This window comes from Methanocalculus chunghsingensis, assembly GCF_018132105.1.
GTDB classification, from domain to species: Archaea; Halobacteriota; Methanomicrobia; order Methanomicrobiales; family Methanocorpusculaceae; genus Methanocalculus; species Methanocalculus chunghsingensis.
This window is the reverse complement of the sequence record NZ_JWHL01000010.1, coordinates 1-56435: the sequence shown is the minus strand read 5'-3', so window position 1 is coordinate 56435 and position 56435 is coordinate 1. Positions and strand designations below refer to the sequence as shown.

Below are 56435 nucleotides of genomic sequence, written 5' to 3'. Positions count from 1 at the left end.
GAGATCACCCAGCATCTGGAGGGCGGTGACCGCCGCCTCGTCAGCGAGATAGACACTGTTCGCGACGGTCATATCCTGGCGAAAGAGGATTGGAAGACGGAGCCGGCGGTGCATCTCCTGGGGGAGCTTCTCCCCGAGGGCGGCAAGGACCCTGCGGTCGAAGCGATGCTCCTCGCCCCCCTTCGTCGCGGCAGACGGTGCCTCTTCGGTAAGCAGTTCGGCGAGGGTTCTGCGGCTGGTGACGATCCCCTTGTTCATCCTCCCAAACTCAAGGGCCATCCATTTCATCATCACCGACTCATCTGTGATATCCGGCCGGTCACGCATGGCGTACCTACCCTTCAGGAAGCCCTGCTATATTATCCAATCCCCTTCCGCAGGAGCCACCCGGCAGGAGTACATACTCCCCCTCCCCCTCTCATCACCCCTCTCCACCAAACCTTTATCATCACACCCGGAAGAGGGGGGACTGTCGCACCGGGTTGCGGCGGAGGAGATGATGATGGACTTCTTTGGATGGATGGACTCCCGGATGAAGATGCTCGGATGGAAGGATATGGCACTCGTCAAGATCAGCGTCATGGGCTTTACCCTCATGATTGCAAAGCTCTACGCCCCGGTACTCCGGCTCAGGTGGTACTGGTATGCCCTGATCTTCGTTGGAGCGGCGATCCCCCCGATGCTCAAGATCTTCAGGCCACGGTAGATCCGGCAGAATCGGGATGCCGAAGATAGGATTCGTGAATATACAGCGTGGTCTGAAAAACCAATAACTACTAATTTCTACCATATTAGTATTTTACACCCTCATGGTAACCTTCAGGCAAACATACTACTAAATACTAATTACTACTAAATTAGTATTTGAAGAAATAATGAAGAATACCCCTCAAAAACCACCATCAGACAGAATACCATTACACTCTCTGGTTACTGCACCCTCCGGAGATGAGGAGCTCGAAGACGAGGTGCGTGATTATAACCGAAGATACCTCTATTGGGATGAGCTGATATACAGGGTGTCGGATACGAACCGGAGGGAACTCATCTGGCAACTGATGAAAGCTCACCGAAGGCTCCGGTACGAGACGATTCCCTATCCTCCGCTCCGGCTCGTCTACTCCCTCACCCCGGAGATCGCAAAGAACCTGCATACCTATGACCGGTACCTCTCCGGCATCATCAGGATCAACAACCGGGAGATCCGGCTCGAAAAATCCTATATCATCAACTCCATGATGGAAGAGGCGATTGCATCAAGCATCCTCGAAGGAGCAGTAACAACCCGGAAGAAGGCGCAGGAGCTGCTCATCTCCAGAAAAAAGGCAAAGAATACCGATGAGCAGATGGTCATCAACAACTATGAGGTGATGCAGTATATCCGTACAAAGAAGGATGAGCCGATCTCACGGGAGATGATCTCCGACATTCAGAAGATCGTCACCACGCGGACTATCAGTGATGCGGAAGTCGGAACGTTCCGTGACAATAACAAGATCGTCGTTGTCGATGCCGTCACCGGAACAATCCAGCATACACCCCCTGATCATCAGGATATCGAGGAGATGATCGCAGCATTCTGCCGGTTTGCAAATGATGATGAGTACGAATCAGGGAACCCGGCCGCTATCTTCATCCACCCGATCATCAAGGGGATCATCCTCCACTATCTTATCGGGTATATCCACCCCTTCGCAGATGGCAACGGGAGGACCGCCAGGACCATCTTCTACTGGTATGTGCTTTCAAGGGGCTACTGGCTCTTTGAATATATGGCGATCTCACGAGCCATCCAGAGATCGAAGAAGCGTTACTCCCTCGCCTATCTGCATACCCGGTACGATGAGATGGATCTGACCTACTTCATCAACTACAACATCGCATGCATCAATGAAGCCCGTGATGACCTGCTCCGGTATATTGAAGAGAAGCAGTCGGATCAGAAGAAGACGTCAGCCATCATCAGGAAGGTACAGGGGATCAATGAGCGCCAGGCAGATATTCTCCGCACCATGATGGAACAGCCAGAGAGATATTTCACCATCCGTCATGTCATGCAGATGCACGACGTCGTCTACGAGACCGCAAGAACCGATCTCCTCATGCTTGTGGAGAAAGGGTACCTCCGGAAGGAGAAGAGAGGGCGGGCATTCGTCTTCATCTTCGATGAGGAGCATGGCCTGTTGAAATAACTATTGGCATGCAGCATCCACGTCCAGATTATATGTCTGCATGGTTTGGACGACAGAATCTCTGAGTTTGTTCTCTCTCAAGAAGTAATTCGAGCCAGATATTTGTATCCAGAAGATACCTCATTCACTTCGCCAGGATAATGACTGTTCCTGAAGCTCCAGAGCGGTGTATGTATCCCGATATCGACTGAGAGCTCCAGCCCATGAAAGGCGAAGTGGCTTTCCATCTCCTGCTTTCTGTTTTCGAAGGAGAAAAGCGATAAAATCCTTAACCTCTTTTTTATTATCCGGTGAAAGTTCCTGTATCATCTCTTCAATTTCTGTCATACGGTCCTCAAATCCTTTATTTTAACCTGTATGATGTCAAATGCTATCCCTAACAAAGATACATCTAATGTATATATTTATCAATATCTACAAGAATGTTTCTCTTCAGATAGTGTGAATCCGATCATACCTTCTTCAATTACTATAAATTTATATTTTCTACTACATTATTATTTAAACGGCTCCAATCACCTCAGAATCCAGATAAAAGTCATACTACCCGAAAATAATCCTCCTCATCATCCCCTGATAAACGTCCCGTCCCGGTACTCGGCAAATGCCTGCCTCAGTTCCGCATCCGTATTCATCACAATCGGCCCACCCCAGGCTATCGGCTCACGGAGGGGCCTCCCGGAGAAGAAGAGGAACCGAACCCCCGTGTCACCGGCAGCGACATCCACCCTGTCCCCTGCAGCCCCAAAGAGGATCATCCTCCGGTTCCCATGCTCTTCCCCTCTCTCGGGATCGAACCTTCCGGACCCTGCAAAAACATACGCAGCCGCCATATAGCCGGGGGCCACCTGATGGGAAAACGCCGCCCCCGGCTCAAGCGTCACATCAAGGTACTCCGGGTCGGCCATCAGATCCCGGACCGGACCGGTGACCCCGCCGACAGTGCCGCAGATGACCCGGACGGCAGCACCCCCCGGGAGCGTCACCAAGGGTATCTCGCCTGCCTGAATCTCCTGGTATCGTGGCTTCATCATCTTATGGCTCTGTGGAAGATTCACCCAGAGCTGGAAGCCCCCCATCCGGCCATCGACCGGCTTTGGCATCTCCTGGTGAATGATACCGGAGCCGGCGGTCATCCACTGGATCCCTCCGGCAGGGACGATCCCGGCATGGCCCATACTGTCGCCATGCTCGATCCTCCCCTCAAGCATATAGGTCACCGTCTCAATTCCCCGGTGCGGATGCCAGGGAAACCCGGCGAGATAGTCCCTCGGATCATCGCCACGGAAGTCATCGAACATCAGAAACGGGTCAAAACGTGGTAGCTCGGCATGGCCGAAGGCCCGGTGAAGCCGAACGCCCGCCCCCTCCATCGTCTCACGGGCAATAAAAACCTCCTCTATCGATCTCGTCTGAGGCATACGCTCCGATATATGGTACGAAGAAGATAAATCTTCGCAGAAGTGGCCTGAGACTCCGTGAAAAACCGTCTCCTTCAATAATCCTGAGAACAGACAGTTCTTTCAATGGCAGTCAGATCAGCCACGGAGTGCAGGCCATGTTAGGTATCATCGGAGGGACAAGCCTCCTCTTTGCAGACCTTCCCCCGCTGAAGGAGGAGGTCGTCGCAACACCGTACGGAAGAGCGGTCGTCCATAGCGGGGAGATCTGCCTGGTACCACGCCACCAGTACTCCCGGCCACCTCACCGGATCAACCACAAGGCACACCTTGCGGCATTGAAGATGAAGGGCGTCGACCGGATCATCGCCTTCGGATCGGTCGGATCTCTCAGGGTGAAGTACCGCCCCGGCTCCCTCCTCATCCCGCAGGACTTCATCAGCTGGGGGGCGATCCCGACATTCCATGACGGGACGATCACCCATGTCATGCCCGGCCTTGACCATGACCTCATCATCACCCTCGGGAACATCCATGAGGATGCACAGATCGGTGGAACCTATGTCCAGACAACGGGTCCGAGATTTGAGACCGCCGCAGAGGTCCGGGCACTTGCAGAGGTCGCTGATATGGTCGGGATGACGGTGGCAAGCGAGGCGACGCTCGCCATTGAACTCGGCATACGGTTTGCCGCCATCTGCAATGTCGATAACTATGCAAACGGAATCGGTGACGAATCGATCAGTTATGAGACGATTCTTACCGCCGCAAAGGCAGGAAGCAGACGTACAAGCATTATACTTGAGAAAATTGTTGAGGAACTTGCATGACAGACCAGGAGATACCATACAACCAGCGTTCATCGATCCTGATTCGGAACGCCTCTCTAAACGGAAGGAAGACTGACATTCGTATCGAGGACGGGATCATCAGATCCGTCGGTGAAACGAAAGAGAGAGATGCAGAGATCACCATCGATGCAGCAGGCGATATCGTCATGCCCGGCCTCGTCAATACCCACACCCATGCCGCGATGAGCCTGCTCCGGGGGTATGCAGACGACATGGTCCTCTTCGAATGGCTCTCAGAGAAGATCTGGCCGCTTGAAGCCCATCTCACCGGAGACGATGTCTACTGGGGAACCCGGCTCGCCTGCCTGGAGATGATCAGGACAGGGACCATCGCCTTCAATGATATGTACTTCTTCATGGACCGGGCCGCCGATGCGGTGGAGGAGGCCGGGATCCGGGCATGCCTCTCCCACGGCTTCATCGACCTCTTCACCGAGGAGAAGCGGGAAGCCGAGATGAAGGCATCCGTCGCACTCCACAAAAATATCAGGGCACGAAATAACCCGAAACTCTCCTTCGCCCTCGGCCCCCATGCCCTCTACACCGTCTCCCCCGAAGGTCTCCGGTGGTGTGCGGAGTACTCAGTGGAGCATGACTGCGGCATTCACATCCACCTCTCCGAGACCGAACAGGAGGTCAACGACTGTATCGCCACCCATGGTGTCAGGCCGGCCGCCTACCTCGATGCGCATGGCATCCTCACCAGCCGGACCGTCGCCGCCCACTGCTGCTGGCTCGATACCGATGAATGCAGGCTCCTTGGAGAACGGCAGACCGCGGCATCCCACAACCCGGCAAGCAACATGAAACTCGCAGGCGGCCGGGCAATCCCGTACAGTGATCTCAGGAATGCCTCAGCCCCCGTCACCCTCGGAACCGATGGCTGTGCCTCAAACAACAACCTCGACCTCTTCGAGGAGATGAAGATGGCAGCACTCCTCCAGAAGTTCGCCACCCGTGACCCGACCATCCTCCCGGCGGCGGAGTCTCTGGAGATTGGAACAAAAAACGGAGCAGAAGCCCTCAGGACCGGCGGCGGCGTCATCGCCCCCGGATATGCCGCCGACATCATCCTTGTTGACAGAGATACGATCTGCCAGACACCGTTCCATAACGGCTCATCAAACCTCGTCTATTCCTGCAATGGCACTGTAGTTAAAACCGTCATCTGTGATGGCGCCATCCTCATGCATGACCGCCATATTCCTGAAGAGGAAGCGATCCTTGAAAGAGCAGGGAAGGCGGCTTCTGCACTCGTTGCACGAAGAAACGTGGCATAAGTCCACACTTTTTTATAATCACCGAATCAGTCCCTTCGCAATACCAGGTACGCGATGGCAGCAATCCCGATAATGGCGATGAGCAGCGCAAATCCGAACGGCCCGTCCGTATCCTCCTCCTCTGGCAGAGGGATCAGATCTTCACCGGCAACGATGATCTCGCCGGTCATATACGGGTGAGGCGTGGAGAAGTACGCATAGGTCCCTGGCTCGGTGAAAGTGTATTCAAACGAATGGCCCTGAGGAAGGGATCCGGAATCGAAGATACCGTCTTCACTGGTCACTGAATGAACCGCGATATCCATATTCGTCCAGGTGACCGTCGTTCCGGGATCGATGGTAACAGAATCCGGCTCAAAGGTGAAGCGGACGATTCCAACAGACTCGGCATGCACCGGGCTGATGAAGATTCCCAGAAGGAGGAGGAGATATATGAGGGAGATGTAGATTCTCATTATGCTATCAACTCATGCAGATCTATACGGGTGAGAAGAGAGGGATAGATGCATTCTCTTCCTTCCAGGTATCCTCATCTCTCCAATGTCTTCCTATTATATAATTTTTATTATAATTTTTCATAACCTCTGACAATCGTCCGCAACAACTCCTGCGTCTCCCCTGGTGTTTCGCACCTGGCGACCGTCAGGATCTCAACCCTTTCGAGGAGCTGCCGGTAGTACTCCCGCCGGATTTCGGTCTTGTAGTCATTCTTCACCAGAAGATGCGGATTGAAGTACCGGTTCTCTTCAAGGATGGAGAGCGCCTCATCTGTCGTGACTCGCCGGTATGCCCTCTCCCCCTCGATTGTCAGGATCAGGATCCGGCGAAGCGTCGTCAGTGGGAAGATCCTCCCCTTCCCGATGGCGTACCTGAGATCCACTATCGCCCGCCCCTCCTCGTCGAAGTCGGCGCGGGCCATCAGGGGCTCAAACTCGGGCCAGGCCGCGGCAAGATCCGCCCGGATATAGAAGTTCTTCTCTGATGAATAGGCGAGGGCGGCATCAGGAAAGATCCGGAAGAAGAACCAGTCATCTGCGATCACCCGGATCGATGGATCGAGGAGGAAACCATAGGTCTGCGTCGTCTTCCCCGCACCTGACATCCCGATGATCGCAAACCCCTCGCCATTCCGGTCCAGGCAGGCACCATGGCAGGAGGCAATCCCATGGCCATCCTCGAGGATATCGCCGCAGAGGCCGAGGGCTATCGACTTGACCCAGCCATAATAGGTCATATTGAAGAGAAAGACGGTCTTTGAACCGCGATCATATCGGACCGTATTCTCCGGAAACAGGGCGTCATGCAGGACATACAGCCGCCCGTGCGATCGAATGGACTGGGATGCAAAGAAGAAGTTCTCAGCAAAGCGATCCCTGACCGGTCGGGAATCCGTCATCAGCTTGACGCAGCAGCCATAGATCTCGGCACGGACCTCGTAGAGAACCGACTGATTGATCCCACCGAGGAGTTCATCCTTCGTATGTGAATCTATCAGTACACAATCATAGCCCATAGCTGGAGATGGGAGGGAGGAAGTGAAGAACCCTCCCCTCAGGCGGTCTCCACCTTCTCGGCATCCTGAAGGCCGAGCTCCTCAACCGCCATCTGCCGCATCTTGAACTTCTGGATCTTCCCGGAGATGGTCATCGGGAAGCTGTCGACGAACTTGAAGTACTTCGGCACCTTGTAATGAGCGATCTTTCCTTTACAGAACTGACGGATATCCTCCTCGGTGACGGTATTTCCGTTCTCCACCTTCACCCAGGCCATCAGCTCCTCGCCGTATTTGATATCCGGAACTCCGATGATGTAGACATCGGCGATTGAAGGATGATGGTGGAGGAACTCCTCGATCTCACGGGGATAGATATTCTCGCCTCCGCGGATCACCATCTCCTTCAGCCTGCCGACGATCCGGATGTACCCCTCTTCATCCATCACGCCGAGATCACCGGTATGGCTCCACCGGTTTACATCGATCGTCGAATGGGTTGCACTCGGGTTATTGTAGTAACATTTCATCACCATGTACCCGCGTGCACAGATCTCCCCCCGTTCACCACGCGGCACGATCTTCCCGGTCTTTGGATCGATGATCTTCAGCTCGGTATGCGGCATCGCCCGGCCAACGGTCGAGACCCGGCGTTCAAGGGGATCATCCACCGTTGACATTGTGACGCCGGGGGCGAGTTCTGTCTGACCATAGACGATGATGATATCGGACATATGCATCCGGTTATTCACCTCCTTCATCACCTCAATCGGGCAGGGCGATCCGGCCATGATCCCGGTACGAAGGGTATCAAGCTTATAGTAATGGAAGTTTGGAAGCGACAGCTCGGCGATGAACATCGTCGGCACACCATGTACCGCTGTGCACTTCTCATCCTGAATAGTCTGGAGGACCGCCTCAGGGTTGAAGACCGGGGAGGGGATGATCATCGTCGATCCATGCGTCACACAGGCGAGATTGGAGAGGACCATCCCGAAGCAGTGATAGAAGGGGACCGGGATACAGAGACGGTCCTTCTCGGTAAAACGCATACCCTCACCGATGATGTAGCCATTATTGACGATACTGTGATGGGAGAGGACGACCCCTTTTGGATATCCGGTCGTTCCGGAGGTGTACTGAATATTGATGGGATCATCAAACTCAAGGAGGGCCTCACGGTCAGCGAGTTCGCCGGGGGTGATCCCCTCTGCCAGCTCCTGGATCTCATCCCACCGGTACATCCCGTTGTACGGCACATCGCCCATGAAGATGACATTTTTCAGGAACGGGAATTTGTCTGACTTGAGCCTCCCTGCACGGGACTCAAACGCCTCGGGGCAGGCTTCATAGAACATCCCGACATAATCCGACGTCTTAAAGCGCCCTTGGATGATGAGGGTCTGAACCTCCGCCTGCTTCATCGCGTACTCGAACTCATAGGTCCGGTATGCAGGGTTGATATTCACCATGATGGCGCCGATCTTTGCGGTGGCGAACTGGACGATTACCCATTCTGCATAATTGAGTGCCCAGATGGCGACACGGTTGCCGCGCTCCACTCCAAGCGCCATCAGCCCGCGTGCAAAGAGATCCACCTCAGCCAGAAACTCCCGGTAGCTGTACCGGAGCCCCTGGTGCACCGAGACGAGCGCGTCGTTATCCGGGTATTTGGCGGCGATACGATTGAGCATCTCCCCAACGGTCTCGCCTGTAAGGGGGGTCTCTGAGACCCCGCATGTATAGCTGCCTTGCTCCATTCCTTCTATCGTACTGAGTACAGGAGAAAAAAGATATCGTATTTGTAGTTCGGAATCTTTAAATGACGATAAAGTAATAGAGTATAGGACAGGATCGGGGTCGTGGCCTAGTCCGGTATGGCGACGGGCTCCAGCGGTCTTGGCGTATGATGAACAATCGGGTCTGCTGATTTGATAAGATGATGACCCGTTGGAGCGCTGACGCTTATGTCACCGCCCATACGCTTGTCGGAGAGACCCGTCGATCGTGAGTTCAAATCTCACCGACCCCACCTTTTCTTCTGAATGACTACTTCTCATTTATAGATGTACGATCCATACATATGTCCAAGGCAGGAATTTTGTTATGTATTCAATAGGTGAAGCCTTAGTTGGCGATGGGCCGGAACTTGCGCACATCGACCTCCTTGTCGGAGATAAGAACGGGCCTGTCGGTGCCGCATTTGCAAATGCACTCTCGCAGCTCTCGGCAGGACACACCCCACTCCTTGCGGTCATCAGGCCGAACCTCCTGACAAAGCCGGCAACGGTGATCATCCCGAAGGTCACCATGAAGAAGGGTGAGCAGGTGAAGGAGATGTTTGGCCCTGTCCAGGCAGCAGTTGCCAAAGCCGTGGCCGACAGCCTCGAGGAAGGCCTCTTCAACGGGATCAATATCGATGATATCGTCATCATCGCAAGCGTCTATCTTGCTCCCGATGCAGTGGATTACAATAAGATCTACCGGTTCAACTATGGTGCGATGAAACTCTCATTATCCCGCGCATTTGAACAGTTCCCTGATGAGGCGACGATCCTCCATGAGAAGGACCGTGCAGCACACGGTGTCATGGGATTCAAGGTTCACCGCCTCTGGAACCCGCCGTACCTCCAGGTCGCCATGGATCTCGTGGACATGAACCACATGGAACGGGTCTTACGCGAGCTTCCAAAGAACGACCACCTCATCATCGAGGCAGGCACGCCGCTCATCAAGCAGTTCGGCCTCTCCATCATCGGGGAGATCAGAAAGCTCCGGCCTGATGCCTTCATCATCGCCGATCTCAAGACCCTCGACACCGGCAACCTTGAGACGAGGATGTGCGCAAACGCATCCGCAGACGCAGTCGTCATCTCCGGCCTTGCACCGATCTCAACCATTGAGAAGGCTGTCCTTGAGGCTCGGAAGACCGGTATCTATGCCGTCGTTGATATGCTCAATGTCGAGTCGCCGGTTGCACTTGTTGAGGCACTTGCAAAGAAGAATGCACTCCCCCATGTCGTCGAGATGCACCGTGCAATCGATGCGGAAGGAAGCGAGTACTCCTGGGGAGACATCCCGAAGATCAAGGAGGCAGCAGGCGGGAAGATCCTCGTCGCAACCGCCGGTGGCATCCGTGTGAATGTTGCAAAGAAGGCACTTGCAGCAGGTGCGGATATCCTCGTCGTCGGCCGTGCAATCACCGCAAGCAAGAACATCCAGCATGCGGCAGAAGAGTTCCTCGAAGAGATCGACTCCGAAGAGATCGATCAGTTCAGGATCATGACCGACTTCTAAACCCCTTTTTTTTCTCCCTCCCGGAAGACTTCGCGTTCCAGCATGGCACTTTTTGGATGAAAATGTTATCATTTCATATGATAATGATTAACCATGCACCCCTCCGGGACCGATCAGGGGCAGGTCTCCCTCCTCTATGTTGATGACGAACCTTCCCTTCTTGAACTCGGTAAAATCTATCTCGAAAAGACCGGTGATTTCAGCGTAACCACTGCGCTGAGTGGAGAAGACGCACTTCGTATCCTGGCAGATCACCCCTTCGATGTTATCGTCTCCGATTATCAGATGCCCGGGGGAATGGATGGTATCGCCTTCCTCAGACATCTCCGATCAGCAGGGGATGGAACACCCTTCATCATCTTCACCGGAAAGGGGCGGGAGGAGGTCGTGATCGAGGCATTGAACGGAGGGGCCGACTTCTATCTCCAGAAGGGGGGTAACCCCAAGGCCCAGTTTGCCGAGCTCTCCAATAAGATTCTGTACGCTATCTGCCGAAAACGGGCTGAGGAGAGGCTTGCACATTCTCATGATCTGATGCGCTACATCATCGAACATAATAATGCCGCCGTTGCGGTGCATGATAGGGACTTACGCTATATCTTTGTGAGCCAGCGGTACCTGGATACCTATGGGGTGACGGAAGCCAATGTCATCGGCAGACATCATTATGAGGTCTTTCCGGATCTACCCTGGAAATGGCGTGAAATCCATAGAAAGGTACTTGCCGGAGAGGGTGTCTTCAGGGCAGATGAAGATCCATACCCACGGAGCGATGGAGGGACAGACTGGACTCGCTGGGAGTGCCGCCCCTGGTATGAATCTGACGGCTCTATCGGCGGGCTGATTGTCTATACCGAGATTATCACCGAACGCAAGCTTGCGGAGGATGAACTGAGGAGGAAGAATGAGGAACTTGCAGATGAGAAGGCATTGCTGGAAGCGATCTTCTCCAGTGTCCCCGGGATGTTCTACCTCTATGACAGCGAAGGACACCTGATCCGCTGGAATGCACATCACGAGACGATGACGGGGTATTCCCCCGAGGAACTGTCGAAGATGCAGCTCCTCGACTGGTTCTCCGGGGATGCAACAAGCCAGGCTGAAGTATTGGAAGGTGTCAGAAGAATAACGACAGAGGGTTTCGGAGAAGCAGAAGCAGACCTGCAGAAGAAAGATGGCACAACCATACCCATGTACTTCACTGTTTGCCCGCTGACCCTCCATGGCAGACAGTATTTTACCGGAGTGGGGATCGATACCACCAGGCTGAAACGAGCAGAGCAGGAATTTCTTCTGAAGGATGCCGCCATCGAATCATCCAATAACGGCATCGCCATAACAGACCTCGATGGAATCCTCACCTACGTAAACCCCGCATTCCTCTCTCTCTGGGGATATGCCGGTTCTGAAGAGGTGATCGGCCGTCCTGCCACCTCCTTCTGGGTGTCAGAGAAGGCGGCGGAAGATGTCATCGCTATGGAGAAGCGGGATGGTACATGGTCCGGAGAGCTGAAAGGGCTACGCAAGGATGGCTCTCCAATAGACATCCAGCTCTCTGCAAGCCTTGTCCATGATGCCTCCGGTCTTCCCGTCGCCATGATGGGATCCTTCATCGACATCACCGAGCGGAAGCGGGCAGAAACGGCACTCCGGGAGAGTGAGGAGAAGTTCAGGACCTTATTTGAAACGATGGCACCGGGTGTCTTCTACCAGAAGTCTGATGGAACTCCGATTGATATAAATTCGGCAGCATTGAGAATGTTTGGAGTCACCAGGGAACAATTCATGGGCCGGGACTCCTATGATCCCCGCTGGAAGGTTGTCTCAGAGAACGGTGTTCATCTCCCCCCGGAACAGCATCCTTCAATGATCGCCCTCCGATCCGGCATCGCCGTAAGAGATACCGTTCTCGGCGTCTTTAATCCGATGAAGGATGATATGACCTGGATACTCATCAACGCAACCCCCCAGTTCAGGGAGGGTGAGACGACACCATATCAGGTCTTTGTCACCATGTCGGATATCACCGGGGTGAAAGCCGCAGAGAAGGCACTACATTCCGCAAATAGAAAACTTCAGATCCTCTCCCGAGTCACCCGGCATGATATCCAGAACAGGATTATGTCACTCCAGGGGTATCTCGCACTGGCAGAAGACCTGGGTGAGAATCCGGAACAGAGAAAATATCTCGATGAAGTGAAGAGGGCTTCGACTATCATTCAGGATCAGATCGCATTTACCGGCCATTATGAAGATGTTGGTATGGGGAGACCGACATGGATCCCCCTCTCCATGGTGATCGGGACAATTGAAAAAACCCGGATTCCAATCCGGAATCACTGCTCCAATCTCTCAATCTTTGCTGATCCGATGCTGGAGAAGGTCTTTGCAAACCTCCTGGACAACACTGTCCGCTACGCAGATGGTGCAACAGGTATTGATATCCGGTGTGAGGAACGGGATGGGGACCTCCTCATCATCTGGGAGGACGACGGCCCCGGTATTCCGGATGATCAGAAAGAACTCATCTTTGAGAGGGGTTTTGGGAAGAATACCGGATTTGGGCTCTTCCTTGCAGTGGAGATTGTAAGCATCACCGGCATTACCCTGTGTGAAACCGGCATCTATGGCAGAGGTGCGAGATTTGAGATGCAGGTCCCGAAAGGGGGCTGGACGGCGTCTTCTTCTCCATAAGAAAAGCCTACCGTACCCTATAGGCACCTATAGACCTACCGGGAGAACCTGAAAAAAGTGGTTTTCTGAATACTCAGAGAATTTCTACAAGTGTCAGTTCAAAGACGAGTGTCTTGCCTGCAAGAGGATGGTTTGCATCAAGGGTGACGGTCTCATCACCGATTTCGGTGATCGTCACCTCAATGACCTGATCCTCTCCAACCTGCACCTGGAAGCGGTCACCGAGATTCGGGGTGACATCGGGGGGGAACTGGTCTTTTGGCACTGGGAAGATGATCTCATCATTCCTCTCGCCATAGGCACGGTCTGGCGGGATCTCGATCCGCTTCGACTCGCCCGGCTCCATTCCCTCAAGATTCTCATCAAAACCTGGAATGACCTGGCCCGCTCCGATCGTAAACTCAATCGGCTCACGGTCAAGTGAGGAGTCAAAGACTTCGCCGTCTTCAAGTGTTCCGGTGTAGTGGACCCTGACAGAGTCTCCAATTGCTGCTCCTGTCATATCCAATGACGTTTGGGTCGAGGGTATAAGAAAGAATCCCTATTAACAGTATTTGAGAACATTACAATACATTGATCAACTTTAGCATCATTTCTGAATCTATGGAGAAGAATCCTCGCCTCATCCAGCATCTGACCGCAGCAGATTATACTGCCGAACCATTCAGGATGGTGATCCTCCCGCTCGGCTCACTCGAGAGCCATGGCGGCCATCTCCCCTTCGGAACCGATGCCCTCACTGCGGCCGCCCTCGCAGATGCGGTTGCCGCAAAAATCCCCGGTGCCGCCGTACTCCCGGCAGTCCCGTACGGTGTCTCAGAGCATTACCGGGAGTTTCCTTTTACAATATCGCTCAGTTTCGGAACAGAGATCGCGATCATCACAGAGATTCTTGAGTCGCTTCATCGGGAAGGGATCAGGCGGGTATTCATCCTTAATGGCCATGACGGCAACATCGCACCGATCGAGGTGGCGGCACGGACCGTCAAGGTCAGGCACCCGGAGATGCGGATCATCGCACTCGGTGCATGGTGGGAGAGTATCGGTCCCATCCTCCCTGACGGCTTCTTCGAGGTCTGGGGGGGCCTCGGCCATGGTGGTGAGGGTGAGATGTCCATCGGCCTTGCCCTCTTCGAAGAGCTCTGCCAGCCGGAACATGCAGAAGGGAGGGTACCGGATCTTCCGGTGTTTGGGGATCTGAAATGGTGCTTCTCAGAGCTGACCGACTGCGGTGCAACAGGCGACCCCACGAAGGGAAGCAGGGAGAAAGGAATGAAGATGACGGAGGTTCTTGTCGGAGCGATCGTCTCGATGCTCAATGATGCCATGGAGCGGGACTGGAATTACGGATTGAAAGGATGATCAGGGTTTAAAAGGATCTCATCGGAACATCCCTGGAGTGAGACCGCGGCAAGCGCCCCGATCACCCCGCGGCCGCCGATGAGATGGATGCCTGTCTCCTGGGCAAGAGCTTCTGCATCACCGATCGTGACCCGCTCCTGCCGTGCCTGCTCACCAAACGCACGCAGCCCCTCCTGCTCTGCCAGCCCTGTCCTGATAGCGATCCCCCATTCAGGCGATGCTGACTCTCCGGCAACGAATGCAACCGCCTGTTTGATGATCCCGGAGATCGCATCCTCCCCGGCTGCCAGCTCGATGAGGCTGCATGAGTTGCCCGCAGTCTTTTCAGAGATTCCCGGATAGAGCATCGCAACCTTGTGGGAGATCGGCATCACCCCCTCGCACCGTCCGAGTCGCTGGAGAAGGGCATAGGCAAGGGCAAATGTCGCACCATCCTCCCGGGAGTCGGTATCATCGATCCCGATGAGAAGCCGCCGCAGTGCCTTCGTATAGACATCCCCTTCGACAATAGTTCCGTTCCGGTGTGTCTCGACAGAGAGTACCCCTTCAGCTCGTGACATCATCTCGGTGAGGGAGTAGGCCGGTCCGCCGAAGGATCGGATCGTCTGGACGATCTGATCCCCTTCCTGTCGTATTGCAACAACACCGACTGCAGGAAGAGGGGAGATCCCCACCGCTGCGTCAACGGATCCGATACGCCCCATCTCCCGCAGGAGTGTTCCGTCCCGTCTGACATCGGTCAGGACACCCCCGGCACGCCCGTGATGATGTTTACAGAACGCGGCACATCCGCTACTCATGCATTCATGATAGATCTCGACGAGGTCGCCGTCGCAGGTCGAGAAGATCCGTTTACAGATTGTCTGGGGAAGAGCAGTTCGTGCGATATATCGTGTGGCTTCCCTCCCCTTGCCCGGTGAGGAGATGACGATACACTCATCCTCAATGAGCCGGTTTATCCAGTCCTGTGCAGTACTTCGGGGAATATCCATCTGGTGTGCAATATCTGCGATGGTAAAGGAGCCCTCGTCCAGTGTGAGCCGCCGCATCAGTGAGAGGATCTTATTTCTCTTCTCAAGAACGCCCGCCATAATAATCCCTGATTGAGATGAGATCGGCGAGTATTGCACTAGCGGTCGGCTGGGCTCCGGCACCCCGGCCGATGAAGGTCACATGCCCTGCCATATCGGTGCAGACCTGAATTGCGTTGAGTGTTCCGTCTACGACAAGGGGATGGTCGAGAGCAAGGACGCGGGGCGAAACCCGGATGATCTTTCGTTCCGGGATGATCTCACCGATGAGCCGGACCGTCGATCCCTCATCCTCGGCAAGATTGAGGGCCTCCACGGTGACGAGATCGATACCTGAGATATCGACATCCGAGAGGGTGACATTCATTCCAAGAAGGGTATTTGCCAGGATGACCAGTTTGATGGCTGCATCGATCCCTTTGACATCATAGGTCGGATCCGCTTCAGCATACCCGAGATCACGGGCCTCCTGCAGTGCCTGCTGATAGGTGAGCCCCTCATCACGCATCCGGGTCAGGATATAGTTGCAGGTGCCGTTTAAGATCCCATAGAGTGATCTGATGGTGTTTCCGGCAAGACCATGGCGGATCCCGTTGATCACCGGAACCGCTCCGGCGACCGTCGCCTCATACCCGAGGCCGACCTTCTGCTCATCTGCGATCGCTTTCAGCTCATGGTACGCAGAGGCGATCGGACCTTTATTTGAGGTGACGACATGCCTGCCGGATCTGAGGGTCGATCGGATGAGCGATGTTGCGGGCTCTCCGCCATTGGCGTTGGTCGGTGACGCCTCGACAAGGATATCAAATACACCGGATGCAAGAATATCCGCTGCACTCTTCCCTTCAATGCCGCAGAGACCTGTCTCTTTCTTCTTTGCCAGGATCTCTTCGGGATTGAGCCCATCTCCATTCATGATCGCAGATCGTGAGTCCGCGACCCCCGTCAGGGTGAACCCATGAACGGGATCGGCAAGCACCGCAGCAACCCCCTGGCCGACTGCGCCAAATCCGATAATGGCAACCCTCATTCCATACCCTCCAGAGGTTCAAGAACCAGAATCTCTTTTCGTGCGGTGACCTCATGCAGGATCGAGATGGCACGGCGCATATCCTCGGGAGACTCCGCCCGTATGGTGATCTTTGCCGTGGACGGCTCATTGATCGCCGGCATCACCATATGAAGTTCAGAGACCTCTGCATATCCGGTCTGATCGATATGATCGACGGTATCGGTGAGATCGGTATGCATCAGGTGCCCGATCATAATCAGGGATCGCTTCTGGTGAAGTCTCTCTTTTCCAACCCGGACCACACCACACCCGCGCTCCTGTAGTGTGGCAATTAAGGATTCAAGCTTATGTTCCGGAAGCTCGATGGTGATATCAACGATGAGCGTATTCTCAGCCGAGGTTCCATCCCGCTGATGGATGACCGTGATGATATTCCCTCCGATATCTGAGATCGGCTTTAATGCGCCGAGGAGCTGCCCCGGTGTATCCTTCAGCTCAAGTTTCATCGAGACCCGCACGTTATCACACCTATGTGTACGTACTCGCCTGCAGGTCATATAATGATTCGGAGATCGAAAAAAGGATTATTTCTTTGATCCGGGTGCCCCGGTAACAATCGGAAGTGCTGCTGCGATCTCTGGCAGCATCTCGCCGGGAATACCCATCACCATCTCGCCATCTGCGATCCCCGAAAATTTCCTTGAGCCATCGCAGCCAAGTGAGATATTCGGCTCCCCGCTGAGATAGACGGTTGCCGTCGCATCTGAGCAGACCGACTGAATCCCTGACATCTCAGGATGGAACCGACCGCCCATGCGGTACAGGATACTCTGGGCGGTTTTGAGCATCGCCCTGGGTTCGGCGATGATCAGGACGACATGCGGGGAGAAGGGGGTCGATTCAAGCGGGGAGTAGAGTGTCGCCCAGGTCTCACCGGAGGGGAGGTGCGGGATACGGTCGATGGTCCGGCGGCATGCGGCCCAGCTCTCGTACTTGCCAAGCTTGAAGTAAAACTCGCCTGATCTCAGCGATGCAGTCTGTTCACGCAGGCCGAGTGCCCATGCACCGCCCATACACTGATGCTTCTCAGCGGTTGCATAGAAGCATCTCCCTTCCTTCCTGGCCATTGTGACCATCATACAGTGCTTGGTTACATCACCGATCTCTTCGATTCCCGGAGGAATCTGCTCCTTTGATCCGGCGAGTTTGATGGCAACCGGGGATCCCTCCATCCCCAGCTCCCTCTTCAGTACAGCCGCAATCTCAGCATAATTCAGATCCGTTCTCATCTCATCCATAGAACTCACTCAGGATAGAGATTCATCGATACAACGATAAAACTGATCATCAGAGACGTCGGAGCTTCTGGTCAACCTTCTCAAAGAAATTCCGGTCCGAACTGATGAAGAGGGCGGGCTCCTCAGCACTCCGGATGGTGATTGAGGCATAGCGGCCGAGCGAACAGATCTCGACACCGTCGATGACAAGATGTGCAGGCTTGTCACTGTCGAGCCTGATCTCAAAATCCCTCTCTGTTGAGATGAGATGAGGTCGGGATGAGAGCATGTAAGGGGCCAGCGGAACGATCAGGACGCCCTCAATCCAGGGGTCCACAATCGGTCCGCCCGCACTCATTGCATATGCCGTCGAGCCCGTCGGGGTCCCGATGATCATTCCGTCCGCACGAAATGTCTCTGCCACGATGCCATCGATGACGATCGAGAAGCGGAGCATCTTGGCGGGACGGGTGGTGACGATGAGTGCCTCATTCAATGCATCTCCGACCTCTTTGCCGTCAATTATGAGGGAGAGGCGCATCCTCTCCTCCACGGGAAAGTCCGGTTCAAGGGATGTCAGGAAGGCAATTGCATTCTCCGGTTCGAGATCCGCCAGGAAACCGACCTCCCCCCGGTTCACCCCGATGATCGGGATCTGTCTCTTCATCTGTGCAACCGTCCGGAGGACCGTCCCGTCACCGCCAATGGTAACGATCAGGTCTGCGATATCCTTCGCATCGCTGATCGAGACCCCGGCAGATCCGAAGATGGCAGCCGCCCCTTCCTCAAAAAAGACGGTATGGCCTGCCCGAATTAACTCCTCACCCAGGCGTTTTGCATATTCAAGAGCATCATCCTGGTCAATCCGGGGTGCAACAATATAACGCATCATTCACCTCAGGTACTCGATCACTTTCCGGTGGATCACCGCATTCGTTGCAACCAGGCATCTCCCGACCGAGACATCCTCGGGGAAGGTGACCGGAGTTCCATCCAGCCCGGAGACGATCCCTCCCGCCTCACTGCAGATGAGTATCCCGGCGACGGCATCGATATTTCGAAGCGTATTTCTGAGATCGACAAAACCATCGATCCTGCCGCAGGCGACATAACAGAGCTCAAGTGCAGATGCCCCAAGGAGTCTCCATCGCCGTATCTTCTGACCAAGCTGCATTGCGCGTTCAGGATCAAACTTCCTGCCGTACAGGCTCATTGCACTCTCTTCAAGCAGAGAGATCCCCGAGACCATGATCGGCGTCCCATTAGAATAGGCACCCCCTCCCAAAGCGGCATAGAATTCCTCCCCTGACGCGAGATCTTTTACAAACCCTTCAGTGACGACCTCATCCTCTGCATAGGCAAGTGATATTGCATAAAAAGGGATGCCGGCAACGGCATTATACGTGCCATCGATAGGATCGAGATAGATCGTCCCCGCTCCACCTGGAAGGAGGATTCGTCCGGACTCTTCACTGATCACCTCTGCACAGATCCCGGTCTCGCGCAATATGCTGATGACAGATTCTTCGGCGATCTCATCGATCAACTCGGTCGGGGTCAGATCCGCACCCATCCGGATCATCACTCCTCCACGCTCAGTACCGACGATATCATCTATTTCATCGGCTACACTCCTGCCGATTCGCTGGCACGCATGGAGAAAGGGAGTCTCGATCATCCTGCGGTGTGTTTATGTTCTCCTGATTCAATAAATTACTCCTGCGAGTAAGATTGCTATGAAAGAACAGACAGAAGTTGGGAAGCTGAGAGAGGGTCGGTATGTTGTCGTTGATGATGAACCATGCAAAATTCAGAGCATCTCCATCTCAAAGCCTGGAAAACATGGATCTGCAAAGGCACGGCTTGATGTTGTCGGTATCTTTGACGGCATGAAGCGATCAGTCGTATCGCCTGTCTCCCAGAAGATTTATGCACCAATCGTCGAGCGGAAGAGTGCACAGGTGATCACCATTGCAGCCAACACGGTTCAGTTCATGGACATGAAGGAATTTACAAACTTCGAACTGACCCTTGACGATGATCAGCTCTCTCATATCGAACCTGGAAAGGAAGTCCCGTATATCGAGTCTCTTGGCAAGAGAAAGCTTGACATCTGAGTATGCAGCCATTTTCAAACTCTCTTTTTGCTGATGCGGAAGCCTCGTACGATGAGGCAGACTATGTCATCTTTGGTGTCCCCTATGATGGGACGACTTCATTCAAGGCAGGGACACGGGCAGCCCCGAATGCGATCCGTGCGATATCGTACAATTTTGAGCCCTATATGCCAATGTACGATCTCGAGCTGACTGACATTCCGTTTATTGATCTCGGCGATCTCTATCCGGACTGTGATCCGGAAGAGGTCACCGGGCAGGTTGAAGAGACCGTATCGATGATCCTTGGTGACGGGAAATGCCCGGTGATGCTCGGCGGGGAGCACTCCATCACAATTGGTGCAGTCCGCGCGGCGAAGCCGGGATGGTATGTCGTCTGCGATGCCCACCTTGACTTTCAGGATGAGTACCGGGGGTCGCGCTATAATCATGACTGCGTTACCGCCCGTGTTGAAGAGATGGGTCTGCAGGGGATCATCATCATTGGTGGGCGGAGCGGTTCACGCGAGGAGTTCCAGCGTGCACGATCCCATCATCTCTTCACCGCCGATCAGGTACATGAAGAAGGGATCGCATCGATCATCACACGGATCAAGGCCCTCATCGGTGAAGAGAGCCTCTATCTTTCGATCGATGCGGATGCCATCGACTCCTGTCTGACACCAGGCCTTGGAACGCCTGATCCCTTCGGCATGACGCCTCGGGATGTGCGGACCGTCATCAGGGCACTGGCGCCACAGGCGGTCGGATTTGATTATGTCGAGGTCCTCCCCGATGATCAGGGGCAGACGGCTGCTGTTGCAGCACATATGATCCGTGAGTTTATCGGCTGCCGGGCACAATCCCGTGGAATGTGAATAGAAGGTTTTTTCATGATACTTCTCACTAAAACTGAATATCTCAGGTGGGGAGAATTCACGAACAAATCAAGACCTTTTTATCTTTCAATTACCTTGTAAGAGTGGTGTCTTGTGGGCTTACGAGACTGGATTATTCCAAACGACTATATATTTTTTGATATCTTCGAGCAACTCGCAGATACAACAACCGAGGCAGGGCGTCTGCTCGTTGAGCTCGTCAATGACTATAACGGTGTCGAGGCGAAGATAAAAGAGATTAAAAATCTCGAGCACCAGGGGGACGCATTAGCCCACCGTGCCTATGCCGAACTGAACAGGAGCTTCATCACACCGCTTGAACCGGAGGAGATATCCAGACTGACAACCGCGCTTGATGATATTCTCGATTATATTGACGGGACGGCGCGGCTGATGCTCAATTACGGAATCGAAGAGACAGATGAATACATGCAGGAGTTTGCCAAACTGATCTATCTCTCTGCGGCGGAGGTTGCTATCGCTGTCCGGGAGATACGTCGGATACGGGATCCGAAGTTACTTGAACAGAAGTGCATCGAGATCAACCGGCTTGAGAACCTCGCCGATGATGTCCTTGCCCATGCGATCAAAGATCTCTTCTGTGGCACGGATGCCATCCGTATCCTCAAACTCAAGGATATCTATGAGAACCTTGAACTTGCCACTGATAAGTGTGAGGATGCGGCAAATGTTCTTGCAGATATAGCCATCCGTCATTCGTGAGCTGGTATGGAGATTCTTATTATTGTGGGCATTATACTGGCCCTTCTCTTTAATTTCGTCAATGGGCTCAATGATGCCGCAAATTCGATTGCAACGGTGATTGCAACCAAAGTACTCACCCCGCTTCAGGCGGTCGGTCTTGCCGCTTTCTTCAATCTTGTCGGCCCGCTCCTCTTCACAACAGCCATCGCAAAGACGATCGGCAAGGGGATCGTCGATCCGGCGATCCTCACCCCGTTCCTTCTTGTCACCGGACTCGTCGGAGCAGTCTTCTGGGTCTTCTTCTGCTCGCATTTTGGTATTCCTGTATCAAGCAGCCATTCACTTATCGGAGGGGTCATGGGTGCCGGTATCGGTGCGGGCGGCTTCTTTGGAGTGATATGGCCGAGCGGGGAGGTGATCGTCGCCTTCCTCAGATTAGGCTTCATCGGTCTTCTCATCGGGTCAGCCCTTTTTGGATCGTTTGCCTGGTGCCTTGGAGATCGGAAGCTGCTCTACTTCGGGCTCGGTGCCGTCATCGGATTTGCCGTCAGCATACCGGTCGGGATGATGCTTGGTCTCGTCGAGATAAAGGGTATTCTCGCAGTTGTGATATTCATCGTCATCTCACCGACCCTCGGATTCATCGCTGCGTACGGCTTTGCAGCATTGATCATGCGATACCTCAGCCATGCATCCACCCCCCGGAGAATGAACTACATCTTCAGGAAGCTCCAGATCGTCTCTGCTTCATTCCATGCCATCGGCCATGGAAGTAATGATGCCCAGAACGCGATGGGTATCATCACCGCCATCCTTGTGGCAGGAGGGCTTCTCACCGAATTTGAGGTCCCGCTCTGGGTAATCCTCGCATCCTGCGGTGCTATTTCGCTTGGAACACTCCTTGGAGGATGGCGGGTCATCGATAAGCTTGCAAACAGAATAACCAGGATAACTCCGTACCAGGGCTTCTCTGCATCAACCTCCGGTGGTCTCGTCCTTTCGGCGATGACCGCCCTCGGTATCCCTGTCTCCACCACCCATGCGATGAGCGGGGCGATCATGGGTGTCGGGTCGACGCAAGGGTCCGCAGCGGTCCGGTGGGGTGTCGTCCGTGAGATCATCATCGCATGGATCATTACCATCCCGGCGGCGGCAATCGTCTCTTATGTCTTCTTCGCTGTCGCCTCGCAGGTCTTCCCCGGGTAGCGGCAGATATTGGATATCAGACAGGACGGGCAGGCAGGTTTTCTGGCAGAACAGACCTCCCTCCCATGTCTGATAAGGACGTAGGTGATCTCCCCCCAAAGCTCCTGCGGATAAAGTGCCATAAGGTCTCGTTCGATCTTCTCCGGATCAGCAGTCTCTGAAAGACCGATCCGCTGTGAGAGGCGGCGGACATGTGTATCGACAGCGACACCTGCATTGATCCCAAACGCATGGTGAAGGACGATATTGGCGGTCTTGCGTCCGACGCCGGGGAGGGTTATGAGATCGTCCATCCGGTCTGGTACACCACCGTTGTACCGTGCGATGAGTGCCGCAGCAGCTCCGATGATATTCTTCCCTTTTGCATGATAGAAGCCGGTCGGCCTGATGATCTCTTCGAGTTCAGCGGGATCAGCGGCTGCCAGATCCTCTGCAGTCGGGTATCGTTCAAAGAGTGCCGGCGCAATCCGGTTCACGGTCGCATCCGTCGTCTGTGCAGAGAGGATCGTCAGGATGAGGCATTCAAAAGGATTGGTAAATCCGAGAAAATGTGTCTCGGTATGAGGATAAATTGCTACAAGGCGATGAAATATCAGAAGAGCGGTTGTTGTATCCATCTCAAAATGGGGTAGCGCAGATTCGAACTGCGGTCAAAGCGTCCCAAACGCTCTAGGATGGACCAGGCTACCCTACTACCCCGTGACCTAATAAAGTTATAAGTCAGGCTTAAATAAGCTATCGGTTTTACTGCCGCTTAGAGCGGCAGAACCTCTCTGGACTGCCCGGCAACAAGCGTACCATGGAATTCACCGGTCCGGAGCGCAGAGATGATATCCTGAGGTTTCCTTCCATCCATCACGGCAAACGGGATTGCACTCCGTTCAATGATCTTGGCGGCGACGAGATCAACGATCATATTTGATCCGGCGCCCATCCGCTCCTTCATGATGATCCCGATGAGATCAGAGGGGGTGATCAGAGAGAACCGCTTCGCATTGGCGTCCTTCTTCGGATCTGCCGAATAGATCGCATCGACTGCTGTGGCATTGATGAGAAGATCGGCAGCGACCTCCTCTGCAAGAACCGCAGAGACGGCGTCGGTCGTCTGTCCTGGTGTGATCCCGCCCATCACGATGATCCTGCCATGGAGTGCAGCCTCCTTCGCCTCCCTGTATGATGTCGTGACCGTCGGATACGCACTATCGCCGAGAGCGGCGATGAGAAGGAAGGCGTTAATACGGGTCACCATGATACCCAGCTCATCCGATGTCGCCTCATCAAGGCCGATATCCCGGCAGACCGAGATGTAGCGTCGGGCCTCACCGCCCCCTCCACAGACGCAGAAGAGATGATAGTCTTGTGCAAGTTCCTTGAGCGTCGATGCCCATTCTTTGAGCTGATGAGATTCAAGTGAGGGGACAAGAACCGATCCGCCGACCGAGATAACTACCTTCTTCATTATACCGTAATAATTTCATCATGGATCACTTATAATGCCCCGGTATCCGAAAGGAGATGTATGATGAGAGGGGATGACCAGCAAGTTTTGGCGGAGGCACGTTTATGGGATCAGGAGGGTGACGCAGTCAGGTGCCGCCTCTGCCCGCATGGATGCCTGATAAAAGACGATCACCGTGGTATCTGCGGGGTCCGGGAGAACCGGAATGGACGGCTCATACCACTGACATACGGGCGGATAACCTCCGAAGCCCTCGATCCCATCGAGAAGAAACCGCTCTTTCACTTCCTTCCCGGGACGATAACGTACTCCCTCGGAGGGATCGGCTGCAATTTCAGATGCCGCCATTGCCAGAACTGGGAGATATCGCAGGCAACAATCGCCGATCTCCCTCTCCGGAGCCTCTCTCCGGAGGAAGGGGTCCGAAGGGCGATGGGCTCCGGAGCCGCGAGCATCACCTGGACCTATAACGAGCCGACGATCTGGCATGAATACGCCCTCGATATGGGCGTTCTCGCACGAAAGAACGGTCTGAAGACGATTTATGTGACAAACGGATACATCACCGAGGAGGCGCTCAATGAGCTCTCACCCATGCTCTCGGCATTCAGGGTGGATCTCAAGGCATTTAATGACGGGTTCTACCGTTCGGTCTGCGGCGGCCATCTTCAGCCGGTTCTTGATGCCACAGCCCGCGCACATGAGCTCGGAATGCATATTGAGACGGTGACATTGATCATCCCAGGCCAGAACGACGATCCCGGGGAGATCGACTCGATGATCCGATGGGTGATCGAGAACCTCGGGCCGGAGACGCCGATGCACTTCACCCGGTACCATCCGGCGTACAGGATGAGTGATCCTCCGGCAACCCCGGTGCAGCGGCTTGAAGAGATATATCAACGTGCACGAGAGCTTGGATTGGAGTACCCGTACCTCGGCAACATACCTGGATCGACCTATGAAGATACCCGGTGCCCATCCTGCTCCAGTCTCCTGATCCGGAGGAGGGGGTACAGAACGGAGATCACCGGCCTTGAAGGTGATCGGTGTATAAGCTGCAACCGGAAGATACCGATGATACAATCATGATGGATGAACCGACGTTCCTCGTCGACCGGATGCTCGGTCCACTCACCCGGTACCTCCGGTTCCTCGGATATGACAGCGAGAGTGCAGCCCTTCTCCCCGAAGGTGATCCCGGGGAGGACAACCGCCTGCTGAAGAAGGCAGAGGCGGAAGGCCGGCTCCTGCTCACCCGTGATCGTGACCTTGCATCACGGGCAGGCGAGCAGGGGATCTATATTGCGGATATTGACCTCCTCGACCAGATCCGACTCTTGCACGAGAAACGCCTCATCAGCCTCGATGTCCGTCTGATCCGCTGTTCGGTCTGTAACACGCTCCTGCGGGAGGCGGCGGCTGGTGAGATAGAGGGGGCATCCTATGCGCCAAATCCCCCTAATGGATTTACCTTCCTCTGGTGCCCGGCCTGCTGCCGGCTCTACTGGAACGGATCTCATGCAGAAAATATTATCAGGCGGATCAGGGCGCTGGATCAGCGCGGGAGGGCACCCTGATCCCGCCAGTACTCATACTCAGAGGTCCAGAGGTCTTTATTGAAGGAGACGAGCTCGATCATCCTCTCCCTCATCATTCGGTGTTCCTCTTCCTGCTCAGGATACTGCCTCTTCTCGCGGATGGCCCTGACAAGATCAGATCCGAGCTCCTTTGCATCCGGGATCGCCCGCTCCACGGCCATCGGATCTCCAAGAATGTTCACTCCGAGTGAACCTGTCGTCGTTCCGCCAAGCACTCTGATTACGCCGTTTTGGTACTCTGCAACCCCCTCGGCATTGGCTCCACCTGCTGTTGAGATACTACATCCATACCTCCCGGTGAGGCGCTGGGTATGGATTGCATCCGCCAGCCGATCAAAGAAGGTCTTCAACTGGGCTGTCACCGAGTTGATATAGACCGGGGAGGAGAGGATAATCCCGTCTGAGGTGAGGAGATGGTGATAGAGTACCTCAAAGTCGTCATTCTGAAAACAGTGGCCTGCCCGGTAGCAGCTTCCGCAGCCGGTGCAATATCCGATATCAAGATCGCAGATATCAAACGTAATCGTATCTGCCCCCTCTGCCATAGCCCCCTCACAGGCAGCAAGAAGCAGTTTCCTGGTCGAACTCTCCTCCCTCCTCGGGCTTCCGTTGATCGCAAGTATCTCCATAGATGATACTTGTCTCTCTTCCCTTTGAATCTTCTCTATTGTGGGTTTACTTTATTAATTGTTGGAAAGAAATGTACTTCTATACTATGCAGGCGCACCCGTATTTTCATCAGCTCGATGATGGTATCATGATCACAACGCGGGATGGCATGATCACATCGGCAAACCCTGCGCTCCAGAGGCTCATACGGGGGGATCGAGAGGTGACTGGCGATCTCGTCTCATTCTTCTCATCATTTCCTGGCTCATCGACCGGAGATGAAGCGGATCTTCTGGCAGAGATCGCCGGAACGGTTCAGGAGGGGAGATCTCTTTTGAATCGGGAGATCCATCTGCTGCACCCGGATGGTGAGGAGGAATGGGTTGAGCTCTCGATGAAGAGGATGTCAGATGATCACCTGATCTGGATCTTCCGGGGGATCACCCGGTGGAAGCGGGCTGAAGCGGTACTGAGGGAGCGTGAAGAGAAGTACCGGCTCCTTTTTCATGGAGGAAATGATGCAATCGTCGTCTACAGGCTGACCCCGGAAGGTCATCCTGAGGAGTTCATTGAGGCGAATGAGATCGCCTGCAGACGCCTTGGGTATAGCCGTCACGAACTCGGCCGTCTCTCACCGGCTGATATCGTTCCCCCCGAGCGGGTCGGTGAAGTGCTTGGTATTGTGAAACAGTTCCTCATCAGGGATCATCTCAGATTTGAGACTGAGCATGTCAGATCGAATGGTTCACGGTTCCCTGTTGAGATCAATGCCCACCGGATACCACTCGGCGATCAGGTGGCAATTCTCTCCATCTCGCGTGATATCTCAGAGAGGAGGAGGAACGAAGAGATTCAGAAGAAGGCATTTTCTCAGATAGAAGAGAATATCGAGCATTTTGCCATTCTGGGAGATCACATCAGAAATCCGCTCGGGGCGATCATCGGGTATGCAGGATTCTGTGATCCGGTATATCTTGGAAAGATCCATGATCAGGCGGATCTGATCCGGGGATATCTTGACCAGCTTGACCAGGGGTGGATAGAGTCGGAGAAGGTGCGGGAGTTCATCAGGCGCCATTACCGATAGTGGTCTCCCTATCTATTTGGTTGTGTATTATTTTTTACATTAAATATAAATAAACAGCCACCTATGAAGAAGATATAGTTGAGCAGGTGCACCGCCCCTGCTGCAACGAAATCAACTACCCACGACTAAAGTCGTTGGTTTGCCCTTCCATCTCCCTGATCCGGGTTGGATCAGAGCGGAGTGCGATAGGCTGGTTGATAGACAGCCCGTAGATGTGCATGATAACCGTTCTCTCCCCGGAGGAAGTGCCTTGCACACATTAGTATCGACTACTGAATTTATGATTTAAGGGTATTGATCCCACGACTGAAGTCGTGGGCTTTCTGCCTGTTAGATCGTGATCCAAGGGGAATATATGACAAAGATGAAGAATTACCGATGTGTCGAATGCGGATATATTTACTATCCATCCAGGGGTGAACCGAAGAACGGGATCGAGCCTGGAACCGCATTTGAGGATCTCCCTGATGATTATGTCTGCCCTGTCTGTGCCGTGGTCGCAAAAGTGGGCAAAAGCGCCTTCGTTGAGCTGGAATCCGAACTCTATCGTTGCGTCGCCTGCGGATATATTTACGATCCCTATCGGGGTGAGCCGAAGAACGGCATCAAAGCGGGGACAGCATTTGAAGATCTTCCGAAGGAGTATGTCTGCCCGGTCTGCGGTGTCTATGCAAAAATAGGTACTGAGGCCTTTGTTCCCACCATGTGATGGTCGTATCCATCATTTTTTCCACCCAGGGGTCCTTGAAGGGTATGGGATTGACACGATCTCTATACCTAATACACCTGATGATCCACCAGTACTGCATTGATGAAAGATCTGATCATTCGGGGTGCACGTGAACATAACCTGAAGAATATTGATCTCACCCTCCCCCGGGATCGCCTCATCGTCCTCACCGGCGTCTCGGGATCAGGGAAGTCCACGCTTGCGTTTGATACCATCTACGCGGAAGGGCAGCGGCGGTATGTCGAGTCGCTCTCAGCCTATGCCCGCCAGTTCCTCGGTTTGATGAATAAGCCGGATGTCGATGCCATCGAAGGCCTCTCCCCGGCCATATCGATAGAGCAGAAGACGACATCGAAGAATCCACGCAGTACCGTCGGGACGGTCACCGAGATTTACGACTATCTCCGGCTTCTTTATGCCCGGATCGGCGTTCCCTTCTGCCCGGATCACGGTGCCAGGATTGAGTCGCGATCTCCGCAGCAGATAGCCGATGAGATCACAACAGCGTCCGGGATGGTCACCATCCTCGCACCGGTCGTCAGGCAGAAGAAAGGAACATACGGTCAGCTCTTTAAGGATCTCGATGCTGAAGGCTTCTCCCGTATCCGGGTTGATGGCGCCATCCACCGGACCGATGAGGAGATACCGCTCGAACGGTATGTGAAGCATGATATCGAGATCGTCATCGACCGGCTCGACCCGGGTGAGCGTTCCCGCCTTGCTGAGGCATGCGAGGTGGCAGTAAAGCGCTCCGGCGGCCTCGTCATCGTCATCTTTGAGGACGGCCATGAGGAGACCTTCTCATCAGAGCTCGCATGCCCTGTCTGCGGCTTCTCTTTTGAGGAGCTCCAGCCCCGGTTCTTCTCCTTTAACAGCCCGTTTGGCGCCTGCGACGCCTGTAGCGGTCTCGGTGTCCGGATGCGGTTTGATCCCGATCTGATCATCCCTGATCGGACGAAGAGCATCGCTGACGGTGCGGTTGCGCTGTACAGGAACTTCCTTGACGGATACCGGATGCAGTATCTTGCATCGGTTGCCAACCATGGAGGATATGATATCTTCACCCCGATAGAGAACCTGACCGAAAAGCAGTTCCATACCCTGATGTACGGATCCGACAGCGAGATCAAATTCTCGATGAAGATGAAGAAAGGGGATGCGGAGTGGTCGCATAAAGGAGTCTGGGAGGGGCTCATCCCCCAGGCAGAACGGCTGTACCGGGAGACGAAGTCCGAATTCCGGCGTGATGAGCTTGAGAAGTATATGAGGACGACCCCCTGCTCAGCCTGTGACGGAGCACGCCTGAAGAGGGAGGTTCTTGCTGTCAAAATCGGTGATCATTCCATCGCGGATCTCACCGATCTCTCGGTTGCCGATGCCCTTGCCTTCTTTGAAACCCTCACACTGACCCGCCGGGAGGAGGATATCGCACGGCAGGTTGTCAAGGAGATCCGATCCCGCCTCCTCTTCCTCCATCGTGTCGGCCTCGGGTATCTCACTCTCTCACGGAGTGCCGGCAGCCTTTCAGGCGGGGAGGCCCAGAGGATCAGGCTCGCCACACAGATCGGATCAAACCTGATGGGTGTCCTCTATGTCCTGGACGAGCCATCCATCGGTCTCCATCAGCGGGACAATCACCGGCTCATCGAGACCCTGCAGCACCTCCGCGATCTCGGAAACACCCTCATCGTCGTCGAACATGATGAGGATACCATCCGCCAGGCGGATTATGTCGTTGATATGGGGCCGGGGGCAGGGATCCACGGGGGTGAGATCGTTGCAACCGGAACACCCGGGGAGATCGCAGCTGACCCTGAATCGCTCACCGGCCAGTACCTCTCCGGAGCCCTGCATATCCCGGTTCCAAAGGAGAGGAGGAAGCGGGAGGCTTGTATCACCATCACCGGATGCCGTGAACATAATCTGAAGGGCATCGATGTCAGGATCCCGCTTGGCCTCTTCACCGTTGTCACCGGGGTCTCCGGCTCAGGCAAATCGACACTCATCTACGAGACCCTCTATCCTGCCCTGATGAACCTGGTCTATGGGCAACGGCAGACCACCGGAGCCTACACGACCCTCACCGCCGACCGCGATATCGACAAGGTGATCGTCATCGATCAGAGCCCCATCGGGAGGACGCCACGATCAAACCCGGCGACCTATACGAAAGTCTTTGATGAGATCAGGAAGATCTTCGCTGAGACAAAGGAAGCGAAGATGCGAGGGTATGCACCCGGGAGGTTCTCCTTCAACGTCAGGGGAGGCAGGTGCGAGGCATGCCAGGGTGATGGAACCATCAAGATCGAGATGCATTTCCTCCCCGATGTCTTTGTTGAGTGCGAGGAGTGCAAAGGTGCCCGGTACAACCGGGAAACTCTTGAGGTGAGGTATCGTGGGAAGACGATCGCCGATGTCCTTGCAATGAGTGTCGAGGAGGCGCGGGATCTCTTTGAGAACATCCCTTCGATCCGGCAGAAGCTTGAAACTCTCTGCCGGGTGGGACTTGGGTATATCAGGCTCGGCCAGAGTGCGACCACTCTCTCCGGAGGCGAGGCACAGCGGATCAAGATCACCCGCGAACTGGCAAAACGGTCGACCGGCCGGACCCTCTACCTCCTGGATGAGCCGACGACCGGACTTCATTTTCATGATGTCAGGAAACTGATCGCGGTCCTCGATGATCTCGTCGGAAAAGGGAACACCGTCGTCGTCATCGAGCATAACCTTGATGTCATCAAATCTGCGGATTATATCATCGATCTCGGTCCTGAAGGCGGGGATGCAGGTGGTGAGATCATCGCCGAGGGAACACCTGAAGAGATTGTGAATGAACCCGGAAGCCATACAGGCCGGTTCCTCCGGCCACTTCTTGGACAATGATCGACTACTCGCATATCCCGGAGGAGCCCGGATCCTACCTCTTCTCAGATGACGGGGGTTCGGTCATCTACGTTGGCAAGGCGAAGAACCTCAGAAAGAGGGTACAGAGCTACTTCCAGAAACGTGACCTCGATCCCAAGACCGCCGTCCTCGTCGGATCGATCGCCTCGGTCGATTTCATCGCAACCAGGGATGAGACCGAGGCACTCATCCTTGAAAATACCCTCATCAAGCAGCATCAGCCGAAGTACAACATCGATCTGAAGGATGCGAAGAGCTATGCCTTCATCCACCTCTCCGAGGATCGCTTTCCGAGGATTGGTATTGCACGAAAGACCGGGGTGAAAGGGACGTACTTCGGTCCCTTCGTATCCGGCCGGGAACGGGACCATCTTCTTGCTGCGGTCAAAAAGATCTTCGGGCTACGGTCATGCAGGCGTCTCCCAAAGCGTGCCTGTCTCCGGTACCATATCGGGACATGCCCGGCACCATGTATCGGTGCGATCACGGAAGGGGCGTATGCAGAGAGGGTGGCCCAGGCGGTCGAGGTCCTGAAGGGGAGGGTGAAGGGGCTGATTGCCCGGCTTGAGGAGGAGATGAAGGAGCGATCCGATGCCTGCGATTTTGAGGGGGCAATCAGGCTCCGGGAGACGATCACTGCACTCGATCATCTCTCAGGACGCCGTATGATGAGGCCGAAGCGGTCGCATGAAGGGGATCTCATCAATTACCGGGTAAGCGGGGAGGAGGTCTTCCTTCTCCTCTTCCACCAGAGAAATGGAACTCTTGTCGATAAGGAGGAGTTCCGGTTTCCACAATCCCCGGATTTCCTCTCAGAATTCCTCGTTCAGTACTACAGCGACCATGAGGTCCCGGAAGAGGTGATCATCCCGGCTACCGTCGATGGTGCCATCAGCGGTTACCTGGCACGCCTCCGTGGGAAGAGCGTCTCCGTGACTGTTCCGAAGCAGGGGCAGAAACGCGATCTCCTTGAAATCGCTGCAAAGAATGTCGATCTCACCTGGTTTGCCGGAGAGGAGCGGATACATGCCCTCAGAAATGCCTTAAAACTCCCAAAATCTCCCACTATCATCGAGTGCTTCGACATCTCCCATCTTGCAGGGACCGCCACTGTCGGGTCGATGGTGCGGTTTACGAATGGCCGGCCTGATAAGAGGCATTACCGCCGGTACTCAATAAAGACGGTTGTGGGGATTGATGACCCCGCCGCGATCCGGGAGATCGTCTCCAGGCGGTACAGGAGGCTCATCGATGAGGATCGCGATCTTCCCGATCTCATCGTTGTCGATGGGGGGAAGGCACAGCTTGCGGCGGCATATGCGGCACTTCGGAAGCTTGATCTCACCATCCCGATCGCGGCCCTTGCAAAGCGGGAGGAGGAGATCTACCTTCCGAATATCCCCTATCCGATCCCGGTGCCAAGCGATAACCCCGCCTCTCTCCTTCTTCAGGAGATCCGGGATGAGGCACATCGTTTTGCCATCACCTATAACAGGCTGAAGCGAAAGAAGAAGGTGATCCCATGAGGTTTACACTCCAGGCAGACTTCTCCCCACGCGGCTCGCAGCCGGATGCGATCCGTGGACTGACAGAGGGTTTTGGATCCGGCATGACGAAACAGACCCTCCTTGGGGTGACCGGCTCAGGAAAGACCTTCACCATCGCAAATGTGATCAACCGCCTGCAGAAGCCGACCCTCGTCCTGGCCCATAACAAGACGCTCGCTGCCCAGTTATACAACGAGTTCCAGGATTTCTTCCCTGAGAACAGGGTGGAGTACTTCGTCTCATATTATGACTATTATCAGCCGGAGAGCTATCTGCCGCAGAAGGACCAGTATATCGAAAAAGATGCGGATATCAATGCAAAGATCGAGCAGATGCGCCTCTCGGCAACTGCTTCTCTCCTCTCGCGCCCGGATACCATCATCGTCTCATCCGTCTCCTGCATTTATGGCCTTGGGAACCCGGAGCATTTCAGAAACCTCGGCTTTGAACTCCGGTGCGGAGAGCGGATCGCACGGAGCGACCTCATCGGCCGGCTGGTTGAGATCCAGTTTGAACGCAATGACACCGAACTTGCACCCGGGAGATTCCGTGTCCGGGGTGACACCATCGAGATCATTCCGGGATACTACGATGATGTCATCAGGATTGAGCTCTTCGGGGATGAAATCGACCGGATCTCGGAGATTGAGAAGACCGGCGGCCGGCGGCTTAAGACGATGGAGTACTTCCATGTCTATCCTGCCCGTCACTTCGTCATTCCTGAAGAGGAGAAGAAGCGGGCAATCGCATCGATCAGGGCGGAACTTGAGGAGGTTCTCCCGACACTTGGGATGATCGAGGCACACCGGCTACGGCAGCGTACCCTCTTTGATATCGAGATGATCGAGGAGACCGGGAGTTGCAAAGGGATCGAGAACTACTCCCGCCACTTTGACGGACGGAATGCCGGGGAACAGCCGTACTGTCTCCTCGACTACTTCGAAGATGACTTCCTGCTGATCATCGATGAGAGCCACCAGACCCTCCCCCAGGTCCGGGGGATGTATAACGGTGATTATTCCCGAAAGAAGAGCCTCATTGAGTACGGGTTCCGGCTTCCAAGTGCCTTTGATAACCGGCCTCTGAAGTTCCATGAGTTCGAGGCATATATGAAGAAGGTCATCTTCGTCTCGGCGACCCCCGGCGGGTACGAGGAGGAGCATGCCGACCAGGTCGTTGAGCAGATCATCCGACCGACCGGGCTTGTCGATCCGGTTGTGGAGATTCGGCCGATTGAAGGGCAGACACAGGATCTCCTCGCCGAGATCCGGCAGACCATCGATCAGGGCGACCGGTGCCTCGTCACAACCCTCACCAAGCGGCTCGCCGAAGAGCTGACCGACTATTTTGTTGAGCAGGGGATCAAAACCCGGTACCTTCACTCCGAGATCCAGACCCTTGATCGGACCGAGATCATCCGGCAACTCAGGCTCGGGACATTTGATGTCCTTGTGGGAATCAACCTGCTTCGTGAAGGGCTTGATATTCCGGAGGTAGGGTTCGTCGGGATACTGGATGCCGATAAAGAAGGGTTCCTCAGGAATGAAAAGAGCCTTATCCAGACGATCGGGCGTGCAGCACGAAATGTCAACTCACGGGTGATCCTCTATGCCGACCGGATGACCGACTCAATCCGGCGGGCCGTCGCTGAGACCGAGAGGAGACGGAACATTCAGATTGCATTCAATGAAGAGCATGGGATCATCCCCGCGACTATCCGAAAGCCGATACGTGAGAAGGAGGTCGATGTTGATGATCTGGCCCACCTCCCGAAAGCAGAGCTTCCAAACGTCATCATCCAGCTCGAGGCTGAGATGCGTGCCGCCGCCGAATCACTCGATTTTGAGCATGCAATAGAACTTCGGGAAGAGATCCGGCGGGCAAAAGAGATGATGGAGCGGTGAGGGGGAATTGTGCGACCCCGCAATTCGTCCCCTGTTCTCTCTCATGATTAATACCATACCGATAGTCTGTCGATGACGGCTCACTCGCCGGAATAGATCCCTGTCTCTTTCGGTTCATCCCCGGATGGCATGATCAATAATGCGAGGATATAGACGATGATACCCCCTCCGCTGGTGACGAGGGTCCCGATCACCCATCCCAGCCGGACGAGGGATGGATCCCATCCGAAGTACTCTGCTATACCCCCACAGACCCCGCCGAGGAGCTGATCGCTCTTTGATCTGGTTAGCCGTTCCTTCTGACTCATAATAGGTGATTGATAGATGCCACTGGATGAAGTACCTTTCCATACCCGGAAAAGTGGTATAATCTGAGAGGATCAGATCTCAATAATGGATCTGGAGAAGAACCTGGAGCCCCCGGAAGCGATCAGAAGCCTCCGGATGAAGATGCCGGCATCGTATGCCGATATGGAGGCTGATGCAATGAAAACGGTTGAGACGATCCTCACGCCATACCCGAAAGCACGGAGGATCTGGGATCTCCTCACCCGCGATGAGGAGGTCGCCGCCTACTGGAGGATGGCGAACTTTTTCACCGTCCGGCGGCTCGGGATGAATGATCATGGCGAGGTGCATGCAAAGATTGCAACCGCATCGGCACTCACCATCCTCAGCCTCCTCATTGATGCAGGGATCCAGCCCGATGTCGTCGAATCAGGGGCGGGAGATCAGGATGATGCGGCTGTCGTCGTCCTCTCCGCGATGCTTTGCCATGATTTTGGCAATGCGGTTCATCGTGAGGCACACCAGGATATCTCCGTCCCGATAGCGCTCCCGGTTCTCAACCGCCTCCTCCCTGGGATTTATCCGGAGGCTGGCAGGAGAGCGGAGATCCTCTCCTTCATCCTCTCGGCGATCTACACCCATCATGCAGAACCTCCGGCCCTGACAAAAGAGGCGGCGATCGTCTGTATCGGAGACTCTTCGGATATGACGAAGGGGAGGGGAAGGATGGCCTTTGATGCAGGGAGCATCACCATCCATACCGTCTCGGCACTCTCGATAGAGGCCGTCGAGATCCGGCCGGGATGCGAGAGACCTGTTGAGATACGTATCCTGATGTCAAATTCGGCCGGGATCTTCCAGGTACAGGAGGTCCTTGGGAGAAAGGTTGCCATCGGTCCCCTGAAGGAGTATGTTGATGTCATTGCCATCGTCCGTGCGGGTGATGGAGAAGAGCGTATCCTTGACGGTATCACGATGCGGGACGGCAGATGCCTCCCCTTCAAAAAAGAATAAAGTATTCTGAGCCCGAATCACTCGACAACAAGCGTCAGTGAGAAGGTCTCTGCGGGCTCGGCATCCGTCTCCCAGGGTCGGATATACGCCCCTTCGATGGTGAAGGTGCCGGGGATCCCTGCGTTCATCTCCCAGGTCCGGATGCCGGGTGCCCCAATGAGATCCGTCCCGGGGGGGGTGAAGTCATCCCCGGTCAGATTGATCCCATCGGGGATAGCAAGAGTCCACTGATATCCGGTTGTCGGATTCTCAGGGAGATGAAGCCGTATCTCGGCTTCCACAGGTACGGTGTACGTCTCTCCGTCATTTGACTGATCAAATATGACGAGTGTTCCGGGGGTGTGTGGCGTCACTGGTGGCACCACCTCGGACTCTTCGCTGACACAACCGGCAAACAGTGCCAGTGTGGCGAGCAGAAGAATAATGAGTGATCTATTCCAGTTCATACCTGATTTTGAGGCGGGAGATCACGATAAAGGTTCTTTTCCGGTCCAGCATCCCTGATCTCAAATCGGCACCGGGGATCCCCTGCTGCGTAGCATTCGAGCTCGACCGCATCAACCGGTTGCCTGAGCTGAAATGAGAAGAGGGCTGATATAAAGCCCGTTTCAAAGGAGCAGGCGGGTTTTCCGAGGATTGGGAGTTCAACACATTCAAAGCAGTCATAGACGGAGAAGGTGATCGGATCAGGCGCGACTTCATCAATATGGCCGAGATGGTGGCGCTCAAAGAAGGCAGAGAGATTATCAGTAAATGCAGGGAGCGTATCTGCCGCAACTGCAGGATAGACCGCCCTGCCGACCGTCTCTCCGGTCTCTCTGAGGAGTGGATCGATTGAGATGCCTTCAGTAAGGAGAGAGACCCGGAATGTCCGGTAGATCAACCTGTAGAGGGAGAAGGGATCGGCCGCCCCCTCCCGGTATCCTTCCGCATAGGTACCAAGATCATCGGAGATCCGGTCGGCGGGTGAGAGTTCACCGAGATAATGTGATCTCAGAAAGAAGTACTTCTTCCGCTCGTCTTCATCACCAGGGTGGGATCCGATGATCCCCTCATCTGCAAGCGCTGAGAGATGGGCTGAGATCGTCGATTTCGCCCTCCCCGACGAGGCGACGATAGACTCAAAACACACCTCCCCGTCTCTGAGGAGCAGAAGAATATGGCGCCTCACCGGGTTTCCGACGGCACGGACACCATCATCTGTTCCGTATAATGACAGTTCTTTCTTCTCCCCACCTTTCATCTGTTACTCCTGTATCCGTATAATTGGCCGGGTAGTAATAAATAATATTGTTCGGGCATATTAGAACTATCGCCTGTTTTATAATGTTCAAGGATCAAGATCCGGCTATGCCCCTGATATCGATCTACTCTGTTGCCGATGGTAGATACCATGATCGCCCGATCATCGAGAGGAGTGAGCAGGAGTGGAGAGAAATTCTCCCATCCGAGGTATTCTTCGTTGCACGGAGGAAGGGAACGGAGCCGGCCTTCACCGGGAAGTATCATGCCTGTAAGAAACCCGGCGTTTATGTCTGCGCATGCTGCGACACCGACCTCTTCCTCTCGGACGACATGTTCGACTCAGGTACCGGGTGGCCAGGCTTCAACCAGCCGGTCTCTGAGCAGAACATCAGAATAGAAGAAGACAGGAGCCATGGTATGATCAGGGATGAGGTCCTCTGCGCCGTATGTGGCGCACATCTCGGTCATCGTTTCGATGACGGCCCTGCCCCGACAGGTATGCGGTACTGTATGAACTCCGCGGCACTCAGACTGCGATCATAATCTGATAGTTTTATTACCTCGTATCCATTATCAATAAGTGGATACCTCATGTCTGCTGTACCAGAATGTAAGGGATGGAACATTCCAGTCGTTGCAGACTTTTTCTTTTTCTTCTTTAGATAGGGAGACCGCTATAGCCTGGTCTCCCGTGCAGTGATGATGAGGTACCGGAGGTTATCACCATGTTTGGTATTCCTGATCCCTATATCTGGGTGGCATATCTGCTGATTATTGCGCTTGCGGGCGCATGTATACTGTATGGTCTGGTGAACTGGAATCGCGGAGAGGGTGATCTTGGCAGTTGATCCCCTGGTCACAGGACTTGTGGTCGTTGGATACCTGCTGATGATCATCGGCCTTGGGATCTATGGATACCGCAAGACGAAGGTTGCCGAAGATTATATGGTCGCTGGGAGGAACAGCCACCCCCTTGTCATAGCGCTCTCATATGGGGCGACATTCATCTCAACCGCTGCCATCGTCGGGTTCGGCGGTGTCGCAGCCAGCCTTGGGATGGGGCTGATCTGGCTGACCGTTCTGAATATCGGTGTTGGTGTCCTCATCGCCTTCGTCGTCTTCGGAAAGCGGGTTCGGAGGATAGGGAAGAAGCTTGGTGCATTCACCTTCCCTGATCTGATGGGAAAGTGCTACAACTCACCGTTCCTCCAGTATGTCAGCGGGATTATCATCCTCCTTTCGATGCCGATCTATTCTGCCGCAATCCTCATCGGCGGCGCCCGTTTCATTGAAGTGACCCTTGGTATCCAGTATACGACGGCACTCCTTGGATTTGCCATCATCGTCGGATTGTACGTCGTTTTCGGCGGTCTCATTGCCGTCATGTACACTGACGCTGTGCAGGGTGCCATCATGGCGGTCGGGATGGGGCTTCTGCTGGTGCTGACCTATATCAAACTTGGTGGGGTGACGGTGGCGCATACCGCACTCACCGGGATGTCAGATCTCGTCCCGGCGGCCCTTACCGCACAGGGACATATGGGATGGACGGCGATGCCTGCATTCGGATCACCGATCTGGCTGACACTTGTGACGACGATGGTCCTTGGTGTCGGTATCGGTGTCCTTGCACAGCCACAGCTCATCGTCCGGTTCATGACGGCACGTGATGACCGGTCGATGAACCGGGCAACCCTCATCGGGGGGCCGTTCATCCTCCTGATGACCGGCGTCGCCTTCACCGTCGGTGCCCTGACGAACGTCTACTTCTATCAGAATAGCGGGGAGATTGCCCTCACCGCAGCAGGGGGGAACATCGACTCCATCATCCCGCTCTACATCACCAGCGCGATGCCGGATCTCTTCGTCATCATCTTTATGCTCACTCTCCTCTCGGCGGCGATGTCGACGCTCAGTTCCCTCTTCCATACGATGGGAACGGCGCTCGCCTGCGATGTCTGGGGCCGCGGCCGGGCATGTGCCCTCTCCCTCAGGGCAAATAAGCGAGGCATCCTGATCATGATGATCATCTCCATCATCGTCGCCCTCCTCCTTCCAGGGAGCATCATCGCAAGGGCGACCGTCATCTTCATGGGGCTCTGCGCCTCTGCGTTTCTGCCGGCGTTTATCAACGGCATCAGCTCAAAATCCCCCTGTCTTATTGGAGCAAAGGCATCCATGCTCGTTGGGGCAATCATCTGGGCAATCTGGACAGCATTTGTTCATGCAGCAGAATCAGGTGCGATCGGTCTCTCACAGCTGATCTTCGGTGCCCCGTCGGTTCTTGGTCAGCCATACAGTGCGATCAACCCGCTCGTCGTCGCACTTCCGATATCACTCATTGTGATGGTCGCCTTTCAGATCCGGCATAACCGGAATCTGAAGATAGAATAATTTTTTACCTGTGGTATGGCTCGCCCCGGATGATCCGGAATGCCCGGTAAATCTGTTCAAGAAGAAGAAGACGGGCAAGAGTATGGGGAAACGTCATCTCTGACAGGGAGAGGAGAAGATCAGATCGCTTCTTCACCTCGTCAGAGAGGCCATCCGGCCCTCCGATAAGAAAGACGAGATCCCCGGTACCCGCAATCTCTCTCTCCCTGACCAGATCGGCAAATGCCTCGCTCGGCATCTCTTTTCCCGCAGGATCGAGGGCGATGAGGAGTGCCGGATCCTTCGATGCTGCAAGGAGGGTGGCACCCTCACGCTCCATTGCACGCCGCTTCTCCCCCTCTGAGGAGTACTTCTCTTCCGGAAATTCTGTTATGCTGAGCCGGGTATAGGGGCGAAGCCGGGAGTGGAGATCCCTGATCCCTTCCTTCATCCAGGAGTCCTTCACCTTCCCGATGGCGATAATACGGATATGCATGCTCAGAGATCCGGATCACGATTCAGTGCTTCGGAGAGGCAGCGGAGCGCCTCCTGTCGCTCTCCGATACTATCGAAAATACGGGACTTCCGGTACCAGGCGAGTGCGTGTTCAGGATTCTCCTCAAGGATATGCTCAAAGCATCCCATCGCCTGCTCCTTCTTGCCAACATAATCGAGGATGACACCCTTACTGTACCATGCATTCAGATCGTCCACAGAGAGATCGATTGCCCTGTCAAAGGACTTCAGGGCATCATTGTATCGCGCGAGAGTGACAAGGAGCTCACCACGGGCACTCCAGAGCGGTCCGTTCTTTGCATCGATAGAGAGGGCCTTCTCATAGTATTCAAGTGCCTCCTCATATCTGCCGAGCCGCTCAGCGAGATTCCCACGCCTGACGATTGAGGCAGGATCGTTCGGATGTGCCTCGATGATCTCATCAAACTGCCGGACCGCCTCACGGTATTGTCCCATATGGGTGAGGAGTGAGCCGATCGCATACAACGTCGCCTCTGCATCAGACTCCTCCTTCCGGAGCCGGGTATAGACCTCAACCGCCTCGTGGTACCTGCCAGCGGCATCGAGTGCCGAGGCATAGCCGCGTGCAAGAACGTGATCATCCTTTCTCATATGCACTGCTCTGGAGAAGGCATCAATCGCCTCCTCGTACCGTCCCATTCTGAGGAGGAGGGTCGCCGAAAACTTCAGGTATTCGATATCTTCGGGGTCTTCCTCAAGGAGGGTCTCAATACGGGTGAGTGCCTGTTCATCCTCCCCGAGGAGGGCAAGGGTCCTTGCCTGGGCAAAGCCGGCACCCGGTACGCCAGAAGCTTTCCGGTACCCCTTCTCAGCCATCTTCAGATCCCCGATCGTTTCTGCAAGCCTTCCGAGTTCAAACCATGCACTCACATCCTCCTCCTCCCGTTCAAGGTAAAGCGAGAGAGAGGAGGTTGCTTCCTTTCTCTTTCCAGCCAACGCCAGTGCTTCTGCCCGTTTCTGATAGACCCGTGGGGTGATATCTCCAATTGAGAGCGCGCGGTCATATGCCTTTATCGCCTGTGTATACTCTCCATCAGAGGTGAGGGCATCTCCCATTGCAGAGAAGATCCCGGCATTGTCCGGATGTCTCTCCCCTGCATGTTCGAGATGCCGCAATATCTCTGCAGAATACCCTGCCTTGATGAATGAATCTGCAGCTTCAAGGACAAGTACCGGATCATCGGGCTCATGAGTGAGGGCTTCCCGGTATGCATTCGCTGCCTTGTCATACTCCCCGAGCATTGCAGAGAGCCTCCCGAGCCGCCAGTGCATTATTGTAATATCAGGATACTGGGCGATGATCGTTTCACAAATGTCGGCGGCATCTTCGATTCGGCCAAGACGTTCAAGGATACGTTCCATCTCGATCAGAAGACCCGCACTCTCCGCGCCCTGGTTCATCGCCTCCTGAATCGCATTTCCTGCAAGCTCCTCCCTTCCAAGGTGTTCAAAGACGGATGCACGGGCGACCCACCCCCCGATATCCTCCGGATGATCATCAGAGTACCGGTTGAGGATCTCATCTGCCCTGGCATATGCACCAGTTGAGGCAAGGAGGCTCCCGAGCCGGAAGAGGGCATCAGGGAGGCGATCAGCGACCTTCTGGTAATTGGAGATGGCATCATCATACCTGCCGAGGTGCTCTGCAGCGAGCCCTGCATAATAGAGTGGCATCGGATCATCACCATTACCCTCCTTCTCGAGGAGTGCCAGCGCCTCGTCATACCTGCCAGAGCGGAGATGTGCTTCGCCGGCGAGGATGGATGCCCCCTCAGCCATCTCAAATGACTCTGCCGCTTCTGTATAGTGGCCGGTCTGCATCAGGAGTGTTCCTGCTTCGATGGAGAGATGGCGAAGTGATGGATTGATTGATAGAGCCTGGGAGAGATCCGAGAGTGCCTCTTCATATCGTCCGAGTCTGCGGAACACAGCTGCCCGCCCGATAAGGGCTGAAATATTCTTCGGAGTATGGGAGAGCGCCTGAGTGAATGTGGATGCTGCCTCCTCGCAGGATCCATGTATTGAGAGGAGTTCGGCATGGATGAGGGAAAGATCGCCCTGATCACCTGACAGCCTTCTCAGATCCGCTATCGATCTCTCTGCATAGCTTAATTCGCCAATATTCAGGGATAATGCAGATTGGAGGAGGAGTGCAAGCCCGTTCTCCGGCTCCTCTTCCAGAACCGCTCTGATTTCAGAGAGTGCCTCATGCATCTGGCCGAGATTGTTCAGGGCACGTGCAGAGATGAGACGGATATACGAGTGTTTTCTCAGGTTCTCCGGGAGGGTCTGGATGCGTGAGAGAGCTGCCTCTGCCTCGCCGGTGAGAAGCTGCAGTTCAGCTGAGAGGCTTGCGGCATACCAGTCGTCTGGGGCAAGCTCACATACCCTGATCAGGTCATTAAGTGCCGGAAGGAGGAGACCCTGTCGCAGGTTGGCCTCTGCACGGTTGCGGAGTGCATTGACATCCTCTGGTTCACCGGAAAGAATATCCCCGAACTGAATGGCTGCTTCCGGGTATTTTCCGCTCTTGAGAAGAATCTCTGCTTTGAGCCGGCGGGCATTCCCATCATCTCCATGTTCTCTTCTGTATGTCGCGAGATGTGCCATCGCAGCGGAGTGATGACCAAGTGCCGCTTCTGCCTCGGCAGATATGAAGAGCAATGCCGGGCTCTTCTTCTCTTCCTGGGGGAGCCGGCTGATCATCTTCACCGCTTCCTCATATCGCCCAAGACCGGCGAGAGCCCGGGCCTGAAGGCCGATGACGACGACATTTTTTGAATCGATCTCAATGGCTTCAGGAAGATCTGATGGTGTTGTATCATATGATCGTCCAAAAAGGCTCATATCTCCGTCGCTAGCAACCCAGGCAACTTTGCTTGATCCCTCAGGACGTTGCATTCTTTGGAAGCTGTCAAGGGCCTCCTTATACCGCCCAAGATTCATCATAGCAAGGCCGCGCCTGTACCATGCGTTTGTATTGGTGGAATCATATTTCAGAATATGATCGAAACATTCTGCGGCGCGTTTCATCCTTCCAATCCGTTCAGAGGTGATAGCGAGGAGATACCAGGCCGGGACTGATTCGGGGTGTTTTGCGACGATCTTCTCAAATCCGGAAGACGCATCCTCGTACTTTCCTGCCATGAAGAGACAGTGGGCACGAGCAGTCCCTGCTGCGGAATCATCGGTGACGCCGCGCATCACCTCTCCATAGGATGCAGCGGCGGCCGGATAATCACCATATGCTTCTTCGATCCGTGCCCGTGCATACCATGTTCCGGGATCGTCTGGTTCAATCTCAAGAGCGATCCGGTATGCAGCAAGAGCCGCTGCCAGATCTCCTGCTCCCTCAAGTGCACGCCCTTTCAGAGCCTGCATTCTGGCAGGCATATATCCTGCCGCAAGTGCCTGGGTTATCGCCACAATCGCCTCTGTGTGGGAACCGAGCCGCATCAGGAGGGAGACACGCCATGCTATTGTGGTGCCATCATCCGGATGAGATGCGACAACCTGATGGAGCGTCTTCTCAGCCTCTTCATATCGGCCCAGGATCTCCAGCCATTCGGCTTTTCTGATGAGAATATCGCGTCTGGATGCGTCTGATGGAGGGAGTGCATCAAGGCTTGCAACCGCGTCTGCGAATCTTCCAAGATGAGCCTGTAACCCTGCCTCCGCAACCCTGATCGCCGGATCGTTGGGTGATATCATTCTGGCTTTTCCGAAGGCCTCGAGTGCTGCACTGTACTGTCCGAGGATCCGTTCTGCTGAACCGAGGAGGTACCAGGCATTCCCATTCTTTGGCTCAATATCAACTGCACGACGGCATTGTTTTACTGCGTCCTCAACATGCCCTTTCTCCAGATGTACCTCTGCTTTCTGGATGAAGGGTGCGGCACTATCACTTTTTCCACGAAGACTTCCAAATAGATCCATTGTATCCCATCACTCCAGAAAAGGTTGCTCTTGAAGAAGAAGGCTGTTGTGATCAGAGGGAGTCCGGATTTGGCGCTGTTATCGTGTCATCCTCTCATTAAAAAGGGAGTTTCCGGTGGATGGTCTCCCCTCATCCGATCTGTTGACGAAGCTCAATGACGACCCCGTAAACATAGGGTAATTCTGAATTGAAGATGTTTGGGCTTGATCCCATCTCCGGAACCTGTTCTCTGTGGGTGATGATATTGTCCGGGTAGATGTGGATCGATCGGGTTTTGTATGGAATACCTGATGCCCGAACCTCATCTGCGGAGCCGGGTGAGAATCCGGCTGGAGCCCTGTCGATATTATAGGTGAAGAAGGTGAGCATCATCGGGTATCCGGCGGATGGAAGGGTCCCGGGTGCCTGGCGGGCATCCATTTCAAGCTGAAGCATGAGGGCGGGTTCGGTATCCAGCGGCGCAGCATCCAATTTTACAATTACACTGGATAGTTCAGGAGGCAGGATAATAACCGGGGATTCCGGGGGTGCAGGTTCCGGGGTTGGGGTGGGGGTCGGAATCGGGGCAGGCTCCGGTACATCGGGCGTAGTGGTGCATCCGCTGATGCAGACTATCAGCAGGCAGAGGCTGAGGAGAAAGGGAAGAGTGGTCTTCATGAAGCTTTATATTCACAATATTTAATATAAATATTCGGGTATGCAGGAAGAACAGTATTTATAGCATCTTCCTCCATTACAATTGATCATATGACGGATGAGGGTTATCAGACAGCAACAGTTCAGGGAAAGGAGATCCCCTATGATCCCGAGACACTCCGGAGGATCAGGGATCACCCCTGTTTCTCAGAGAAAGCCTGCCATAAATCCGGAAGAGCCCATCTCGCAGTCGCTCCCAAGTGCAATATTCAGTGCAATTACTGTGTCCGGGACTTTGACTGTGTCAATGAATCCCGTCCCGGGGTCGCAAGTGAGGTGCTGAGCCCGGAGCAGGGGCTTGCCCGGGTTCGTGAGATACTGGATAAGTTTCCGTATGTCAAGGTGATTGGGATCGCAGGGCCTGGTGAGCCGCTTGCCAATCCGGAGACACTCGAGACGATGCGGCTCATCCATGAGAACCATCCTCATCTGATCCTCTGCATCAGTACAAACGGACTTCTCCTGCCGGATGTCATCGATGAGCTGATCAGGTATGATGCCTACAACCTGACGGTGACCCTGAATGCGGTGGATCCCGAGATTGGGGCACAGATCTACTCGCATGTCACTTATAAAGGAAAGAAGTATGTGGGTGTTGAAGGTGCGAAACTCCTCCTTGAGCAGCAGTTGAAGGGGATCCAGATGGCGGTTGAGCGAAAGATGATCGTGAAGATCAATACTGTGTATATCCCCGGCATTAATGACGAGCATATTCCGGAGATTGCAAAGGTTGTCGGGGCAATGGGTGTCTTCAACTTCAATATCATCCCGCTCATCCCGCAGTACAAATTTGCCGATATCACTCCTCCGACGCCTGCCATGAAACGGGCGATGCATGACCGGTGCGCACCCTATGTCAAACAGATGAAACACTGCCAGCGGTGCAGGGCAGATGCTGTCGGAAAGCTCGGGCAGGATGTTCAGTCTTCCCTCTCCAGCCCATGTGCCGGAGAGAAGGAGGAATGAGTTTCATCTCATTGTGAGAGTGAACGGGATCAATGAGTAAGATAGTACTTGTTGACGAGGAGACCGGGGATCGGATTCGCCATCCTCTCCGGAGCCTGAGAGAAGCGGACATCCAGCGGGAATGGTATGAGAGAATGACCGGAAGACGTTTTCGGGTGATGAAGGTCTTTATCGAGCCGGACGGTCAGGAAGAGCTCGTCTAAGAAGAGATGGTGGTTCTTCCCGCCTCTATCCCGTCAGGTAATCTGATTGATGGAGGTGATGAAGAGGATGGCACGACCATCTTCCGATCAGATCGGTTATCATCGATGATCCCCTTATGAATCACTTTCTTTCAGGAGATCATATCGATGAGATTCCGGTCTCGGTAGATACTCCGGAATCATCACATCCGTCTCTGATCGGATTCTCCGGGATATCGTGGATCCGCTTTTCCTGGCAGTGCTCGTAATGATACCTATTCTCTTTTTGTCTTATCGTGGGATCATTTCAGGGGGTTTACGCTGTTTCTTACCTGGCTCCTCACGGTCCATTTTGCTTCCAATGCTTCTCTCATCCGAGGCCGGCTCTTTCTTCTGGTTACTGGTTGCCAGGCGGGAGATGAGAAGATCATAACTCTCTTTCGGATCTTTCTTCAGGGTGTCGAGAACCCCTTTCGTCCGCCGGGAAATCCTGATGGTCGTCGTAGTGTTCATACTGTTATGTATATAATATAATACATATATATTATTTTTTATATGACTTTATTAATTTCAGGATTGAGAGCTGGGTGGTGACTGAACACTTTGCTTTGTTGATCTGCCAATCCTTTTCTGGATGAACGACATATAGTATTTAGCGCGAGAGTAGCCAAGCCCGGCCAACGGCGTCGGACTTAAGATCCGATCCCGCAGGGGTCCGCCGGTTCGAATCCGGCCTCTCGCATTTCGTCAGATGGTATTCTGCTGTTCCAGAGCCTCTTTTTTCCATAGTATGAGAAAGATTGTCCGATGCGCTTCTGTTCTGAAACCATGGAGAGCTATCTGCTGAAAAAAAGAATGAAGGCAGGGGGAAAATCCGGTTTCGAAAAGCGAGATATCAGGGTGTCTGACCATATGGGCGGGATATGTATGCTGGTGTTTGAATGGATTTACACCATATCAATGGCCTGCCATCCTCCCTTCGGCACCGTGATACAGAATCGGGCTCCTTCTCCGTACACCCCTGTCTCGGCTATGGTGATGCCTGTGATTGAGAGGATCTCACGTGTGAGGAAGAGTCCAAAACCGGTGCGTCTTCCAACACCCCGTTCAAAGATGCGCTCCTTCTGTTCGTCCGGAACACCCGGGCCATCATCCTGCCAGAGAATATAGAGGTTCCCATCACGCTCCATGCAATGAATTTCAACATGGGTTGCGCCTTCGCCGTGCCAGATGGTATTTTCCAGAAGGTTTGCAAAGACCTTCTCAAGCATCGGATCGGCGAGAATCTGGTACCGGCAGGCGTCATGCTGTATTGGGATTCTCCCATCATCGATTGATTTGATTATTCTGCTGATCGAGAGCCATGCCGGCCTCTTTACCCCCAATTCCTCATACAAACGGGTAAATTCGATCTGCTGCTGTATGGCGTTTGATGCCTTCTCAACCTCTCCAAGATATCTGGTTTGTTCCGGGCTGGTTATATCTGCCCGGGCGAGATCGAGATATGCCTGGAGTATCATTATATGATTGAGGATATCGTGCCGGGTGATGCTCGAGAGGATCTGCAGTTTTTTATTTGCATTGTTGAGGGCCTCGGTTGCGAGTTTCTGTTCAGTAATCTCTGACATGGTGACAAAGACCTGAAACGGTCGTCCATCTCCATTTCTAAACTGGGGGGTTGCATCCACGCTCATCCATGTTATATCCTGAACATGTGGATTATAGACCCCGACAATTATATTTTTCACCGGCTTTCCGGTTGCAATTGGGATCATCGAAGGGAACTTGTGGGGAGGGAGAGTTTCGCCATTCTCTGATATGATCTTCCAGCGAGGATCCATGGCCTTTCTCCCCATGAACTGGCTACGGGTCAGTCCAAACATCTTCAGTGCTGCCGGGTTTACATCTACCAGCGTGCCATCAGAACGCTGATAGAAGACTCCGGTCGTCATTGTTTCAAAGAGTGTACGGAACTTCTTCTCGCTCTTTTTCAGCTCGTCCTCAGCCCGCTTCCGCTTTGTAATATCAATTGCAGTAAATGTCACTCCGGCTGATCTGTTGTCAGGATCAAGATAGGTTGAACTGAGGTATATATCCCGGATCTCTCCATCTTTTCGTAGCCACCGGGTCTCAACCGATCCAAAGCCCTTTCTATCTATCTGAGCATATTTCGTCTGATGAACCTGTTCGTACTCTTCATGCGATGAATAGAGGTAGCGTGAATCCTTTCCAATCATCTCCTCCCGTGCATAGCCGGTCATCCTGCAGAGATAGTCATTCGCTTTGAGAATGACACGATCCTGAACAAGGCCGATTCCGATCGGCGCGACACGAAAGATACTTGAGAGTGACCCTTCGCTCTCCCTGAGCGCCACTTCTGCCCTGACTCTATCGTTTATATCACTAATCACGATCCTGCAGACCGGTTCGCCAAGCTCATCAACTGCTGAGGCGGCCTGCAGATGCACCCAGAGTATGGTTCCGTCCTCGCGTACCATCCGCAGATCACATCCATTCGGCTGGGTGGTTTCGAAGAACTGGTGACGGTACTGATGGTAAACGTCCTGATCTTCCTCAAGAATGAACCGGGAGAGTGGCTGGTTGAAGAGGGCCTCCTGTTTCAATCCAAGCATGGTGGCTGCAGTGACATTCGCCTCCTGAATCTGTCCTTTTTGGGTGACGGTAATATAGCCCACCGGTGCCATGTCGTAGAGTTCGAAGTAGCGCGTTCTTGAGACCTCCAGCTCTTCCTGTATCCGACGGAGAACTTCGTTCTGCATCTCAAGTTCGATCTGCTGCACCAGGAGTTCATGGAGTGTCCACCGCGTTTCAGCAGGTGTCAGCAGGGTCTTCTTCTCCTGCAGGGTTTCTTCCTTTTCAACTGCTATCTTTTCAGCCCTGCGTCGTAAATCCCGGGACGTATCTGGGCTATTCTCTTCATGTGTCATAGCGATCTTCTCTCCTTATTGCAGGGTATGGTACGAGAAGCCTGACAGGCATGCTGCCGGCAGATGGCATACTTGTGAGAGTCATGGCAGAGAGATGCCTGTTACACCTCGCTGTGATCGTATCCCGGCCTTGTGCAGGAGAGCTCAGGATTGCAATCCTCGGAAATTGATTACTTGACATACCATGTTCTTTCTTGAGAGTAACATGGAGGTTCTTCCATCTCCTCATTTTTATTCCTTTTTGTTTATTTTTATCCGTGCCTCCGCACGGTCTCAAAAAACCAGACAGACTGGTGATGCCATCAAATACCAGAATACTGTCTTCGTGTGATCTTTTCCTATTTTTTTGAGAATTATTTCCAGATGAAAAAAGTATGATGCGCCCCCCGGATCCTTTCCGGAAACTGTCCATCCAATCATTGGATATCGATGATCTCGTCACACGTATTGAATTTTCACTGATGAAGGGTTGTTGAGATATCGATGCAGACGGGCTCGGTATCGAGTTAGAGGGGTGAGTTTGATCGATCACGGAGGCACGCATACTGATTCATTAACATAATAGCTAATAAATATTATGATTTAAATTTTAATAATTGGAGAAAAATAGATCTGATGCAGATAGGGTTCACCGTGAGGAATTGTGGTTGATTCTTAACTCGAAATCACCAGTATGCAGCCTTCTCGCTGCATTCTTCTGAATCTGCTTGTATATCTACTTGAAGTATCTCAAGAAACTCCTTGAGGAATGCATGCCTCTGTACGGCAATCTTCCGTGCAGCCTCAGTGTGCATTCGATCCTTCAGCTTCAGCAACTTCTCATTGATATGATGCACCGCATCGGAGATTCCCCCTCTCTCCTCTCCTGCCTGCATAAAAGTCCTGGCAATCCCGACAGCACCCATCGCATCCAGCTTATCGGCATCAGAGAGGACTTTTGCCTCCAGCGTCTCAGGGGTCACATCCGATGATCGGTACCTGTGTGCTCGGATGGCATGGAGAATACCGGGAATGTACACATCCGGGTAATGTATCGATCGGAGGTAGGCTTCAGCCAGCTCTGCACCCTTCTCTTCATGAGGAATCCCGGTTTTATCCTCAATCGGCCGGGCGATATCGTGAAAGAGAGCTGCGGGTATAAGTATCTGCATTTCCGCGCCCTCCTCGGTGCCAAGAATGACACAGAGCTTTGTGACCCGGAGTGTATGATCGAATCCATGAGCCCCTGAGTCGGCAAACGCTCCCCTGATGTATTCCTGCATCGCCATCAGTCTGCTATCCATCCGGAGTATCTGGGATCTTACAGATGAAAACGGTGCCTTATCAGCTCTCTCTTTCACCCTCGGCTATCTCTTCGATACTCCGTCCGGTGAGTGCAGAATCTGGGGCTGTATCAACCAGCTCCTTGGATCGATCCGCATACTGATCATCCATCTTGATAACAAGCCAGCGGGCAGTATCACCCGCGCCTGTCCGGATGAAGGCCCAGCCACCTTTCATCTTCGTTCCATCAAAACGGACCTCTGCCTTCCCCTCAGCGAGAGAGGTCTCCATATCCGCACCGTCTTTTTCTGCCCTGATATTCTCATACCACCCGGTATCCCAGACCATGACGACCCCGGCGCCATACTCCCCTTCCGGGATCACTCCTTCAAAACCGGCATACTCGAGGGAGTGATCCTCGGTCGGCATCGCAAGGCGCTTCGTCTTTGGATTGACAGAAGGCCCTTTGGGGAATGCCCAGGATTTGAGGAGACCGCCGACCTCGAGGCGGAGATCATAGTGGAGTCTCGTTGCATCGTGATTCTGAATGACAAATCGTGGTCTCTCGCTCATACTCCTCATCTCATCAGAATGGTAGTTTTCTGGTTCCATTTATGGATGGAGAGAGATGTTTTATGAAATGATGTATATCTGTTCAACGGACAACCAACGCCGATACCGGTGCATGCTCCAGGACAAACGAGCTGACACTTCCAAGGAGGAGGCGGGATATGCTGCCATGGCCACGGGATCCGATTACGATAAGATCAACACCCATCTCCTCAGCAATCCCGACGATCTCATGTCGCGGATCCCCCCTCCGGATATGCAGGCGGATCTCTACTCCACGACTATCCATCACATCCCTCAGCAGCTTTTCGATGAATTCTTTCTCACGCTCATCAATGATGCGGCCCAGTCCCGGCTCAGGATCGAGCCCGCCTGTTGCCGCATGCGGGGGGATGGCATCCGGAATACGGATCGTTTCATCAGGCGCATGAACAAAGACTGCATGATATTCAGTATCTACAGGAAACCAGTCAATTGTTCGCATCATCGCACGCTTCGATCCATTGGAGCCATCAACAGCCATCAGAATTTTCTTTGTCATTGCACTCACCCTCCCTTTCTGACGATCCAATAAAAAGGTATTCTTCCGATAGTGGAATCACATGAGATCCGAATCTAATAATACAATAAAAAATATAAATTTCATTATAAATTATTGTATGTAGGGGATACAATTATGTGGGTTCCCGCTCACTGCCACTCTGTATGGAGATTCCGGATACTTTTTCCAATACGACAATCCCTCTTGTTGAGATTACATTTGATACGATACTCCTCGCGGTCATTATTGCTGTTCTGGGTTTTTTCGTCGTAAAAATTCTCGGTTTGATATTCAGGCGTTCACTCTCCAGAACGTCGTGTCTTCCTGAACTTGTCGTGGAATTTCTCGCCAGTTTTCTCTCTGTTTTGTTGTATGTACTTCTTCTCCTTCTCATCCTTGCAATACTCGGCGCTGATGTCTCTTCTATGGTGCTTGGACTCTCTGCGGTAATAGGCCTCATCCTCGGCTTTGGTCTCCAGAGCACCATCTCAAACCTTGCTGCCGGTGTTTGGATTGCTGCACTCCGCCCTATTGATAAAAATGAGTTTGTGGAGGTCAATGGTATCTCCGGAACCGTTGTATCTGTCGGTATCATGGCAACTGAGTTGTTAAAACCCGATAACACCTTTGTGACCATCCCAAACTCTCTCGTCTGGGGAAGTCCGGTTATCAATTCCACCCGAATGGAGACACGCCGTGTCGATGTCACGGTCGGAGTTGCATATGGGAGTGACCTCGATCGTGCTATCAGGGTCGCCACCAGTCTGATGGAGGGCCATGATCTGGTGCTCCCGACGCCGGCTCCATCGGTGGTCGTTACCGAGCTGGCAGATTCATCCATCAATCTCTCGATGCGGGCATGGACGAAAACACCGGATTTGTGGGGAGTAAAATTTGATCTGACAAAAAAGATCGTCACAGCGTTCAGGGAAGCTGATATCGAGATCCCCTTCCCCCAGATGGATATCCATCTGGATTCTCCACAATAACATTTTCTCCACTGAATGAATTGGAATTGAGCTTCTCTGATGACAGCCGGAGATGGTGGTTCCATAGACCACAGCATTCATTACCTTCCCTCTCCATCCTTTCGCCATGAATGGTGACCAGGAGATTATCTGCGCAGCTCTTGAGAAAGCGCTTGAACTTGGTGTGGATGTTGCCGGTGCTGTCCCTGCAGCGAGGCTCATCAACTGTCCATCCGCAATCGCCGACGGCCACCAGGGATCTGACCGGGACCGGGGCACATACATCATCCTTGGGCTCTTCCATGATCCCGCAGATCCGGATCTCGACCTCTGGGAAGAAGGGAGAGGGACGCCGGGAGATCGTATCCTCGGGGAGATTGGCAGATCTCTTTGCAGGTGGCTCGCGGAGACCTCCGGAAGAGAGGCATACACCATCCCGTATCGGCTTGAGGATGGCGGCATCTATCTCAAGGATGCGGCCTGTATGGCGGGCATTGGTATCATCGGGGCGAATAATCTCGTTCTGGTTCCTGGCTTTGGTCCGAGAATCCGGTTTCGGGCGGTATGGGTGGATCTGAAAACCCATGATCCGAATCTGCCGCCTCTGGTCCTTCCCTGTGCAGACTGTGGAAAGCTCTGTCATCATGCCTGCCCGATGCATTCCTTCTCCAGCGGCAGGTACAGCCGGAGCAGATGCATGGAGCGGATGAATAAGGATAAAGAGAGGGGGAGTGGACAGGCCGATCACTGCCGCGCCTGTGAGCTTGCCTGTCCTGCCTGGAAAGGGCTCTGATCAGGGTGGTTGCCAGGAACTTACTTCTCCTCTTCCTTCAGCTCCCTGAGCCGTGCCCTGATTTCGGACTAAATCAATGCATGGATATTTTGATCTTTTTTTATGTTACTCCTTCGTTTTCGATCACTTTGATCGCACTTGCTTTGATCGATGCAACCACATCCATGCCCGGTGAAAAATCCAGTTGTTCTGCTGAGAGTGTGGTGACGAGTGCAAGGATAGGAAAACCTGCATCCATATGCACCTGCGTAAGGGGGCCTCCAAGGGGAACAACAGCAGTTATTGTGGCAATGAAACGATTTTGTGCCGAACTTATGAAACCATTATGAAGCTCTACCGTCACATCGATCGCACGGAAAGCAATTTCAACCGGATCGCCGGGAGATGCATCAGAAACGGCAGTGATACTCTTCCCTCCAAGATTAATTGTTGTGAGTCCAGATGAACGTGCGATGATAACTCCTGGAATGACATTATCCATGCCGATAAACCGTGCAACTACTGTACTCCCAGGATTCTGAAAGACAGATTCAACCGGACCTTCCTGAACGCATATTCCGTCGATGATCACCGCACATCGGTTTGCCATACGCATGATCTCCTCTCGTGAATGAGTCACCTGCACAATCGTGAGATTCTTTTTCCGATGGATTCGAAGAAGATCCATAATGATCTGTTCGCGTGTTATCGGGTCAAGTGCTGCAAATGGCTCATCAAGGAGAAGAATTTCCGGATCAGAGGCCAATGCTCTGGCAATGGCAACCCTTTGCTGTTCCCCTCCGCTCAAAGTGCCGGGATACCGTTTTTTTAGGTGTACTATGCCAAATTGTTCAAGCAGTCGGCTGACACGCCTATGAATCTCTTCTTTTGAACATTTTTGCATTCTGAGGCCAAAACCGATATTCTTCTCGACACTCATGTGTGGAAAGAGCGAGTAGTCCTGATATACTAACGCAATCCGACGCTTTTCAGGAGGGAGAGCAGCTACATTCCGATCATCGATTGTAATCATTCCTGAATCTGGTAGATGGAGCCCTGCAATCGCCTCAAGAATTACAGTTTTTCCGGCACCTGACGGGCCGATGATGAAGTAGTAATCACCTCTATTGATCCTGATTGAAACATCCTGAAGATAAAAATCTCCAAGCCTGAGGGAGAGCTTATCAAACTCGATCATCATACCTCCCTATAAATCGTGACAGATAACGAAGAATAAGAAAAACGGTAAAACATGACAGGATCAGGATGAAAGCAATACTACTACTCTCTTTAAGGCCTCCTGTGGAAAAGCGATAATAGAGCAGTGTTGAGATGACCATCGGATAATAAGCAATCATTATGATTGCAGCAAATTCTCCAATAGCTCTTCCCCAGGAAAAAATAGCTCCATTATAGATATGACGTGCAGAAAGGGGCAGAGTTACATGCAGAAATGCTGAAAACCTTGTTGCTCCGAGAGTTCGTGCCACATTTTCAAGGTGAAGCGGCACCTTCTCAAATCCTTCCCGAGCTGAATTGATAAAATACGGGGATGATACAAAGAGCATAGCAACAACAATTCCCGGATAGGCATCTTCGAATGAGAAACCGATATTGTAGAGAGGACCCCCTACCAATCCCCGTTTCATGAAGAGGATATACACGAGGATCCCAGCAACAGTATGGGGGAGCATCAGAGGAATATCAACAATAGTCTCGACAAATTTTTTTCCCATAAATTCTGCTCGTGCAAGTACATAGGCCAACGGAATGCCAAAGATCATAAGAATAATTATCGCATTTGCACCGGCTCCCATTGTGAGGATGATCGAGTCGATCACTTTGGAATCGGATGCGACCTGCAGAAGATGTGGGATATCAGAAAGCTCCTGAATTGTCATATTCAGGAGGGGCAAAATCGTAATACCAAGGATAAGGCCCCCAAGGAGTGAAAAAAAGAGAAGGCAGCGGTCACGAAGAAATGAACATTGAGCCATAGCAGATCGAAAAAAGAAGGAATTCAGGAGGTGGCTGTGAGGCCCTTCAGTTCTGCCGGTATGTTGCCATATCCGCCTGCCGGAACAATCGGAGGCTGGCCCTGACCATCCATAACCGCATTTCCGGTTGAGTCGATTAACATCTCGATAAATGCAAGACCTGCTGCAGGATTCTCTGAATTATCCGGAACAGTTGCACCATAGACGATTGGCTTACCAGTCATCATACCTCCTTCCGTATCAATAATAACAGTAGCATAGGTAGATTCGAACTCAATGGATGAGAGGTCAATTGCTTCTGGAAGTTCGATGAATTTCAGGTTGTGTTGAACAGCAACAGACCGATATTCCCATGCATAATCAAGGCCACCGCTCTGAAGCATCTGGACAAGCTCGACAGATTTAGGGCGTATTTGTAGTTTTCCCTTCGGTTCGGGTGACGTTGCATGGATTGTAGAGACTTCATCGCTGACTGAAACAGTAATCGCAGAATTTGCTACAACGAGCCGTTCAAAGATGGTATCATCACCATAATGTGTTTCAGCGAGTTTCATGGTCATCAGGGATCTATATCCACAGGGATCGAGGTTGGGATCGGAGAATGCCCATGCCACATCGGATTTCTCAAGTATTGTATACCAGTTGTCGGCATTTACCTCATCAGCATATAAGCTCTCATCAGTGTAGCAGAGTACCATACGGTTCTTTGCAAAGGTGACATACCAATCTGCATAATCCGGCATCATCAGGCTCGGAATAAGCGTATAATCTGCTGATGCGAGTACATCCGCACTTTTATCGAGGTCTGTAATCTCTTTAACCATCTTGGTTGATCCACCTGGAACCAGCCGAACATCAGTACCTGGATAGGCAGCTTCAAAAGCAGCCTCAAGCTCCTCGAAGGGCACTGTGAGGCTTCCAGCATGAAATACGGTAACAACACCGGAAATTGCAGGAGTGTTTTCTATCGGTGCAGGTTCATCCTGACCCATGCACCCACAGAAAAATACTGCGGCTATTACAAGCGCCAGAGCGAAGAGAACATTCTTCATCTGTTTCATATCGAAAACTATGTTGGGGATATAAATTAAATATGTCTATTTGATGGTGATGTAAATATGATTAAATTAACTATATAGAAATAAATCAGTATTGATTGCCTTATTTGGAATACACAATCTGAAGATGGTGACTGTTTGATACGATTGAGACCTCTAATAGTGTTTTTTGATTGATTTGCAGAAGACTTTCCATACCCTCCAAATCGGGTCATCTCCAAATCGATCCATCTGATCATTGTCCGTATCCATACCGTTAGTGTGAGTGAGATCATCGTTTAGGCAACCATTCACTGATGGCCTCCCACCACAGGCTCATAAATGAATCTGATGGGGAAGGCCTTTAACTCCACAGGCGAGAAGTCCCCTTGCGCAAGCTGGGGGATGAGAGCCGTCTACGAGCTCCCGCAACCTTTATGGTTCATCACACCTGATAGCAACTATG

At 53.3% G+C, this 56435-nt stretch carries 57 protein-coding genes and 3 tRNA genes (1 of these 60 running past the window's edge); 28 read left to right on the top strand and 32 right to left on the bottom strand.

All coding sequences use genetic code 11. The features are described 5' to 3' along the window. A protein-coding gene (locus RJ53_RS07250; RefSeq protein ID WP_211530961.1) for a DUF61 family protein crosses the window boundary here: on the bottom strand, positions 1 to 327 show its 5' portion. 105 nt of this gene lie to the left of the window's left edge; the window shows 327 of its 432 coding nt (coding positions 1-327); it begins with the start codon at positions 325 to 327; its stop codon lies off the left edge, out of view. Between RJ53_RS07250 and RJ53_RS07245 the strand changes: the two genes are divergently transcribed. Next, entirely contained in the window at positions 326 to 706 is a 381-nt protein-coding gene (locus RJ53_RS07245; protein WP_211530960.1) for a hypothetical protein, read from the top strand. The genes RJ53_RS07250 and RJ53_RS07245 overlap by 2 nt on opposite strands. Before the next feature lie 169 nt (positions 707 to 875). After that, positions 876 to 2192: a Fic family protein gene (locus RJ53_RS07240; protein ID WP_211530959.1), complete on the top strand. Its 1317-nt coding sequence runs from the start codon at positions 876 to 878 to the stop codon at positions 2190 to 2192. 120 nt (positions 2193 to 2312) lie between these two features. Here RJ53_RS07240 and RJ53_RS07235 read toward each other — a convergent pair whose 3' ends face one another. Next, the gene (locus tag RJ53_RS07235) at positions 2313 to 2519 is read right to left on the bottom strand and encodes a DUF2281 domain-containing protein (RefSeq protein ID WP_211530958.1); all 207 of its coding nucleotides are present in this window, start codon (positions 2517 to 2519) and stop codon (positions 2313 to 2315) included. 239 nt (positions 2520 to 2758) lie between these two features. Then, positions 2759 to 3613 (bottom strand): pirin family protein, encoded by an 855-nt coding sequence (locus tag RJ53_RS07230; RefSeq protein WP_211530957.1) that lies wholly within the window; start codon positions 3611 to 3613, stop codon positions 2759 to 2761. 137 nt (positions 3614 to 3750) lie between these two features. On the opposite strand from RJ53_RS07230, the gene RJ53_RS07225 reads away from it, so the two are divergent. Further along, positions 3751 to 4422, top strand: coding sequence for an MTAP family purine nucleoside phosphorylase (locus tag RJ53_RS07225; protein WP_211530956.1), 672 nt, complete (start codon positions 3751 to 3753; stop codon positions 4420 to 4422). After that, positions 4419 to 5723 (top strand): amidohydrolase family protein, encoded by a 1305-nt coding sequence (locus RJ53_RS07220; RefSeq protein WP_211530955.1) that lies wholly within the window; start codon positions 4419 to 4421, stop codon positions 5721 to 5723. Before RJ53_RS07225 ends, RJ53_RS07220 begins: the two co-directional genes overlap by 4 nt. Positions 5724 to 5749: 26 nt before the next feature. On the opposite strand, the gene RJ53_RS07215 is transcribed toward RJ53_RS07220, so the two are convergent. The 3 genes from RJ53_RS07215 to RJ53_RS07205 all read right to left on the bottom strand — a co-directional run bounded on the left by RJ53_RS07215 (position 5750) and on the right by RJ53_RS07205 (position 8975). After that, positions 5750 to 6178, bottom strand: a complete 429-nt coding sequence (locus RJ53_RS07215; RefSeq protein ID WP_211530954.1) for a cupredoxin domain-containing protein — start codon at positions 6176 to 6178, stop codon at positions 5750 to 5752. 110 nt (positions 6179 to 6288) lie between these two features. Next, on the bottom strand, positions 6289 to 7236 hold the full coding sequence (locus RJ53_RS07210) for a phosphoenolpyruvate carboxykinase (ATP) (protein WP_211530953.1): 948 nt from the start codon (positions 7234 to 7236) through the stop codon (positions 6289 to 6291). A gap of 38 nt (positions 7237 to 7274) precedes the next feature. Beyond that, positions 7275 to 8975, bottom strand: coding sequence for an AMP-binding protein (locus tag RJ53_RS07205; RefSeq protein WP_211530952.1), 1701 nt, complete (start codon positions 8973 to 8975; stop codon positions 7275 to 7277). 96 nt (positions 8976 to 9071) lie between these two features. Between RJ53_RS07205 and RJ53_RS07200 the strand changes: the two genes are divergently transcribed. The 3 genes from RJ53_RS07200 (at position 9072) to RJ53_RS07190 (ending at position 13206) form a co-directional block, all read left to right on the top strand. Next, positions 9072 to 9247 (top strand) — tRNA-Trp (locus RJ53_RS07200). Positions 9248 to 9321: 74 nt separating this feature from the next. Then, complete coding sequence (locus tag RJ53_RS07195) at positions 9322 to 10512, top strand: bifunctional 5,6,7,8-tetrahydromethanopterin hydro-lyase/3-hexulose-6-phosphate synthase (RefSeq protein ID WP_211530951.1); 1191 nt, start codon at positions 9322 to 9324, stop codon at positions 10510 to 10512. Positions 10513 to 10605: 93 nt separating this feature from the next. Next, entirely contained in the window at positions 10606 to 13206 is a 2601-nt protein-coding gene (locus RJ53_RS07190; protein ID WP_211530950.1) for a PAS domain S-box protein, read from the top strand. 73 nt (positions 13207 to 13279) lie between these two features. On the opposite strand, the gene RJ53_RS07185 is transcribed toward RJ53_RS07190, so the two are convergent. After that, the gene (locus tag RJ53_RS07185) at positions 13280 to 13708 is read right to left on the bottom strand and encodes an FKBP-type peptidyl-prolyl cis-trans isomerase (protein WP_211530949.1); all 429 of its coding nucleotides are present in this window, start codon (positions 13706 to 13708) and stop codon (positions 13280 to 13282) included. Between the two features lie 101 nt (positions 13709 to 13809). On the opposite strand from RJ53_RS07185, the gene RJ53_RS07180 reads away from it, so the two are divergent. Next, positions 13810 to 14568: a creatininase family protein gene (locus RJ53_RS07180; RefSeq protein WP_211530948.1), complete on the top strand. Its 759-nt coding sequence runs from the start codon at positions 13810 to 13812 to the stop codon at positions 14566 to 14568. Here RJ53_RS07180 and RJ53_RS07175 read toward each other — a convergent pair. From RJ53_RS07175 to RJ53_RS07150, 6 genes are all read right to left on the bottom strand, one after another. Beyond that, positions 14550 to 15659, bottom strand: coding sequence for a sugar-specific transcriptional regulator TrmB (locus tag RJ53_RS07175; RefSeq protein ID WP_211530947.1), 1110 nt, complete (start codon positions 15657 to 15659; stop codon positions 14550 to 14552). The two genes, RJ53_RS07180 and RJ53_RS07175, sit on opposite strands and share 19 nt — an antisense overlap. After that, entirely contained in the window at positions 15643 to 16629 is a 987-nt protein-coding gene (locus RJ53_RS07170; RefSeq protein WP_211530946.1) for a homoserine dehydrogenase, read from the bottom strand. The genes RJ53_RS07175 and RJ53_RS07170 overlap by 17 nt, the downstream gene beginning before the upstream one ends. Continuing rightward, entirely contained in the window at positions 16626 to 17117 is a 492-nt protein-coding gene (locus RJ53_RS07165) for an amino acid-binding protein (RefSeq protein WP_211530945.1), read from the bottom strand. The genes RJ53_RS07170 and RJ53_RS07165 overlap by 4 nt, the downstream gene beginning before the upstream one ends. Positions 17118 to 17195: 78 nt before the next feature. After that, positions 17196 to 17909: a DUF169 domain-containing protein gene (locus RJ53_RS07160; protein ID WP_211530944.1), complete on the bottom strand. Its 714-nt coding sequence runs from the start codon at positions 17907 to 17909 to the stop codon at positions 17196 to 17198. Positions 17910 to 17958: 49 nt separating this feature from the next. Then, on the bottom strand, positions 17959 to 18777 hold the full coding sequence (locus RJ53_RS07155; protein WP_211530982.1) for an NAD(+)/NADH kinase: 819 nt from the start codon (positions 18775 to 18777) through the stop codon (positions 17959 to 17961). A 3-nt stretch (positions 18778 to 18780) separates the two neighbouring features. After that, complete coding sequence (locus tag RJ53_RS07150) at positions 18781 to 19566, bottom strand: bifunctional fructose-bisphosphatase/inositol-phosphate phosphatase (RefSeq protein ID WP_211530943.1); 786 nt, start codon at positions 19564 to 19566, stop codon at positions 18781 to 18783. Between the two features lie 58 nt (positions 19567 to 19624). Between RJ53_RS07150 and RJ53_RS07145 the strand changes: the two genes are divergently transcribed. From RJ53_RS07145 to RJ53_RS07130, 4 genes are all read left to right on the top strand, one after another. Beyond that, entirely contained in the window at positions 19625 to 20005 is a 381-nt protein-coding gene (locus tag RJ53_RS07145) for a translation initiation factor IF-5A (protein ID WP_211530942.1), read from the top strand. A 2-nt stretch (positions 20006 to 20007) separates the two neighbouring features. After that, a complete protein-coding gene (speB, locus tag RJ53_RS07140; protein ID WP_211530941.1) occupies positions 20008 to 20862 on the top strand; it encodes an agmatinase in 855 nt (284 codons plus the stop codon). Between the two features lie 114 nt (positions 20863 to 20976). Next, positions 20977 to 21606, top strand: a complete 630-nt coding sequence (locus tag RJ53_RS07135; protein WP_211530940.1) for a DUF47 domain-containing protein — start codon at positions 20977 to 20979, stop codon at positions 21604 to 21606. Between the two features lie 6 nt (positions 21607 to 21612). Then, a complete protein-coding gene (locus RJ53_RS07130) occupies positions 21613 to 22794 on the top strand; it encodes an inorganic phosphate transporter (RefSeq protein ID WP_211530939.1) in 1182 nt (393 codons plus the stop codon). On the opposite strand, the gene nth is transcribed toward RJ53_RS07130, so the two are convergent. The 3 genes from nth to pyrH form a co-directional block, all read right to left on the bottom strand. Further along, positions 22752 to 23411, bottom strand: a complete 660-nt coding sequence (gene nth / locus RJ53_RS07125; protein WP_211530938.1) for an endonuclease III — start codon at positions 23409 to 23411, stop codon at positions 22752 to 22754. The two genes, RJ53_RS07130 and nth, sit on opposite strands and share 43 nt — an antisense overlap. A gap of 7 nt (positions 23412 to 23418) precedes the next feature. After that, a tRNA-Pro gene (locus RJ53_RS07120) sits at positions 23419 to 23493 on the bottom strand. A 55-nt stretch (positions 23494 to 23548) separates the two neighbouring features. Continuing rightward, positions 23549 to 24253 carry a UMP kinase gene (gene pyrH, locus RJ53_RS07115; protein WP_211530937.1) on the bottom strand — a complete coding sequence of 235 codons (705 nt, stop codon included), beginning with the start codon at positions 24251 to 24253 and terminating at the stop codon, positions 23549 to 23551. Positions 24254 to 24340: 87 nt separating this feature from the next. Here pyrH and amrS point away from each other — a divergent pair, with 87 nt between their 5' ends. Both amrS and RJ53_RS07105 read left to right on the top strand, forming a co-directional pair. Beyond that, positions 24341 to 25345, top strand: coding sequence for an AmmeMemoRadiSam system radical SAM enzyme (amrS, locus tag RJ53_RS07110; RefSeq protein WP_211530936.1), 1005 nt, complete (start codon positions 24341 to 24343; stop codon positions 25343 to 25345). Further along, positions 25342 to 25833, top strand: coding sequence for a Mut7-C RNAse domain-containing protein (locus RJ53_RS07105; protein ID WP_246496034.1), 492 nt, complete (start codon positions 25342 to 25344; stop codon positions 25831 to 25833). The genes amrS and RJ53_RS07105 overlap by 4 nt, the downstream gene beginning before the upstream one ends. Here RJ53_RS07105 and RJ53_RS07100 read toward each other — a convergent pair. Next, entirely contained in the window at positions 25812 to 26483 is a 672-nt protein-coding gene (locus RJ53_RS07100; protein ID WP_211530935.1) for a flavodoxin family protein, read from the bottom strand. The genes RJ53_RS07105 and RJ53_RS07100 overlap by 22 nt on opposite strands. A gap of 71 nt (positions 26484 to 26554) precedes the next feature. On the opposite strand from RJ53_RS07100, the gene RJ53_RS07095 reads away from it, so the two are divergent. The 5 genes from RJ53_RS07095 to uvrB all read left to right on the top strand — a co-directional run bounded on the left by RJ53_RS07095 (position 26555) and on the right by uvrB (position 34635). After that, positions 26555 to 27550, top strand: coding sequence for a PAS domain-containing protein (locus RJ53_RS07095; protein WP_211530934.1), 996 nt, complete (start codon positions 26555 to 26557; stop codon positions 27548 to 27550). A gap of 355 nt (positions 27551 to 27905) precedes the next feature. Continuing rightward, complete coding sequence (locus RJ53_RS07090; RefSeq protein ID WP_211530933.1) at positions 27906 to 28259, top strand: rubredoxin; 354 nt, start codon at positions 27906 to 27908, stop codon at positions 28257 to 28259. Between the two features lie 102 nt (positions 28260 to 28361). Further along, the gene (gene uvrA, locus RJ53_RS07085) at positions 28362 to 31163 is read left to right on the top strand and encodes an excinuclease ABC subunit UvrA (protein ID WP_211530932.1); all 2802 of its coding nucleotides are present in this window, start codon (positions 28362 to 28364) and stop codon (positions 31161 to 31163) included. Continuing rightward, complete coding sequence (uvrC, locus tag RJ53_RS07080; RefSeq protein ID WP_211530931.1) at positions 31160 to 32710, top strand: excinuclease ABC subunit UvrC; 1551 nt, start codon at positions 31160 to 31162, stop codon at positions 32708 to 32710. The genes uvrA and uvrC overlap by 4 nt, the downstream gene beginning before the upstream one ends. Continuing rightward, positions 32707 to 34635: an excinuclease ABC subunit UvrB gene (gene uvrB, locus RJ53_RS07075; RefSeq protein ID WP_211530930.1), complete on the top strand. Its 1929-nt coding sequence runs from the start codon at positions 32707 to 32709 to the stop codon at positions 34633 to 34635. Before uvrC ends, uvrB begins: the two co-directional genes overlap by 4 nt. Positions 34636 to 34715: 80 nt before the next feature. On the opposite strand, the gene RJ53_RS07070 is transcribed toward uvrB, so the two are convergent. Next, positions 34716 to 34943 (bottom strand): PspC domain-containing protein, encoded by a 228-nt coding sequence (locus RJ53_RS07070; RefSeq protein ID WP_211530929.1) that lies wholly within the window; start codon positions 34941 to 34943, stop codon positions 34716 to 34718. A gap of 85 nt (positions 34944 to 35028) precedes the next feature. Between RJ53_RS07070 and RJ53_RS07065 the strand changes: the two genes are divergently transcribed. After that, positions 35029 to 35937, top strand: a complete 909-nt coding sequence (locus tag RJ53_RS07065; RefSeq protein ID WP_211530928.1) for a hypothetical protein — start codon at positions 35029 to 35031, stop codon at positions 35935 to 35937. A gap of 17 nt (positions 35938 to 35954) precedes the next feature. Here the strand turns inward: RJ53_RS07065 and RJ53_RS07060 are convergent, their stop codons facing one another. After that, positions 35955 to 36383 carry a protease inhibitor I42 family protein gene (locus RJ53_RS07060; protein WP_211530927.1) on the bottom strand — a complete coding sequence of 143 codons (429 nt, stop codon included), beginning with the start codon at positions 36381 to 36383 and terminating at the stop codon, positions 35955 to 35957. Further along, positions 36380 to 37180, bottom strand: coding sequence for a V4R domain-containing protein (locus RJ53_RS07055; RefSeq protein ID WP_211530926.1), 801 nt, complete (start codon positions 37178 to 37180; stop codon positions 36380 to 36382). The genes RJ53_RS07060 and RJ53_RS07055 overlap by 4 nt, the downstream gene beginning before the upstream one ends. Before the next feature lie 107 nt (positions 37181 to 37287). Between RJ53_RS07055 and msrB the strand changes: the two genes are divergently transcribed. From msrB to RJ53_RS07045, 3 genes are all read left to right on the top strand, one after another. Next, positions 37288 to 37725: a peptide-methionine (R)-S-oxide reductase MsrB gene (gene msrB / locus RJ53_RS07050; RefSeq protein ID WP_211530925.1), complete on the top strand. Its 438-nt coding sequence runs from the start codon at positions 37288 to 37290 to the stop codon at positions 37723 to 37725. Between the two features lie 182 nt (positions 37726 to 37907). Further along, a complete protein-coding gene (locus tag RJ53_RS11870) occupies positions 37908 to 38030 on the top strand; it encodes a symporter small accessory protein (RefSeq protein ID WP_343221847.1) in 123 nt (40 codons plus the stop codon). Continuing rightward, positions 38020 to 39576, top strand: coding sequence for a sodium:solute symporter family protein (locus RJ53_RS07045; RefSeq protein ID WP_211530924.1), 1557 nt, complete (start codon positions 38020 to 38022; stop codon positions 39574 to 39576). The genes RJ53_RS11870 and RJ53_RS07045 overlap by 11 nt, the downstream gene beginning before the upstream one ends. Positions 39577 to 39580: 4 nt before the next feature. On the opposite strand, the gene RJ53_RS07040 is transcribed toward RJ53_RS07045, so the two are convergent. The 3 genes from RJ53_RS07040 to RJ53_RS07030 form a co-directional block, all read right to left on the bottom strand. Beyond that, positions 39581 to 40051 (bottom strand): 23S rRNA (pseudouridine(1915)-N(3))-methyltransferase RlmH, encoded by a 471-nt coding sequence (locus RJ53_RS07040; protein ID WP_211530923.1) that lies wholly within the window; start codon positions 40049 to 40051, stop codon positions 39581 to 39583. A 2-nt stretch (positions 40052 to 40053) separates the two neighbouring features. Next, entirely contained in the window at positions 40054 to 44028 is a 3975-nt protein-coding gene (locus tag RJ53_RS07035; RefSeq protein ID WP_211530922.1) for a tetratricopeptide repeat protein, read from the bottom strand. 130 nt (positions 44029 to 44158) lie between these two features. Beyond that, positions 44159 to 44686: a hypothetical protein gene (locus RJ53_RS07030; RefSeq protein WP_211530921.1), complete on the bottom strand. Its 528-nt coding sequence runs from the start codon at positions 44684 to 44686 to the stop codon at positions 44159 to 44161. Positions 44687 to 44776: 90 nt separating this feature from the next. Here RJ53_RS07030 and nifB point away from each other — a divergent pair, with 90 nt between their 5' ends. Together nifB and RJ53_RS07020 are read left to right on the top strand one after the other, a co-directional pair. Then, positions 44777 to 45691, top strand: a complete 915-nt coding sequence (nifB, locus tag RJ53_RS07025; RefSeq protein ID WP_211530920.1) for a nitrogenase cofactor biosynthesis protein NifB — start codon at positions 44777 to 44779, stop codon at positions 45689 to 45691. Positions 45692 to 45723: 32 nt separating this feature from the next. Next, positions 45724 to 45894, top strand: a complete 171-nt coding sequence (locus tag RJ53_RS07020) for a hypothetical protein (protein WP_211530919.1) — start codon at positions 45724 to 45726, stop codon at positions 45892 to 45894. Between the two features lie 270 nt (positions 45895 to 46164). On the opposite strand, the gene RJ53_RS07015 is transcribed toward RJ53_RS07020, so the two are convergent. Then, the gene (locus RJ53_RS07015; RefSeq protein ID WP_211530918.1) at positions 46165 to 46386 is read right to left on the bottom strand and encodes a hypothetical protein; all 222 of its coding nucleotides are present in this window, start codon (positions 46384 to 46386) and stop codon (positions 46165 to 46167) included. Between the two features lie 144 nt (positions 46387 to 46530). On the opposite strand from RJ53_RS07015, the gene RJ53_RS07010 reads away from it, so the two are divergent. Continuing rightward, a tRNA-Leu gene (locus tag RJ53_RS07010) sits at positions 46531 to 46615 on the top strand. A gap of 205 nt (positions 46616 to 46820) precedes the next feature. On the opposite strand, the gene RJ53_RS07005 is transcribed toward RJ53_RS07010, so the two are convergent. From RJ53_RS07005 to RJ53_RS06985, 5 genes are all read right to left on the bottom strand, one after another. Further along, entirely contained in the window at positions 46821 to 48821 is a 2001-nt protein-coding gene (locus RJ53_RS07005; protein ID WP_211530917.1) for a PAS domain S-box protein, read from the bottom strand. Beyond that, positions 48811 to 49365, bottom strand: coding sequence for a hypothetical protein (locus RJ53_RS07000; RefSeq protein ID WP_211530916.1), 555 nt, complete (start codon positions 49363 to 49365; stop codon positions 48811 to 48813). Before RJ53_RS07000 ends, RJ53_RS07005 begins: the two co-directional genes overlap by 11 nt. A gap of 121 nt (positions 49366 to 49486) precedes the next feature. Beyond that, positions 49487 to 50104 carry an HD domain-containing protein gene (locus tag RJ53_RS06995; protein WP_211530915.1) on the bottom strand — a complete coding sequence of 206 codons (618 nt, stop codon included), beginning with the start codon at positions 50102 to 50104 and terminating at the stop codon, positions 49487 to 49489. 40 nt (positions 50105 to 50144) lie between these two features. Further along, complete coding sequence (locus RJ53_RS06990; protein ID WP_211530914.1) at positions 50145 to 50696, bottom strand: DNA polymerase ligase N-terminal domain-containing protein; 552 nt, start codon at positions 50694 to 50696, stop codon at positions 50145 to 50147. Positions 50697 to 50739: 43 nt separating this feature from the next. Further along, the gene (locus RJ53_RS06985) at positions 50740 to 51195 is read right to left on the bottom strand and encodes a universal stress protein (protein ID WP_211530913.1); all 456 of its coding nucleotides are present in this window, start codon (positions 51193 to 51195) and stop codon (positions 50740 to 50742) included. A gap of 164 nt (positions 51196 to 51359) precedes the next feature. Between RJ53_RS06985 and RJ53_RS06980 the strand changes: the two genes are divergently transcribed. Next, positions 51360 to 52184, top strand: coding sequence for a mechanosensitive ion channel family protein (locus tag RJ53_RS06980; RefSeq protein WP_211530912.1), 825 nt, complete (start codon positions 51360 to 51362; stop codon positions 52182 to 52184). A 106-nt stretch (positions 52185 to 52290) separates the two neighbouring features. After that, positions 52291 to 52956 carry a hypothetical protein gene (locus RJ53_RS06975; protein WP_211530911.1) on the top strand — a complete coding sequence of 222 codons (666 nt, stop codon included), beginning with the start codon at positions 52291 to 52293 and terminating at the stop codon, positions 52954 to 52956. Positions 52957 to 53056: 100 nt separating this feature from the next. Here RJ53_RS06975 and RJ53_RS06970 read toward each other — a convergent pair whose 3' ends face one another. From RJ53_RS06970 to wtpA, 3 genes are all read right to left on the bottom strand, one after another. After that, entirely contained in the window at positions 53057 to 54136 is a 1080-nt protein-coding gene (locus RJ53_RS06970) for an ABC transporter ATP-binding protein (RefSeq protein WP_246496032.1), read from the bottom strand. Next, complete coding sequence (locus RJ53_RS06965) at positions 54120 to 54776, bottom strand: ABC transporter permease (RefSeq protein ID WP_343221846.1); 657 nt, start codon at positions 54774 to 54776, stop codon at positions 54120 to 54122. The genes RJ53_RS06970 and RJ53_RS06965 overlap by 17 nt, the downstream gene beginning before the upstream one ends. A gap of 179 nt (positions 54777 to 54955) precedes the next feature. Continuing rightward, positions 54956 to 55993, bottom strand: a complete 1038-nt coding sequence (gene wtpA, locus RJ53_RS06960) for a tungstate ABC transporter substrate-binding protein WtpA (RefSeq protein ID WP_211530909.1) — start codon at positions 55991 to 55993, stop codon at positions 54956 to 54958. Positions 55994 to 56435 lie beyond the last annotated feature (442 nt).

Coding starts and splice junctions, on each gene's coding strand:
- RJ53_RS07245 (WP_211530960.1), top strand. CDS start 326: ATGGCGTACCTACCCTTCAGGAAGCCCTGCTATATTATCCAATCCCCT.
- RJ53_RS07240 (WP_211530959.1), top strand. CDS start 876: ATGAAGAATACCCCTCAAAAACCACCATCAGACAGAATACCATTACAC.
- RJ53_RS07235 (WP_211530958.1), bottom strand. CDS start 2,519: ATGACAGAAATTGAAGAGATGATACAGGAACTTTCACCGGATAATAAA.
- RJ53_RS07230 (WP_211530957.1), bottom strand. CDS start 3,613: ATGCCTCAGACGAGATCGATAGAGGAGGTTTTTATTGCCCGTGAGACG.
- RJ53_RS07225 (WP_211530956.1), top strand. CDS start 3,751: ATGTTAGGTATCATCGGAGGGACAAGCCTCCTCTTTGCAGACCTTCCC.
- RJ53_RS07220 (WP_211530955.1), top strand. CDS start 4,419: ATGACAGACCAGGAGATACCATACAACCAGCGTTCATCGATCCTGATT.
- RJ53_RS07215 (WP_211530954.1), bottom strand. CDS start 6,178: ATGAGAATCTACATCTCCCTCATATATCTCCTCCTCCTTCTGGGAATC.
- RJ53_RS07210 (WP_211530953.1), bottom strand. CDS start 7,236: ATGGGCTATGATTGTGTACTGATAGATTCACATACGAAGGATGAACTC.
- RJ53_RS07205 (WP_211530952.1), bottom strand. CDS start 8,975: ATGGAGCAAGGCAGCTATACATGCGGGGTCTCAGAGACCCCCCTTACA.
- RJ53_RS07195 (WP_211530951.1), top strand. CDS start 9,322: ATGTATTCAATAGGTGAAGCCTTAGTTGGCGATGGGCCGGAACTTGCG.
- RJ53_RS07190 (WP_211530950.1), top strand. CDS start 10,606: ATGCACCCCTCCGGGACCGATCAGGGGCAGGTCTCCCTCCTCTATGTT.
- RJ53_RS07185 (WP_211530949.1), bottom strand. CDS start 13,708: ATGACAGGAGCAGCAATTGGAGACTCTGTCAGGGTCCACTACACCGGA.
- RJ53_RS07180 (WP_211530948.1), top strand. CDS start 13,810: ATGGAGAAGAATCCTCGCCTCATCCAGCATCTGACCGCAGCAGATTAT.
- RJ53_RS07175 (WP_211530947.1), bottom strand. CDS start 15,659: ATGGCGGGCGTTCTTGAGAAGAGAAATAAGATCCTCTCACTGATGCGG.
- RJ53_RS07170 (WP_211530946.1), bottom strand. CDS start 16,629: ATGAGGGTTGCCATTATCGGATTTGGCGCAGTCGGCCAGGGGGTTGCT.
- RJ53_RS07165 (WP_211530945.1), bottom strand. CDS start 17,117: ATGAAACTTGAGCTGAAGGATACACCGGGGCAGCTCCTCGGCGCATTA.
- RJ53_RS07160 (WP_211530944.1), bottom strand. CDS start 17,909: ATGGATGAGATGAGAACGGATCTGAATTATGCTGAGATTGCGGCTGTA.
- RJ53_RS07155 (WP_211530982.1), bottom strand. CDS start 18,777: ATGCGTTATATTGTTGCACCCCGGATTGACCAGGATGATGCTCTTGAA.
- RJ53_RS07150 (WP_211530943.1), bottom strand. CDS start 19,566: ATGATCGAGACTCCCTTTCTCCATGCGTGCCAGCGAATCGGCAGGAGT.
- RJ53_RS07145 (WP_211530942.1), top strand. CDS start 19,625: ATGAAAGAACAGACAGAAGTTGGGAAGCTGAGAGAGGGTCGGTATGTT.
- speB (WP_211530941.1), top strand. CDS start 20,008: ATGCAGCCATTTTCAAACTCTCTTTTTGCTGATGCGGAAGCCTCGTAC.
- RJ53_RS07130 (WP_211530939.1), top strand. CDS start 21,613: ATGGAGATTCTTATTATTGTGGGCATTATACTGGCCCTTCTCTTTAAT.
- nth (WP_211530938.1), bottom strand. CDS start 23,411: ATGGATACAACAACCGCTCTTCTGATATTTCATCGCCTTGTAGCAATT.
- pyrH (WP_211530937.1), bottom strand. CDS start 24,253: ATGAAGAAGGTAGTTATCTCGGTCGGCGGATCGGTTCTTGTCCCCTCA.
- RJ53_RS07105 (WP_246496034.1), top strand. CDS start 25,342: ATGATGGATGAACCGACGTTCCTCGTCGACCGGATGCTCGGTCCACTC.
- RJ53_RS07100 (WP_211530935.1), bottom strand. CDS start 26,483: ATGGAGATACTTGCGATCAACGGAAGCCCGAGGAGGGAGGAGAGTTCG.
- RJ53_RS07095 (WP_211530934.1), top strand. CDS start 26,555: ATGTACTTCTATACTATGCAGGCGCACCCGTATTTTCATCAGCTCGAT.
- RJ53_RS07090 (WP_211530933.1), top strand. CDS start 27,906: ATGACAAAGATGAAGAATTACCGATGTGTCGAATGCGGATATATTTAC.
- uvrA (WP_211530932.1), top strand. CDS start 28,362: ATGAAAGATCTGATCATTCGGGGTGCACGTGAACATAACCTGAAGAAT.
- uvrC (WP_211530931.1), top strand. CDS start 31,160: ATGATCGACTACTCGCATATCCCGGAGGAGCCCGGATCCTACCTCTTC.
- uvrB (WP_211530930.1), top strand. CDS start 32,707: ATGAGGTTTACACTCCAGGCAGACTTCTCCCCACGCGGCTCGCAGCCG.
- RJ53_RS07070 (WP_211530929.1), bottom strand. CDS start 34,943: ATGAGTCAGAAGGAACGGCTAACCAGATCAAAGAGCGATCAGCTCCTC.
- RJ53_RS07065 (WP_211530928.1), top strand. CDS start 35,029: ATGGATCTGGAGAAGAACCTGGAGCCCCCGGAAGCGATCAGAAGCCTC.
- RJ53_RS07060 (WP_211530927.1), bottom strand. CDS start 36,383: ATGAACTGGAATAGATCACTCATTATTCTTCTGCTCGCCACACTGGCA.
- RJ53_RS07055 (WP_211530926.1), bottom strand. CDS start 37,180: ATGAAAGGTGGGGAGAAGAAAGAACTGTCATTATACGGAACAGATGAT.
- msrB (WP_211530925.1), top strand. CDS start 37,288: ATGCCCCTGATATCGATCTACTCTGTTGCCGATGGTAGATACCATGAT.
- RJ53_RS11870 (WP_343221847.1), top strand. CDS start 37,908: ATGTTTGGTATTCCTGATCCCTATATCTGGGTGGCATATCTGCTGATT.
- RJ53_RS07040 (WP_211530923.1), bottom strand. CDS start 40,051: ATGCATATCCGTATTATCGCCATCGGGAAGGTGAAGGACTCCTGGATG.
- RJ53_RS07035 (WP_211530922.1), bottom strand. CDS start 44,028: ATGGATCTATTTGGAAGTCTTCGTGGAAAAAGTGATAGTGCCGCACCC.
- RJ53_RS07030 (WP_211530921.1), bottom strand. CDS start 44,686: ATGAAGACCACTCTTCCCTTTCTCCTCAGCCTCTGCCTGCTGATAGTC.
- nifB (WP_211530920.1), top strand. CDS start 44,777: ATGACGGATGAGGGTTATCAGACAGCAACAGTTCAGGGAAAGGAGATC.
- RJ53_RS07020 (WP_211530919.1), top strand. CDS start 45,724: ATGAGTAAGATAGTACTTGTTGACGAGGAGACCGGGGATCGGATTCGC.
- RJ53_RS07015 (WP_211530918.1), bottom strand. CDS start 46,386: ATGAACACTACGACGACCATCAGGATTTCCCGGCGGACGAAAGGGGTT.
- RJ53_RS07005 (WP_211530917.1), bottom strand. CDS start 48,821: ATGACACATGAAGAGAATAGCCCAGATACGTCCCGGGATTTACGACGC.
- RJ53_RS07000 (WP_211530916.1), bottom strand. CDS start 49,365: ATGCGTGCCTCCGTGATCGATCAAACTCACCCCTCTAACTCGATACCG.
- RJ53_RS06995 (WP_211530915.1), bottom strand. CDS start 50,104: ATGGATAGCAGACTGATGGCGATGCAGGAATACATCAGGGGAGCGTTT.
- RJ53_RS06990 (WP_211530914.1), bottom strand. CDS start 50,696: ATGGAACCAGAAAACTACCATTCTGATGAGATGAGGAGTATGAGCGAG.
- RJ53_RS06985 (WP_211530913.1), bottom strand. CDS start 51,195: ATGACAAAGAAAATTCTGATGGCTGTTGATGGCTCCAATGGATCGAAG.
- RJ53_RS06980 (WP_211530912.1), top strand. CDS start 51,360: ATGGAGATTCCGGATACTTTTTCCAATACGACAATCCCTCTTGTTGAG.
- RJ53_RS06975 (WP_211530911.1), top strand. CDS start 52,291: ATGAATGGTGACCAGGAGATTATCTGCGCAGCTCTTGAGAAAGCGCTT.
- RJ53_RS06970 (WP_246496032.1), bottom strand. CDS start 54,136: ATGATGATCGAGTTTGATAAGCTCTCCCTCAGGCTTGGAGATTTTTAT.
- wtpA (WP_211530909.1), bottom strand. CDS start 55,993: ATGAAACAGATGAAGAATGTTCTCTTCGCTCTGGCGCTTGTAATAGCC.